Here is a 52,754-nt window from a genome sequence, read left to right as displayed (position 1 = left end):
TCAGCTCGCGCAGACGGGGCGCCTCCTGCTGGCCCCGGGCGATGCGGATGCAGCAGACGTTGTCGAGGTGGTCGGCGATCTGAACCAGGCAGAGACGGTCGCGGCCATGGACCAGCCCCATCGCCTCGGTGTCGACCGCCAGGGCCGGGGCCTGAGCCAGCAGGCTGAGCCATTCGGCGTCGAGATCCCCCTCGAAGACAGCGAAGCGTTGGGGGGTGGAGGCAAGGGCCGAGGGCATGAGCGCGGGAGCAACCAACGCCATCGTGCCGAAAGGGAGAGAATGGGGCGCTTCCGCCTTGGATCGCCCGCGTGCCGTTGCCCCTGTCCCCCGCCCTGGGCTCCACCCTGCTGCTGGCCATCGGCCTGGTGTTCTTCCTGCGCGCCGCCAGCAAGGACCGCACCACGGTGGTGGATGTGCAGTCGCCGCGGCCGGCCCTGGAGGTGCTCGATGGCCTCAGCCAGTGGCTGAGGCAGCGGGGCTGGCAGGCGGAGGCTGGGGATCCAGAGCGGCGGGTGCTGCGCTTCCGCGGCCAGGTGGGAGCCAGCGGCACCCTGGCACTGCTGCTCTCGCTGCTGGGAACGGTCGGGGCGGCCTGCCTCGGTCTGGTGCTGCGCCAGCTGCTGCCGGCGCTGGGATGGTGGCCGCTACTGCTGGCCCTGCTCGGCCCGCTCGCGGGGCTGATCTACCGGCGGCGGGCGGCCCGCCAGGAGCTGGTGGAACTGCGCCTGATCAGCGACGATGACGCTCCCTTCAGCCAGCTGCGGCTGCGGGCCCACCGCGACGAGCTGATTGCCCTGGAACTGGAACTGGGGCCCCGGCTGCAACTGGCCAGTGACGGCACCCTGCTGAGTTCCCCCATCTGATCCCCAGACCATGCTGCACCGTCTCAAGGCTGCATCCCCGCAACGACCCTCGGCTCACTCACGCCCCCTGGGCTGGGCCCTGCTGGGACTGGGCCTGGTGCTGGTGCTGGGCAGCGCCGCCGAGGCCCCGGCCATGCTCGCCATCGATCCGCTCACCGGGCCGCGCACACCACTCAACAAGGATTGGATCGGCCGCCGATCGCTGGCGGCGGGCACACCGATCCTGGTGATGGCCGGCCATGCCGATTCCCAGGGCATGGCCGGATCAGGCACCAGCGGTGAAGCCGTGGATCGCTTCGGAGCCCGGCCGATGGTGCCCGGCATCCGCGATGAGCTGTACTGGAATCTGCTCACCGCCGAGAGGGTGGTGGCGCTCGGACGCCAGCGCGGGCTGCCGATCAGCCTCTACGTGCCGGCCCAGCGCAGCATCGCCGACGGGGATGATCCCCGCACCAACTGGAGCGTGGGCAAGGAGCATGTGCGCCGGGGTGGATACGCCATGGAGATCCACTACGACGCTTATGGACCCGACGGCTTCGGTTCTGGACTGATCCCGCCGCTGCACCAGCCCCCCAGCCTCCTCGATGAAAGCCTGGCCGCCTCCTTCGGGGCCTTCCCTTTCCAATTCCGCGGCGGGCTGGGAGCGCCTCGCCGGGGCATCGCCATCCTCGAGATCGGCAAGCTGGAGAGTCCTCTGGAGTCGGCCCTGAGGGATCCCGGCAGCCGGGATGCAGCGCTCAACGCCATCGCCGAGCGGGTTGTCCTTGCCCTGGAGCAGGGCATCAGCCCCCGCTCAAGAAATCTGCCAGCCACCTCCTTAGGCACTCCCGCAACCCGCCCCTGAGCGACGGAGGCTTCCACGAGCATGAGATCGGGGGTTCAGTCGAAAGCACCCCGGGCCCGGCAGAGATCCTCCAGCGCGGCATCCCCGAACCAGTCCTGCGGCTTGGTGAACACCTCAGTGACCAGAGCTTCGCGACTGCCGGGCTCGGGGCTATAGCCGTATTCCCAGCGAACCAGCGGTGGCAGCGACATCAGGATCGATTCGGTGCGGCCGTTGGTCTGCAGACCGAAGATCGTGCCGCGATCAAACACCAGATTGAACTCCACGTAGCGGCCACGGCGGTAAAGCTGGAACTGGCGCTCCCGCTCCCCGTAGGCGCTGCCATGGCGCTTCCCCACGATCGGAACATAGCTGGGTAGGAAGGCATTGCCGCAGGCGCTCGCCAGCTGAAACAGCTGCTCCCAGCTGCGGGGCACCGCGCCTGTGGCAGCTGCCACGGCCGCGGCCGGGCCGCTGGGATTCTGACCTTTGTAGAGCGCACCGGCAGGATCCTGGTAGTCGTAGAAGATGCCGCCAACACCCCGGGTTTCATTGCGGTGCTTCAGGAAGAAGTATTCATCGCACCAGGGCTTGAAGACGGGATACAGGGTGGGATCGACACTGTCACAGGCCCCCTGCAGGCTGCGGTGAAAGTGACGGGCATCCGCCAGGAAGGGGTAGTAGGGGGTGAGATCGGCGCCACCGCCGAACCACCAGACCGGCCCCGCCTCGAAGTAGCGGTAGTTGAGGTGCACCGTGGGCACGTAAGGGTTGCGGGGATGGAGCACCATCGACGTACCAGTGGCGAACCAGCGCTGGCCGGCGGCCTCCGGCCGCTGGCTGAGAATCGAGGGGGGCAGCTGATCGCCTTCCACCTCGGAAAAATTCACCCCGCCCTGCTCGAAGATCCGGCCGGCCTTCATCACCCGCGAGCGGCCGCCGCCGCCCTCCGGCCGCTCCCAGCTCTCCTCCTGGAACACCCCTTCGCCATCAAGGGCCTGCAGGCCAGCGCAGATGCTGTCCTGAAGACCCATCAACAGGGTGCGGGCACGGGCGCGGGAGTCGGCCGGCGGATGCTCCAGGGGCTGAGCTCCCCCCTGGCCCTTCTCCCCATCAGCCACGTCCGTCTGCCCCTGCTCCACCACTGACGATCACGCCCTGCCGGACGTCCGAAACCTCTCCACCATTCCAGCCCGTCGAGCCGACGCACAACCCTTCGAGAGCCTCTGTCATGGGGGCGGCCCCTAGGATCACCCCTGATGCCGGCACCCACGGATGGCCACCGCTGAACAGGCTCTCGCCGCCCTTGAGCCCCTCTGCGACGCGGGCACGGGACGAAGTCTGCTCGAACTGGGCTGGATCCAGCAGGTGCGTCCCCAGGGGAGCCGCGTGGTCTTCAGCCTGGCTCTGCCGGGCTACGCCACCAGCCAGCGGGAGAGGATCGCCGCCGAAGCCCGCGCCGCGCTGATGGCCCTCGAGAGCATCGAGGATGTACAGATCGAGCTGGCCCAGCCCAGCGCCGGCGGACGGCCCGAGGGGTCGCCGATCGGTGGCGCGGGCCACAGACCCGGCGGCGGCGGCAACCTGCCCGAGCGCCAGGGCATCCCCGGCGTGGGCCGGATCATCGCCGTGAGCAGCGGCAAGGGCGGCGTGGGCAAGAGCACCGTGGCGGTGAACCTGGCCTGTGCCCTGGCCCAGAGCGGCCTGCGGGTGGGCCTGCTCGACGCTGACATCTACGGCCCCAACGCCCCGACGATGCTGGGTGTGGCCGACCGCACCCCGGAGGTTCGCGGCAGCGGCAACGAGCAGGTGCTGGTGCCGATCGAGACCTGCGGCATCGGCATGGTGTCGATGGGGCTGCTCATCCAGGAGAACCAACCGGTGGTGTGGCGGGGGCCGATGCTCAACGGCATCATCCGCCAGTTCCTTTACCAGGCCGACTGGGGTGAGCGCGACGTGCTGGTGGTGGACCTGCCGCCCGGCACCGGCGATGCCCAGCTCACCCTGGCCCAGGCTGTGCCGATGGCCGGCGTGGTGATCGTGACCACCCCCCAGCGGGTGTCGCTGCAGGACGCCCGCCGCGGACTGGCGATGTTCCTGCAGATGGGGGTTCCCGTGCTCGGCGTGGTCGAGAACATGAGCACCTTCATCCCCCCCGACCGGCCTGAAGCCAGTTACGCCATCTTCGGCAGTGGCGGCGGGGCCACCCTGGCGGCCGAGGCCGGGGTGCCCCTGCTGGCCGAGCTGCCCCTGGAGATGGCGGTGGTCGATGGGGGTGACCAGGGCTGCCCGGTGGTGATCGCCAGACCCGAGTCCGCCACGGCCCGTGCCTTCCAGACCCTGGCCCAACGCATCACGAGCCTCACCCTGGCCACCGCCTGATCGCAATGGCCTTGCTGGGCAGCCGGCGCAGCATGTTTTCAGCGGCGCGGCCGGCCAGGCGCCGCCCGCTCGAGGGGGTGGATCTGCTGCTCTGGGGCATTCCCCTGGCGATGGTGGCGGTGGCGGGAATCCTGATCGCCAGCACCCAGCGCCAGGCTCCCTATGCGGTCTGGTACCAGCACTGGATCACAGCCGCTGTGGGGATGGGCCTCGCCCTGGTGCTGGCCAGGATCCCGCTGGAGCGGTACCAGCCATTCCGCTGGCTGATCTACGGGGTCATGGTGGCCAGCCTGGTGGCGGTTCGGGTGGTGGGGGTCAGCGCGCTGGGCGCCCAGAGCTGGATCAACATCGCCGGCTTCAACGTGCAGCCCTCCGAGTTCGCCAAGGTGGCGGCCATCCTGCTGCTGGCGGGTGTGCTCGCCCGCCATCCGGTGGAGCGGCCGGTGGACCTGATCCGGCCGGTGGCCATGATCAGCGTGCCCTGGCTGCTGGTGTTCGTGCAGCCCGATCTGGGCACCTCCCTGGTGTTCGGGGCCGTACTGCTGGTGATGATGTTCTGGTCGGGCATGCCAGGAGCCTGGCTGCTGCTGCTGCTCTCGCCTCTGTTCACCGCCATCCTGGCGGGCACCATCCCCTGGGCTCTGGTGGCCTGGGTTCCCGCCATGGGACTGGTCGCCTGGCGCTCCCTGCCCTGGAAGGTCCTGGCCACTTCCCTGACCCTGGCCATTCAGGGGGTCTTCGCCCTGGGCACTCCCTGGCTCTGGTCCCACGGTCTCAAGGACCACCAGCGGGCCCGCCTGACCATGTTTCTCGACCCCTCCCAGGACCCCCTGGGCGGGGGGTATCACCTGCTGCAGAGCACGGTGGGCATCGGCTCAGGGGGGCTCTGGGGCACCGGCCTGATGCAGGGCCACCTCACCCTGCTGCGCTTCATTCCCGAGCAGCACACGGATTTCATCTTCAGCGCCCTGGGAGAGGAAACCGGCTTCATCGGTTCCACTCTGGTGGTGGTCGGCTTCGTGCTGCTGATGTGGCGCCTGCTCCAGATCGCCGGACGGGCACGCACGGATTACGAATCGCTGGTGGTGGTGGGCATCGGCGCGATGCTGATGTTCCAGGTGGTGGTGAACATCAACATGACCATCGGACTGGGACCGATCACCGGCATTCCCCTGCCCTGGCTGAGCTACGGCCGCTCGGCGATGCTCGTGAACTTCATCTCCCTGGGGCTGTGCGCCTCGGTGTCCCGCCACGGCCGCCCGCCCCAGCGGCGATGGTGAGCCTGGCCGCCCTGAGGGCCCGGCTGGCCGAGGGGGTCCCAGCGGGCCGCAGCGATGAAGACACCGTGAGACGGCAGTGGTGGGCGGCCCTGGCCACCCTTCAGGATGATTTCCTGCCACCCCTGCAACCGCTGCGGGGTGTCTGGCTGGCCTCGCCGCTGCCGGCGCTCTACGAACCGGAGCTGCTGGAGCCATTGCAGGGCTGGGTCTGGGCGCCGTCGCAGATCGCCGGCGGCCACAGCCCCTCAGGCCCCCTGCTGCCCGGAGTGGGCTCAGCCGGCACTGACAAGACCCCAGGCCACGGCAGCCCCTTCGAACGCCTGGCCCTGGAGCCCGAAGACGGGACAGACCCCCTGCTGGTGCTGATCACGCCCAAGCTGCAGCTGGCCATGGCCCTGGAGGGCAGTCCACAGCAGCGGCAGCTGGTGCTGCGCTTCGATCCCACCACCCTCTCGGAAACGCTGGCTCTGGTGGATCAGCGACTGCGGGCCACGGCCCCCCAGGCCGCCCTGCGCTTGCGCCAGGCCCTGCAGGCGCTCGGTCCACTGCGCAGCGAGGAGAGCATGGCGCTGCAGTTCTGGCCGAGGCTGGCGGAGCGACTGGCGGCGATGGCCCCGAGCCTGACTCTGCAGCCCCTGGTCGACGGCCATGCGAACGGCCGGGCGGAGAGCAGCGGCGAACTGGCCCTGCTCGAGGCCCTCACCCACGAGGTGCGTACCCCCCTGGCCACGATCCGCACCCTGATCCGCTCGCTGCTGCGGCGCACTGACCTCCCAGCGGTGGTCCGTCAGCGGCTGGAGCAGATCGACGGGGAGTGCAGCGAACAGATCGACCGCTTCGGCCTGATCTTCCATGCGGCCGAGCTCCAGCGGCAGCCAAGGCCCCGCCAGACCCTGGCCCGCACCGATCTGGCCCAGCTGCTGCAAGGCTTTGAGGAGCTCTGGCAACGACAGCTGGGGCGCCGGGGTCTGAAGCTGCAGCTGGAGATCAGCGCTCAGCTGCCGCCAGTGCTGAGCGACCCGAACCGACTCGAGACGATGCTGGGAGGCCTGGTGGATCGCTTCATCCGCAGCCTGCCTTCGGGCAGCACGGTGCTGATCCGGCTGCAGCCGGCAGGGTCGCGCCTGAAATTGCAACTGCGCTGCGCCAAGCCGCCCGGGAGGGAAGCGGCACTCCCCAACACCCCCGAGGAGGACGCCGCCGCTGATGTGGGGCCTGTGCTGCGCTGGAATCCGCTCACGGGCAGCCTGCAGCTGAGCCGCCAGGCCACCCAGCGCCTGTTCCACAGTCTTGGGGGGCGCTTCACGGAACGGGCAGGCCAGGGACTGACGGTGTTCTTTCCCGTGGCGGGCCACAACACCGACGCCGACGGGGACGTTTGTTGACGGGTGTGAAGAGAGCTCCCCGCCTGGCAAGACGCCCCAGATTGCAGTGCTAGCTTCCAGCCGACATGGTCCGCCGACTCACCGATGGGTCCGCCGACTCACCATCCCCAACAGCCATGACAGCAACGGCGCTGAGCGGTCAACTTCCCAAGTCCATCGGCAGCACGGGCGGTCTGCTCAACTCAGCCGAAACCGAGGAGAAGTACGCCATCACCTGGACCAGCAGCAAGGGTCAGGTGTTCGAGCTCCCCACCGGTGGAGCTGCGGAAATGAATGAAGGCGAAAACATCATGTACTTCTCCCGCAAGGAGCAGTGCCTGGCCCTCGGCACCCAGCTGCGCACCAAGTTCAAACCTCGTATCGAGGATTACAAGATCTACCGCATCTTCCCTGGCGGCGACACTGAATACCTGCACCCGAAAGATGGTGTTTTCCCTGAGAAGGTGAATGAAGGTCGTCCGATGGTGGGCCACAACCCCCGCAGCATCGGCCAGAACCCCGACCCTGCCACCCTCAAGTTCTCCGGACGCAACACCTTCGATTCCTGAGTTCAGCTCCCGGGATTCCGCCCGGGAACCAGCCTGGACTCTTCTGCGGGAATCGACTCCGGGCTGGATTCCTCCAACCTTTAGAAAGGCGGGGCCGGGTGCCCCGTTTTTTTTGCCTGCCCGTTGCCGTGATGCCCTTTCCCGATCGCGACGCGTTCCTCGCCCAGGCGGCGGACGGCAGCACCTTCATCCCCCTCTGGAAGCGCTGGCCCGCTGATCTGGAAACCCCGCTCACCACCTGGCTGAAGGTGGGAGCCACCAGCAGCCATGGCGTGCTGCTCGAGTCGGTGGAGGGGGGCGAGCGGCTGGGGCGCTGGAGCTTCGTGGTGGCTGATCCGGTCTGGAGCCTCACGGTGCGCGGGGAGGACGGTGTTCAGTGCTGGCGCGATGGCCGTCAGGCCCAGTTGCAGGGCAACCCCTTCGAGCTGCTGGCCGGATGCCTGGCCTCGCTTCGGCCCAGCACCATTCCCGGCCTGCCGCCGCTTGGACAACTCTTCGGCTTCTGGGGCTACGAACTGATCCGCTGGATCGAGCCGAGCGTGCCCGTCCACCCCAGCGACCCGGAAGGCCCGCCGGACGGCTGCTGGATGCTGGCCGACAGCCTGCTGGTGTTCGACCAGGTGAAGCGGCAGATCACGGCGGTGGCCTATGCCGACCTCAGCGGTGGTGCCGATCCCCTCGGCGCCTACGCCGAGGCCACCGCCAGGATCCAGTCGCTGGAGGAGCGCATGCACGGGCCCCTGCCGGCCGGAGTCACCCCCCTGCGCTGGGAGGCTGAGCCCAGCATGGAGCTGGACACCCGCAGCAACCGCAGCCAGGCCGATTTCGAAGCCGCAGTGGTAGCGGCCCGGGAGCACATCGCCGCCGGTGACGTGTTCCAGCTGGTGCTCAGCCAGCGGCTGGAGACCCGCATCCAACGGGATCCCTTCGAGCTGTACCGCAGCCTGCGGATGGTGAACCCATCGCCCTACATGGCCTTCTTCAACTTCGGCGGCTGGTATCTGATCGGCTCCAGCCCCGAGGTGATGGTCAAGGCCGAGCCGGTGGCCGGCGGCATCCGGGCCTCCCTGCGGCCGATCGCCGGCACCCGCCCGCGCGGGTCCGATGAAGCCAGCGACCTTGCCCTGGAGCAGGAGCTGCTGGCCGACCCCAAGGAGCGCGCCGAGCACGTGATGCTGGTGGATCTGGGCCGCAACGACCTGGGCCGGGTCTGCCGTCCGGGCACGGTCGAGGTGACCGAACTGATGGTGGTCGAGCGCTACTCCCATGTGATGCACATCGTCAGTCAGGTCGAGGGCCTGCTCGATTCCTCTCACGACGTCTGGGATCTGCTCAAGGCCTCCTTCCCAGCCGGCACCGTCAGCGGCGCGCCCAAGATCCGGGCGATGCAGCTGATCCATGAGCACGAGCCGGATGCGCGCGGCCCCTACTCCGGTGTCTACGGGGCGGTGGATCTGGCCGGCGCCCTCAACACCGCCATCACGATCCGCACCATGGTGGTGCTCCCCGACGGAGAGGGGGGCTGGCGGGTGCAGGTGCAGGCCGGTGCGGGCCTGGTGGCCGACTCCCAGCCGGCCGCCGAATACCAGGAAACTCTCAACAAAGCCCGCGGTCTGCTCAAGGCCCTGGCCTGCCTGCAGGGGAGCGGCACATGAGCCATCCCCTGTTGCTCAAGGGCTTCGAGGTGGAGCTCTTCACCGGCCGGGCCGATGGCACCGTGGTTGGGGTGGCGGAGCAGGCCGCAGCCCAGCTTGAGGGGTTCGTCACCGAACCGGACCATCGCAACCTGGAGTACATCACGCCTCCGGATGCCGACTACGCCCGCCAGCTGGAGCTGCTGCTGGAGCCGAGGCGGCGCCTGCGCCGCTGGCTGGGCGAGCGGAGCCTGACCCTGCTCCCAGGCAGCACCCTCAGCCTGGGAGACAGCCACCGCTTCGAGCGCTCCGACCCCTCGAACCCTTATCACGGCTACATCGAGGCCACCTACGGCACCCGGGTGGTGACGGCCAGCGTTCACATCAACCTCGGGCTCACCGAGATGGGGGCCCTGTTTGCCGGCTGCCGGCTGTTGCGCTGCGAGGGCGCCCTGCTGCTCGCCCTCAGCGCCAGTTCACCCTTCCTCGATGGGATCGTCACCGGCGCCCACTCCCAGCGCTGGCTGCAGTTCCCGCTCACCCCGCCCACCGTGCCGTTGTTTCTCGATCATCAGCACTACATCCACTGGATGGATGCCCAGCTGGCGGCCGGGGCCATGCGCAACGTGCGCCATCTCTGGACCTCCGTGCGGCCTAACGGGGAGAACCGGCCCCACGACCTGAACCGGCTCGAGATCCGGATCTGTGACCTGATCAGCCATCCCCGCCAGCTTCTTGCCGTGACGGTGTTCGCGGAACTACGCCTGCTGCAGTTGCTGGAGAATCCCCAAACCCATGATCCCTTGCGCGCCAGCCGGCTGGGGCCGGATCAGCTGGCCGAGCTGGCCGACAGCAACGACCGCGCCGCTGCACGCCAGAGCCTGAGAGCCACGCTCAACGACTGGCGTACGGGAGAGGAGATCGAAGCCGGTGCCTGGATTCAGAAGGAGCTGGAGCAGGTGGCGCCACTCGCCGCCAGGCTCGGCCTCAGCCCCTGGCTGGAGCCGCTCGGCGCCATCCTGCGCCAGGGCAATGAGGCGATGCGCTGGCTGGAGCGGCACGACGCCGGAGTGCCACTGGGCGAGATCATGGCCGATGGAGCCACAGCCATGCAGCTGGCCGAAGTGGAACCAGCACCACGCAACACAGCAGCTTCCCACCCTTTGGGATGATCATGGAGCCTTCCTCGCCTGCGCCGGCCCCCATGCGGCAGCCCCTGTCCGCCCCATCCGCCGTTCTGGCCCAGGATCCCCAGGGAGTTCCCACGGCACCAGCCCCCAGGGTCACCCGGCTGCTCGGAGAGCGGCTTGAGCTGGTGGAGGATCTCTGGCAAACGGTGCTGCTCAGCGAGTGTCCGCCCGATCAGGCCGAGCGGCTGCTGCGGCTCAAGCGGCTGAGCGACCCCTTGGAAGCTGCCGACGGAACGGTCGACACCACGGCGGCCATCGTGCAGCTGATCCGCGAGATGGACCTCTCGGAGGCGATCGCCGCGGCCCGCGCCTTCTCGCTCTACTTCCAGCTGGTGAACATCCTCGAGCAGCACATCGAGGAAGACAGCTATCTGGCCAGCCTTCAGGAGGCCTCCACTCCAACCAGCCCCGATCCCTTCGCCCCACCGCTGGCCAGCCAGACCGATCCAGCCACGTTCCGGGAGCTGTTCACCCGCCTGCGGGGACTGAACGTTCCCCCAGCCCAGATCGAGAACCTGCTGCGGGAACTCGACATCCGGCTCGTCTTCACGGCCCACCCCACTGAGATCGTGCGCCACACCGTGCGGCACAAACAACGCCGGGTGGCAGCCCTGATCCACCGCCTGCAGCAGGACAACCCCACCGAACTGCAAGACGAACGCAGCCTGAGGCTGCAGCTGGAGGAGGAGATCCGGCTGTGGTGGCGCACTGACGAGCTGCACCAATTCAAGCCCTCGGTGCTCGATGAGGTCGATTACGCCCTCCACTACTTCCAGCAGGTGCTCTTCGACGCGATGCCGCTGTTGCGCCAGCGCATCATCAATGCCCTCGCCGGCAGCTACCCCGATGTGGAGGCGCCGCGTGACGCCTTCTGCACCTTCGGCTCCTGGGTGGGCTCCGACCGCGATGGCAACCCCTCCGTCACCCCCGACATCACCTGGCGGACGGCCTGTTATCAGCGCCAGTTGATGATCGAGCGCTACATCACGGCGGTGCAGGGCCTTCGCGACCAGCTCAGCATCTCGATGCAGTGGTCCCAGGTGAGCGCCCCCTTGCTCGAGTCCCTGGAGATGGACCGGCTGCGCTTCCCGGAGATCTACGAGGAGCGGGCCGCCCGCTACCGGCTCGAGCCCTACCGCCTCAAGCTCAGCTACATCGTCGAACGGTTGCGCCTCACCCACCAGCGCAACCAGCAGCTGGCCGAAGCCGGCTGGGAATCCCCCTGCGAGAACGCCGGTCCGGCGGTGCTGAGCACGGGCACCGGGCCGATGGCCGCGGCCCCGCCCGAACTGCACTACGGCTCGGTGAACGAGCTGCGCCAAGACCTCGAACTGCTGCGCGACAGCCTCGAGACCACGGGCCTCAGCTGTGAGCCGCTGCAGACCCTGCTCAGTCAGGTGCACATCTTCGCGTTCTGCCTGGCCAGCCTCGACATCCGCCAGGAGAGCACCCGCCACAGCGATGCCCTCGATGAACTGACTCGCTACCTGCAACTTCCCATTCCCTACGGGGAGATGGAGGAGGAGCAACGTGTGGAGTGGCTGCTGCAGGAACTGCAGACCCGCCGGCCCATGCTGCCGCCAGCAGCCCGCTGGAGCCCAGCCACCGAGGAGACCTTCGCGGTGTTCCGCATGCTGCAGCGGCTGCAGCAGGAATTCGGCCCCCGCATCTGCCGCAGCTACATCATTTCAATGGCGCACACGGTCTCCGACCTGCTGGAGGTGCTGCTGCTGGCCAAGGAGGCCGGTCTGGTGGACCCCAAGGCGGTGCAGACCCAGTTGCTGGTGGTACCCCTGTTCGAAACGGTGGAGGATCTGCAGCGGGCACCGGCGGTGATGCAGCGCCTGTTTTCGGAGCCCTTCTACCGGACCCTGCTGGCCAGCAGCGCCGAAGCCGACAAACCCCTGCAGGAGGTGATGCTCGGCTACTCCGACAGCAACAAGGATTCGGGCTTCCTTTCCAGCAACTGGGAAATCCACAAGGCCCAGATCGCGCTGCAGCGACTGGCCTGCGAGCACGATGTGGCGCTGTGCATCTTCCACGGCCGGGGCGGCTCCGTGGGACGGGGCGGCGGCCCGGCCTACCAGGCCATCCTGGCCCAGCCCAGTGGCACCCTCAATGGCCGCATCAAGATCACCGAGCAGGGGGAGGTGCTGGCCTCGAAGTACTCCCTGCCGGAGCTGGCGCTCTACAACCTCGAAACGGTGACCACCGCCGTGTTGCAGAACAGCCTGGTGAGCACCAACGTCGATGACACCCCCACCTGGAACGACCTGATGGGCCGCCTGGCGGCTCGCTCCCGGGTGCACTACCGGCGGCTGGTGCATGAAAACCCCGACCTGGTGGCCTTCTTCCAGCAGGTCACACCGATCGAAGAGATCAGCAAGCTGCAGATCTCCAGCCGCCCCGCCCGCCGCAAGAGTGGAGCCAAGGATCTCTCCAGCCTGCGGGCGATCCCCTGGGTGTTCGGCTGGACCCAGAGTCGCTTCCTGCTGCCCAGCTGGTTCGGCGTGGGAGCAGCCCTGCAGGAGGAACTCGACGACGATCCTGGCCAGCTCGAGTTGCTGCGTCTGCTCTACCAGCGCTGGCCCTTCTTCCGGATGCTGATCTCCAAGGTGGAGATGACCCTCTCGAAGGTGGATCTCGACCTGGCTCACCACTATGTGCAGGCCCTGGGTCGCCCCAGCCACCGCGAAGCCTTCGAGGAGATCTTCCAGGTGATCGCGGCCGAGTTCGAACTCACCCGTGATCTGGTCCTGAAGATCTCCGGCCACGCCCGCCTGCTCGATGGCGATCCGGCCCTGCAGCTCTCGGTCGATCTGCGCAACCAGACGATCGTCCCCCTGGGCTACCTGCAGGTGGCCCTGTTGCGGCGCCTGCGCGACCAGAACCGGCAGCCTCCGATGAGCGAAGCCAGCAGCGGTGATGGCCAGGATGGCCGCACCTACAGCCGTAGCGAACTGCTGCGCGGCGCCCTTCTCACCATCAACGGCATCGCCGCGGGCATGCGCAACACCGGTTGAGCCGCGCTTGATTCCCTTCCGCAGCCAACCGCCCGCCCCGCGCCTGCCCGAGGGCTACCGAACGGAGACCGAGCCTCCCCAGCCAGGCGAGTTGAACGACTTGCTGATGGCCTGCGGCGAGTCGCGACGGGATGAGCAGCGCCTGGCCCTTGTGCTGGAGCGCAGCGCCTGGCAGCTCTGCGTGCGTGATCAGCAGGGGGGCTTGGTGGGCTTCGTGCGGGCCACCAGCGATCAGGCCCTCAACGCCAACCTCTGGGATCTCTCGGCCTGGCCGAGGGATCCCCAGCAGGCAGCCGTTCTGGCGGTGCTGGTGCACGGCGCCCTCAGCCGCCTGCGCCGCGAACTGAGTGGCTGCAGCATTTCGGTGGCGGCGCCACCGGAGGCGCTCTCAGCTCTTCAACAGCACGGCTTCATGGTCGACCCAGGCGGCATCCGAGCCATGGGTCTTGTGCTCGCCACAACCGAGGGAAACCGACCGGGGGAGCCGAATCAAGCGAGCATGGAGGGACTCGAACCCCCGACATTCAGAACCGGAATCTGACGCTCTATCCAACTGAGCTACATGCCCGAGCGGGGAGGTCATCCCTGTCCCGGTGGTCGTAGCTTACCCGCACGTCGCTCCTGACCCATTCGGCTGCATCGCCTGGAGCTGCTCGATTTTCGCAACTACGCCCAGCTCTCGCTCGAGCTCGCTGAGCCGCGTCTGCTGGTGGTCGGCGCCAACGGGGAAGGCAAGTCGAACCTGCTCGAGGCGGTGGAGCTGCTCGGCAGCCTGCGCTCCCACCGCAGTAGCCACGACCGTGACCTGATCCGCCATGGCCAGAGCCGGGCGCTGGTGCGGGGCTGGTGCGGCGACGGCCATTCCCCCGGGGCGGGAGCGCCAGCGCCTGTGCTCGATCAGCAAGAGCTGGAACTCGAGGTGAGGCGCCAGGGGGGGCGCCAGGCCCGGCGCAACGGCAGATCCCTGGAGCGCCAGCTCGATCTGGTGGGCCCCCTGCGCTGCGTGGGCTTCAGCGCCCTCGACCTGGAGCTGGTGCGGGGGGAGCCGGCCCTGCGGCGCCAGTGGCTCGATCGAGTGGTGTTGCAGCTGGAGCCGGTCTATGGGGAATTGCTGGCCCGCTACGGCCGCTTGCTGCGCCAGCGCAGCCAGTTGCTGCGCCGGGGGCTGAGCCAGGGGGAGCAGCAGCTGCACTCACTCCTCGACGCCTTCGATCTGCAGATAGCCCTGATCGGCACGCGCCTGCACCGCCGCCGTCGCCGCGCCCTGGCCCGACTTCAACCCTTGGCCGCCGCCTGGCAGGAACGGCTCAGTGGCGGCCGCGAGCAGCTGGAGTTGCGCTACCAGGCCGGCAGCCAGCTGGAGGGGGAAGAAGCTGAGGCCCCTTGGCGTGAAGCACTGCTGGAGCAACTGCGGCGGCAGCGGCCGGAGGAACGGCGGCTGGGAGCCTGTCAGGTGGGCCCCCACCGTGATGAGGTGGCGATGCTGCTGGGGGAGGAGCCGGCCCGCCGGTTTGGATCCGCCGGCCAGCAGCGCACCCTGGTGCTGGCCCTGAAACTGGCGGAACTGGAGCTGGTGCAGCAGCTCTGGGGTGAGCCGCCGTTGCTGCTGCTCGACGACGTGCTGGCAGAGCTCGACCCGAAGCGGCAGGAGTTGCTGCTGGAGGTGGTGGGCACGGGCCACCAGTGCCTGGTGAGCGCCACCCACCTGACGTCGTTCAGCACCGCCTGGCAGGGGGGCGACTCCCAGGTGGTGCGGATCTGCCGGGGGGAGCTGATGGATTGAGGCGGTCGCCCGTAGAAAACCTGAAGTGATGCGTAGGATGGGGGCTTGTATGCGCGCATTCGATGACCCAGAGCCTGCCCTGCCTCCACCCCAACCCGGGATGGAGTGGAGCTCAAAGCCCCCAGAGCCACCCCCCCACGACCAGCGACATGGTGGGGAAACACTGCATTCTCGAGCTTTACAACTGCGATTCAAAAAAGCTCGACGACGAAGCATTTCTCAGGGGCGCCATCACGATTGCAGCGAAACGTGCTGGCGCCACCCTGCTCAATCTGATCACCCACCGGTTTGAACCTCAGGGGGTCACGGGTCTGGCTCTGCTGGCTGAATCCCACATCTCGATCCACACCTGGCCCGAGTCGGGCTATGCGGCCGTTGATGTGTTCACCTGCGGCGACCACACCATGCCGGAGCGAGCCTGTCAGGTGCTGGCCGATGAGCTTGAGGCTGCGAGCCGCAACCTCAAGAGTTTTCGCCGGGAAACCCCGGACTCGATCAGCGAGCAGATCAGGGAACCACTGGATCTGGCCGCCTGAGGCCGGTTGAAGCCAGTGGCCCCGGAGCTGCTGGCTTCAGGCTCACCTCACGGTTGAGCTTGCCGCTGATCAACCCCTCCAGATCCAGGCTCACAGCGGCGAAACCAAGGGCCCTGAAGGCCTCCACCAGCTCCTGGCGCGGCAACCAACTGAACAGGTCGTCAAGTTGGTCAGCTGGGAGCTCCACACGAGCCGTCGCCCCCTGGCAGCGCACCCGCAGCTGCTTCACTCCGCGCTGGCGCAGCCAGGTTTCGGCTGCGGCAACCCGCTGCAGGCGTGAGGCCGTGACCGGTTCGCCGTAGGGAAAACGCGAGGCCAGGCAAGGCTGGGCCGGCTTGTCCCACCAGGGGAAGCCCAGAGCCCTGGAGATCTGACGCACGGCCGACTTGTCGAGACCTTGCTCGGCCAGGGGCGAGCGCACGCCCTGCTCGCGGGCGGCCCGGATGCCCGGGCGGTGATCGCCGAGATCATCGCGGTTCACCCCATCCAGCACCTGGCTCACTCCCCCCGTGAGGGAGGCCAGCAAACCGTGCAGCTCGCGCTTGCAGGCGTAGCAGCGGTCGGTGGGATTGCTGCTGTAGGCGGGATCCTCCAGTTCACGGGTGGCCACTTCCCGGTGCCGGATGCCCATCCAGGCCGCCTGAGAGCGGGCTTCCCACAGCAGATGGGGCGCCAGAGCAGGCGACACTCCCGTCACCGCTTCGGCGCCAGCGCCCAGTTGCTCTGAGGCGATCGCCGCCACCAGGGCACTGTCGACACCACCGGAGTAGGCCACCAGCACGGCACCCATCTCCCTGAAATTCTGGCGTAGCTGGCCAAGGGCCTGCTCCAGCGGCGATGGCAGGAATTCCACCAGTGGATGGAGGGCCGGAGAGGTCATGGCCTCGGGCAAGGTCGTTAGGATCCAACCGTAGAAGGCCAGGCCATGGCACCGACCTCCAGCGCGGCCTCCGGTGCGTCGTCACGTGCGATCGGCATCCGCACGGCCTCTGGCAGCCACGAGCGCAGCCACGGCCAGTTGCACGTCTACGACGGTGACGGCAAAGGCAAGAGCCAGGCCGCCCTTGGGGTGGTGCTGCGCACCATCGGCCTGGGGATCTGCGAGCGCAAGCGCACACGGGTGCTGCTGCTGCGCTTCCTCAAAGGCCCCGGCCGCGCCTACGACGAAGACGCGGCGATCGAGGCCCTGCAACAGGGCTTCCCCCATCTGATCGATCAGGTGCGCACCGGCCGCGGCGACTATTTCAGCGCCCAGGAGGCCACCCGCTTCGATCGCCAGGAAGCCCAGCGCGGCTGGGATATCGCCAGGGGGGCCATCGCCAGTGCCCTCTATTCGGTAGTGGTGCTGGATGAACTCAGCCCGGTGCTCGACCTCGGCCTGCTGGAGGTGGAGGAGGTGGTGCGCACCCTCGCCGCCAAGCCGGCGGGAATGGAGGTGATCGTCACCGGCCGGGGCGCGCCGCGGTCGCTGGTGCAGCTCGCCGATCTGCACTCTGAGATGAGGGCCCACCGGCGCGAGGCCAACGACAGCGCCGGCATCGCCGGCATCGAGATCTACACCGGCGAAGGCAAGGGGAAATCCACCAGTGCCCTGGGCAAGGCCCTGCAGGCGATCGGCCGGGGCATCAGCCAGGACAAGAGCCACCGCGTGCTGATCCTGCAGTGGCTCAAGGGCGGTAGTGGTTACACCGAAGATGCGGCAATCGCGGCCCTGCGCGAGAGCTACCCTCACTTGGTGGATCATCTCCGATCAGGCCGCGATGCCATCGTCTGGAGAGGACAACAGCAGCCCATTGATTATGTCGAAGCGGAGCGGGCCTGGGAAATCGCCCGGGCCGCCATCTCCAGCGGGCTCTATAAAACGGTGATCCTCGATGAGCTCAATCCCACGGTTGATCTCGAGCTGCTGCCGGTTGAACCGATCATGCAAACCCTGCTACGCAAACCAGCAGAAACGGAGGTGATCATCACAGGACGCTGCAAGAATCCCCCCGCCTATTTCGATCTGGCCAGCGTGCACTCTGAGATGGTCTGCCACAAGCACTACGCCGAGCGTGGCGTCGACCTCAAACGCGGGGTGGATTACTGAAGGTGGGGTGAATCACCCAAGCACTCAGTAGATCGGCACGGCAGGGTCCACCTGCTCGCTCCACGCCTGGATGCCGCCACTCACGTTCACCCCTTCAATGCCATGGCGGCCCAGGGCCAGCAGGGCCTTGGCGCTGCGCCCTCCCAGCTTGCAGTGCACGTAGAGCCGTTTGCCCTCGGCCAGCCGGCGCACATCTTCAATGGCCTCGCCGCTCTCGATCCGATCGAGGGGCATCAGCACCGAACCCGGAATCACGGCGATGTCAGCTTCTGGGGGATTGCGCACATCCAGCAGCAGGATCTCCTCCAGCTGGCCGTCGATGACGGTTTTGAGCTCAGCCACGGTGATGCTGGGCACGCTGCCAGCCTCCTCCTGGCCTGGCGCCGTGCCGCCCACACCGCAGAACTCCTGGTAGTCGATGAGCCTGTCGATCACCGGCCGCTCGGGATTGGGCCGCAGCTTCAGCTCGCGAAACTTCATGGCCAAGGCATCAAAGAGCAGCAGCCGGCCGCTGAGGGTGGTACCGATGCCGGTGATGATCTTCACGGCCTCGGTGGCCTGGATCACGCCGATGATGCCGGGCAGCACGCCCACCACACCGCCTTCAGCGCAGGAGGGCACCATGCCCGGCGGCGGCGGCTCGGGGAAGAGATCGCGGTAGTTGGGACTTTCTGCATCGAGGTTGAAGACCGTGGCCTGCCCCTCGAAGCGGAAAATCGAGCCATAGACATTGGGCTTGCCCAGGAGCACGCAGGCGTCGTTGACCAGGTAACGGGTGGGGAAGTTGTCGGTGCCGTCGCAGACCAGGTCGTAGGGCTCGATGATCTCGAGTGCGTTCTCGCTGGTGAGGGCTGTTTCGTAGAGATCCACCTGGCAGTGGGGGTTGATCTCGAGAATGCGCGCCTTGGCCGATTCGATCTTGGGCTTGCCCACCCAGCTGGTGCCGTGGATCACCTGGCGCTGAAGGTTGGAGTGATCCACCACGTCGAAGTCGACGATGCCGAGGCGGCCCACGCCGGCAGCGGCCAGGTAAAGCAGCAGCGGGGATCCCAGCCCACCGGTGCCCACGCAGAGCACGGAGGCAGCCTTGAGGCGCTTCTGCCCGACCATGCCAACTTCCGGCAGGATCAGGTGGCGGGAGAAACGGGCCACCTCGTCGGGACTGAGCTGGACGCCGCTGATGTCGGGGGGAAGCATGGTCGAGAAGGCCGGGGCCGCAGAAGGGACCGCGCCGGGCGGCCCTTTCCCTACTCTCCCAAATCCTCGGCCCCCGGAGATGGCGAGACAACCGGTGTGACCAGTGCCAGTTCCCGAGCAGCCGGCAGGGCGGAGGGATCGGCGTCCGACTCCGCGATCCACCAGGCGCGCACCTCTGCTGAGGCGCCAAGGATCAGCATCAAGGCCGGAGGGAAGGCCCAGGCGCAATCGGTGGGGGAGGGAATCGCCGCCGAACTGGGATGGCTGTGGGCCGTGCCCAGCACCTGCCAGCCGCGCCGCCGTCCCCACTTCTGGGCCAGCAACTGCTCGCGCGGGTCGATGGCGAAACGCTCACAGCGCTGCTCGCTCTGCGGCCAGACATTCAGGCAAGGCCAGATGAGCTGAAGACGAGCGGAGGCAGGCGCACCCAGGCCTGAGCAAGCGGGCTCCCCCAGCAGCAGAGCGCAACCCTCCTGGGGTGCCACGGCAGCCAGCACGGCCCGCAGAACGGTCAGCTGATGCGAATCAACCACCAAACCCGCTGGCCAGCCGCTGCCCATGCCGATACCTTGAGCCCTTGACTCTCACACCATCGCCACTCCATTGATGAGCGACGCAACCACCGAACAGGAGCCGACGACCACCGAGGCCGGCACTTCATGGGCGGAGAGCGAAGCTGGCGCCAACTTCAGTGAGCGCTACGGCGAGATCCTCTCCAAGGTCAACCAGACCCTGGATCAGGTGGACTGGTCGCAGATCAGCCGGATCGGCAAGGGCGTCGGCATCCTGCTGGCGGTGATCGTGGCCCAGGTGCTGATCAAAGGGGTTCTCGACACCATCAACCTGCTGCCGGTGGTGCCAGGCCTGCTGGAGCTCCTCGGTCTGGTGGTGGTGGGCCAATGGAGCTGGAAGAACCTCAGCACCAGCGAGAAGCGCGCCGGTGTGGTGTCCCAATTTCAGGCCCTGCGCCAGGAATACCTGGGCTGAAGCGGAGCATCCAGGACACAGTCCGGTCAGTCCACCAGCTCGGCGATCAAGCCTTGGGCTTGTCCCCAGTAGCCCCCTCCGAACAGGTTGGCGTGGTTCAGCAGGTGGTAGAGGTCGTAGAGGCGGCGACGCTGGGAATGGCCGGCAGGCCTGGGCCATTCCCCGTCGTAGCCGCTGAAGAAGGCGGGCGAGAACCCACCGAAGAGCTGGGCCATGGCCAGATCAACTTCCCTGTCCCCCAGGTAGACGGCGGGATCAAACAAGGCCACCCCGGCTGAGCCCGGGGTGATCGAGCTGAGGGCCATCCGGGCGGCATTGCCTCCCCAGAGATCGCCGTGCACCAGGCAGGGAACGGCGCCATGGCCATTCAGCCACTCTGGAGTGAGCTCCAGCAGCCTCCGGCTTCCCTTCAGCGACCGCCCCGAGCGCTCGGCGAGCTTCAGTTGCGGGCCCAGGCGCTGCCCGGCAAAAAAGCGTCCCCAGTCCTGGCTCCAGCGATTGGGCTGAAGGGAGTTGCCGATGTAGTTGTCGCGCGGCCAACCGAAGCCGGGGGAGGTGGAGGCGGAACTGCGCCGGTGCAACCGTGCCAGGGCTGCCCCGGCCGCCTCCCAGACCAGCTCAGCCTTTGCGGCCGTTCCTCCAACAGCACCGGAACCTGATCCACCATCGAGCAGGTCCAACCAGTCGATCACCAGCAGGGCCTTGGAGCCCGCCAGAGCGCAGTGCAGAGGACTGGGCACCACCAGCTCAGCTCCCGCTGCCGCACCCAGGGCCAGCAGCCCCTCCATCTCCGCCTCCAGCACGGGCAGGAGCTGGGCCTGGTTCGTTTTGGCAAACAGCCGACTGCCACCGGCGAGCTCCAGGGCCCAGGCGCTGTGACTGCAGCCGCCGCCGACGGGCCGGCACCGCTCCACGTCCTGGCCAAGGGTCTCCTCCAGCCAACGCACCCAGGGTTCGCGCATCGCAGGCCATGCCACGCCTGCCAGCATGCCGGCCGCTCCTGCCGCTCAGCGCTTGGCCGTCAGCCCCTCCCCTACGGATGCACCACTGCTGGATGTGACAGTCATCGGCGGCGGCATCGCCGGGCTGAGCGCCGCCGCGCTGCTGGCCCGGGAGGGTCTCTCGGTGCAGCTGCTGGAGGCCCACCACCAGACGGGAGGCTGCGCCGGCACCTTTCGCCGTGGCGCCTATGTCTTCGATGTGGGAGCCACCCAGGTGGCGGGGCTGGAGCCCGGGGGCATCCATGACCGGCTGTTCCGACATCTGGGGGTCGAGGCGCCGGCGGCCACTCCGCTCGATCCAGGTTGCGTGGTGGATCTCAGCGACGGCCAGCCGCCCGTCAGCCTGTGGCGTGATCCCCAGCGCTGGCACCAGGAACGGCAACGGCAGTTCCCTGGCAGCGAACGCTTCTGGAGCCTGTGCGCCGCACTGCATGGGGCCAACTGGTCGTTCGCGGGGCGCCATCCGGTGCTGCCTCCCCGCAGCCTCTGGGACCTGGGACAGTTGCTGGGGGCACTGAGGCCCGCCAATCTCGCCAGCGGGGCCCTGGCCCTCGCCAGCGTGGCCGACCTGCTGCGCCTCAGCGGCTGCAGCAGCGACCAGCGTCTGCGGCGCTTCCTCGATCTGCAGCTGCGCCTCTACTCCCAGGAACCGGCCGAGGGCACCGCCGCCCTCTACGGCGCCAGCGTGCTGACCATGGCCCAGGCGCCGCTGGGCCTGTGGCACCTTCAGGGCTCGATGCAAGCCCTCAGCACCAGTCTCGAAACCGCCCTGGCCGCCCTGGGCGGCGAGCTGCGGTTGCGCCATCGGGTCACGAGTCTGCAGCCGGCGCAACCGCAGGGCTGGTCCGTGCGGGGTCAGGGGCCGGGCGGGCGCCCATTCACCCGCCTCAGCCGTGATGTGGTGGTGGCGCTGCCCCCCCAGGCCCTGACCGATCTGCTGGGGGAGGCGATGCCTGGGGCCTACCGCGAGCGCATCAGCGGCTTTCCCGACCCCAGTGGGGCGCTGGTCTTCTATGGCGCCGTTGAGCGCGCCCTGCTGCCAGAGGGGTGTCCGGCCCATCTGCAGATCGACTGGGCGGATCCAGGGTCGCTCTTCGTGTCGGTGAGCCGCGAGGGGGATGGGCGGGCGCCAGCCGGGCAGGCCACGGTGATCGCCAGCGTGTTCACCCCGGCGCGCCCCTGGCTGGAGCTGGAGAGGGAGGCCTATGCGTTGGCCAAGGCTGAGGCCATGGCCCAGATCCAGAACGGCCTGGAGCTGAACCTGGGGCTCGACGCCACGGACTGGCGTCACCGGGAACTGGCAACACCCCGGGGATTTGCCCGCTGGACCGGGCGGCCCTTCGGCTTCGTGGGCGGGCTGGGGCAGCACCCCTCCCGCTTCGGGCCCTTCGGCCTGGCCAGTCGCACCCCCCTGCCGGGGCTTTGGCTCTGCGGCGACAGCATCCACCCGGGCGAGGGCACCGCGGGGGTGAGCCTTTCGGCGTTGATGGCCAGCAGGCAACTGCTGCAGGCTCGGGGAAAAGACCTGGCCTTGCCCTAGGCCGGGGGGCAGAGGAACTCCGGCCGCAGGGCCCGGCAGCCCTCCAGTTCCTTGGCAAGCCCATCCCAGTCCTGCCGCTCGAGCAGGGCCTCAAGACCATCGAGGGCCTGTCGGTAGTGTCCCAGCGCCTCGGCCACGGCGGCCCTGTTGCTCCGTGCCATCAGGGTGCCCAGTTCTGGATTGCCGCCACCCACCCGGGTGGTGTCGGCGAAGCCGCTGGAGGCCAGGGCGCGCACCAGCTGGGGCATCGCCCCATGGGGCGCCGCCTCTGCGCCCCGCTGCGCTGCACGCAGCAGGGCAGCACTCACCAGCACCGGCAGGTGGGAGATCAGGGCCACGGCCCGGTCGTGCTCCTGGGCGTCGCACTCCAGCCATCGCCCCCCTATCGCGCCCGCCAGGGCGCGGATCTGCGCCAGTGCCTCCGGGTCGGTGTGACCTGTGGGGGTGGCTACCCAGGGCCGACCGCAAAACAGATTCGGCAGGCCCGCCTCCACACCGGCCGCTGCGGTGCCGGCCATTGGATGGGTGGCCACGAAGCGGGGAACGAGCGGCTCCCAGGCCGCCAGCACCGGCGCTTTCACCGAGGCCAGGTCGGCGATCACCGCCTCTTTCGGCAAGGCCGCCAGCAGATCCGGCGAGGGATCCAGCAGCTGATCGAGCGGGAGGGCCAGCAGCACCAGCGCACAGCCCGTGAGCACCCCAGGATCCGTGCTCACCTGGCGGGCCAGGCCCCGTTGCCGGGCCCGCTCCGCCGTGGCCTGGCGGTGAACCAGCCCGCGCACATCAACGCCAAGGGCCATCAGGTCAAGGCCGATCGAGCCGCCGATCAGGCCCAGACCCACCACCCCCACCGGTCGCTCCTGCCAGAGGGTTGTCATCACTGGTACGGCCCACTGGCCCCACCTTCCTACGATTCCGCGATGTTGGAAGCCCGCGCCCACCAGCAGCTCAAGCAGCTCCTGCGCCAGGAGGGCGGCATCCGCTGGCCGCACCACCTGACCATGAGCCGGCTGGTGGCGCGCAGCCTGCGGCGCGCTGATCACACCCTGGTGCGCCTGGCGCCGGGCAGCGACCCCGACTGGCTGGTGGGCCTGCTGGTCCCCCTGGCCCTGGGGGAAACTCCGATCGCCCTGGTGGTGAGCGACCCCCTGCGCCGGCGCCTGCAGCAGGTGGAGATGCCCCGGCTGAAGGCCGTGGGCCTGCAACTTCCCTGCTGGGAAGGATCTGCCGCCCCCCCCGCTGAGTCCCCGCTGTGGCTGCTCAGCCACGCCGAGCTGGAGCTGGCCTGGCGCCAGGGCCAGCTGGGGGAGCGGCAACTGGTGGTGCCGGAGGCCGAGCGGCTGCACCAGCAGTTGCGCCAGTCCCTCGACCGTCCGATCGAGAACAGCGACTGGGAGCGTCTGCGAAGGGTGTTGCCCAGCGCCGAACCCAGCCTTCTGGCCCTGCATGAGCGCATGAGCCGGCGGATCTTCGCCCATCCCCCAACCCCCTCAGGCCTGGTGCCGATCAGTCCCGAGGAGGAAGCCCCGCTGCGGCATCTGCTGGCGCTGCTCGGCCCGCTGCCGGAGGCCTGGCAGCTCTGGCGGTCCGCCGTTGGACCTGGCTGGACCAGCTGGTCCAGTGTCGACCGGGAGCTGCTGCAGTGGCGCCTGCACCGCCAGCCGCTCGAGCCCCTGGAGGCCATGGAGGGCCTGCTCCACAACCGCGGCGCCGTGCTGGTGGGCCAGTTCGGACGCAACGCCGCCCTGGCCGGCATCAACCCGCAGGTGAGCGTGAACCTCTCGGATCCGCCCCTCTCCGATCCGCTGCCCCTTTATGCCCCCCTGGGCCAACCCTTCCCCAACAGCCCGCACTTCGGCACCCATCTGCTCGATCACTGCCGGCGACTGGTGCTGGGCCAGAGCGGTTTGACGATCGTGCTGGTGGATGAGCACTCCCAGCGGCTCAGCCTCGCCAGCGCCCTGGCGGCGGAGTTCGGCCGCCGGGTGGGCCACGAAACCACGGCACCGGAGAGCAATGGGGTGATCTGCTGCGGCTGGCAGTGGTGGCAGGAACACCAGGGGCGGCTGCCGCTGCCTCGCCAGGTGATCGTCGGTCCGCTGCCGATCGCCAGCCTCGAAGACCCGCTCACGGCAGCCCGGGTCAACCGGCTGCGCCAGGCCGGCCGCGACTGGTTCCGGGAGCTGCTGCTACCGGAGGCCATGACCCGTCTCCAGCTGGCGCTGGCGGGGCTGCGCCGGGGCGGCGGGCGGCTGGCTGTGCTGGACGGACGCCTGCGCAGCCGCAGCTGGGGACACCAGGTGCTCAGCGCCCTGGAGCCCTGGGTGGCCCTGAACAGGTTGCTGCCGCTCTGAAACCGACCCGGATCCAGAAGCCGCAATGGAAGCCCGTACCCTGGTTGCCGCCAGGACGCCGCCGGTAAGAATGGGAGAGGCCAAACGCCGCTCAGAGCAGGGATTGCCACCCCGCGGGCCGCAGAAGCAGCCAGGCTCGGCCAAGGACACCTCCCCACGGCTGGCCCCCTGGCTTCCCCTGACCCGCCGCCAGGCCGACCGCTTCGTTCAGGTCTCCACCCAGGGGGCCTGGGTGGGAATCGCGGCCCTGGTGCTGTTCTGGATCACGGTGCGCTTCATCGGACCGGCCGTCGGCTGGTGGACCCTCTCCGATTGATCGGGTGCGCCTTTGCCCACACCGGCATCAAGCCACAGCAAAAAGTGGAAGAAAACCTTAGGATCAACTCAAATCCTGAGCTGGCCGATGTTTCCCCGCCTCGCTGAGCAGTACCGCTCCGTGGTGCTGGACCTGGTGATGAGCCTGCAGGCTCTAGCCAATAGCCTGCAGCGCAAAGGCCTCGTGGCGACCTGTTACGTCTGCGGTGATGGCCGTGATGGTCATGGAGCCTCTTTCGTGGCCGACCTCGGGGATGCCCACATGGTGCGCTTTCTGGTCTCCGATTTCGGGATCAGCTGGGTGGAATCACGCAACGGCTGCGAACTGGTGAAGCTCGAAGGCGCCGAGGCCATCCAGGAACTTCAGCGGGTCGCCACGTTCCTGCAACAGGCCCAGCCGCCCGCGTCAACTCCTGCAACCCCCGGGCACGAGCCCGAGGCCAGCAGACTGGAAGCGCCCCTGATCTGAGCCCGCTTGCGCTGATCTCAGCTGGCGGCAGATTCCAGAGCGGTAGCCCCGGAGTCCAGCGCTGATTCACTCGATTCCGATGCCGACGAAGCGGCGGAGCTGGTGGCGGCCAGTTTGGCGGCAGCTGCTGCCAGTGGTTTGAGCGAATTGGCCGTCACATCAGCTCCCTCAGTGAGCCTCCGCCGAACCTCGGCCTCGATCTGCTCCTTCTGCTCGGGGTTCTGCTCCAGCCAGTTGATCGTGTTGTCGCGGCCCTGACCGATGTTGTCGCCGCCGTAGCTGTACCAGGCACCTTTGCGGATCACCACACCGGTCTCCTCGGCCAGGTCGATCACACAGCCCAGTGTGCTGATGCCACGACCGAAAAGAATGTCGAACTCAGCGATGCGGAACGGGGGCGCCACCTTGTTCTTCGCCACCTTCACCTTGGCGCGAATGCCGTATTCCTCCGTGCCGCGCTTGAGGGTCTGAATGCGGCGGATGTCGAGCCGCACCGAGGCGTAGAACTTGAGGGCGTTGCCGCCGGTGGTGGTTTCGGGATTGCCGTAGGTGACGCCGATCTTCTGGCGCAGCTGGTTGAGGAAGATCACCGTGCAGCCCGACTTGCCGATGTTGCCAGTGATCTTGCGCATCGCCTGGCTCATCAGCCGTGCCTGGCTGCCCACCGCCAGGTCCCCCATCTCCCCCTCGATCTCGGCACGGGGAGTCAGGGCTGCCACCGAGTCGACCACGACGATGTCGACCGCGGCGGACCGCACCAGCTGATCGACGATCTCCAGGGCCATTTCACCGGTGTCGGGCTGAGAGACCAGCAGGTTCTCCACATCGACCCCCAGAGCCGCGGCGTAGACCGGATCGAGCGCATGCTCGGCATCCACGAAGGCGGCCACACCACCGCGGCGCTGCGCTTCGGCGATGGCATGGAGAGTGAGGGTGGTCTTGCCGGAACTCTCCGGCCCGTAGACCTCCACCACCCGGCCCTTGGGATACCCGCCGCCGAGGGCCAGATCCAGGGTGAGGGCACCGGTGGGCATCGTTTCCACCCGCATCCGGGAGGCATCCCCCAGGCGCATGATCGAGCCCTTGCCGAAGTTGCGCTCGATCTGGCCGAGGACGAGGTTGAGAGCCTTGTCGCGCTCGGCCGCCCCGGCTGCCGTCCCGCTCGAGGAGCGGGGCTGGGCAGCCCTGAGGTCGGTGCTCTTGGAGTCGGCAGGCATGGTCAGAAGAGAACGAAGGAACGGACCGGAGAGGGACGGACCCTGGGGGGATGTCGCCGTGCGGCCTCACAGCTACAGGTGCCACCAAAGCCGCTGGATGTATCAAGGCGGTGGCGAAACAGCGGCTGCGCCCCCTGGCGCCGGGCAACCCAGAATTAGTACAGGCGTACGCTAGCGGATCAGGGCCACGTCGCCAAGGGGGCCGCGAAGGTCGCCGGATCCAGCAGCGCCAGGCCCTCGGGCAGGTCGATCAGGTCGTGGGGCCCCAGGTAGCCCCAGCTCACCAGGAAGCAGCGCACCGCCTCCAGTCCGGCCGTGGCACGCACCGCCTCGAGCGTGGGCCGGCGGTCCTCGATGAACCAGAGCGGTCGCTGCAACTCACGCAGGCGCAGCAGCACCTCAGGCTTGCTGCCGTCCTCGTGGCCGAAGGTGTGCAAAGGGGCGAGGCCCTGGGCCGCCAGCAGCTCCCGGGCAAAGGCCCCGCCCTTGGTGGTGAGCACGGCCCAGTCGGCCCCCTCCGCAGCAAGGGACCGCAGCCGCTGCGGCACTTCGGGGTAGGGGCGGTGAAGGGCCAGCCAGTGGGGACGATCGGCCGCAATGGCGTCCCGGCGTACCGCTTCGAGGCTGGTCTGCAAGATCTCGGGACTCCAGCCCCAGTGCGACAGCGCCGGAGCCAGGGCGGGGCCATAAGCCGCACCCGGGGCGGTGAGGTCACTGGAGCTGAGGGCCAGTTCCGCGGCCACCAGGACCATCTCCCAGCCCTTGTGGATCAGCGGGCGAAGCCGGACGAAGGCGGCGGGCGCCTGCTCGGGAAGGTTGAGATCCGGCCGCAGCCTCAGGGCCGCCTGGCGGGCCGCCCACCAGTACTCCGCCATGCCGTCGACAAGGACGCCATCAAAATCGAACACCAGCAGAGGGCTGGGGGTCACGCAGGGATCTCTCAGAACTGGGCCGCTAGGATTCGAACCTAGGAATGGCGGGACCAAAACCCGCTGCCTTACCACTTGGCGACGGCCCAAAGCTCCAGCTGCGGCCTCCCAATCCAGGTGATCCATGCGGATGGATCCGGGTTGGTCGGGCGCTTACCGGTTGCCCTGTTAGTTACCCACAGCGGGACGACCTTCGTCAATCTCTGGGTGCCGGTGGCGAACCCGCTCCCCCTGGCCAGGCCGATTCAGGGGGGAAAGACCCGCAGCCGTTGCAGGTCGCCACTGCCGAATTCGGCACTGCGCAAGCCGTAACCGTTCACCTGATCAGCCTGGATTCGGCGCACCGACGGGCTGCGGGGCAGCAGCTCCACTGGCCGGCCCTGGCGAAGCACCACCTGCTCCACCGCGAGACGGCATTCCTCCATGGCGCCATGGGCGTCGTCAGGGGCGCTGGCAGGCCCCGTGGAGACGCCTGACCCATCACCGCCGCGACGGCGCAGCAACCGCTCCACACCCCGCTGGATCTGGGGAAGAGTGTCGGCCTTGATCACCAGGATCGGCACATGCTGTTCGAGGGCCTGGCTGCGCACCTGGGGTTCACGGCCTAGCTGCTGACGCAGGCTGAGCACCGCGTCGGCCTCCTCCACCTGGCTGGCGCGCTGCACGGGCAGCTGGCGGCTACGCACCACCTGCTCCAGCAACTGGGGACTGACCCCACAGCAATAGAGGCGCAGGGGAGGGGCCGCAGGGGCGGGTGGTGCCGAGCGTCGATGGGGCGGGAGCAGCTCGGGATCAGGCAGGGGCACCGGCGCCAGGGCCGGGCTTGGAGCAGGGCTGTCCCCGGCCGCCACCAGACCACGGCGCGGCATCCGGGGGGAGGGAGGACCGGGCTCGGGATCATTGAGACGCAGCCGTCCGTCGCTGCCCAGCTCACGGACCTGAGGGCGGACCGGCTGCCCCCGCAGCTGCTGGTCGACGGTGCGGGCCACATCGCGGTGCACCAGCCAGCGGCTGCGGCTGTGCATCTCCACCGCCAGGGGGAAGGTGGGGTCGGCGCAGCGCTCCAGCACAGTCTTCTGGGAGCCGCGCCGGCGGGCCTCCTCATCCCCCAGGGTGACCGACTGAATGCCCCCGATCAGATCGGCAAGGGTGGGGTTCTTGATCAGGTTGGCCAGCTCGTTGCCGTGGGCCGTGGCCACCAGCATCACGCCGCGCTCGGCAATGGTGCGGGCGGCCTGGGCCTCGAGTTCGGTGCCGATCTCATCGATCACGATGACCTCGGGCATGTGGTTCTCCACCGCCTCGATCATCACCTGATGCTGTTGCTCAGGCCGCGCCACCTGCATGCGCCGGGCCCGGCCGATGGCGGGATGAGGAATGTCGCCGTCGCCGGCGATCTCGTTACTGGTGTCAATCACCACCACCCTCCGCTCCAGGTCGTCGGCCAGAACCCTGGCGATCTCCCGCAGGGCCGTGGTCTTGCCCACACCGGGGCGTCCCATCAGCAGCAGCGACTGGCCGCTGTCGAGCAGGTCTCGCACCATCGCCACTGTGCCGAACACGGCCCGGCCCACTCGGCAGGTGAGTCCGACCACCTCCCCGCCGCGGTTACGGATCGCACTGATGCGGTGCAGGGTGCGCTCGATGCCGGCCCGGTTATCGCCACCGAAAGACCCGAGCCGTTGCACCACCGCCGCCAGATCGGCCCGGTCAATCGGCCGCTGATCCAGCAGCTGGGCACGGCCCGGATAGCGGGCTTCTGGGGAACGGCCCAGGTCGAGCACCACCTCCAGCAACTGATCACGGCTGAGCGGGCTTGCCAGCGCTTCACCGACCCGCTCGGGCAGCACCTCCAGCAGGCGGTCGAGATCGTCGGTGATCCGCTGGGGCGTGATTGACCGGGCAGCCTCGCCAGTGGAGGCAACGCTTGGACTGGGCATGGACACGGCCCCTCTGCTTCGACGTTCTAGCCATCGGCGGCCAGCCAGGGTGAGACGAGCTCCTGCGCCAGCGCCAGGGCCCGGGGCCAGAGGGCCGGCTCATCGAGCAGACGCCGGCCGCGGCTCTCCGCCTCCAGCACCAGGGGGGAAAGCAGCCGGCGGGCCAGGCCGCCGAAGGCCACCCCGGCGGCGGCTCTGCGGGCGGCCTGGGAGCAACCGCTGCGCTGGCGCAGCAGTGGCAGGCTGCGGCCGTTGGTGCCACCTGCGAGTTGCAGAGGCCCGGGGGGCGCCAGCGGGCGCAGTGCGAGCAGCAGGTTGACGGCGGCATGGGCCGTGCCGTCGCCCACATCGCCGCTCATCGGGCGGCCATCGAGTTGCCAGAGGGGCCGGAAGCGATGGCGGCGCAGCAGGACGAACCGCTGCCAGAGCTCGCTGGCCAGGGCCGACGGGCTCGCACCGGCGTGGACCCCAGCAGCGCCAGCGCCGGCCTCGAGGCCACAACTCACGGCCAGACGCCGCAAGGGCAGGCCCGAGGCCGCCACCTGCTCCAGCCTCCGGGCGAAGGCCTCTCCCCGGCCCAGGCCGGTGTGGATCTCCACCGCATCCGGGCGCAAGCGGGCGAGGAGCTCCGGCACGGCCGCAGCGTCGAGCCCATGGCTCTGGGCCTCGATCAGGCCGTGGGGGCAGGCGGGCAAGCAGCGGCCACAGCCGTAGCAGCGTTCCCTGGACACGCCGGACCCGGCCGGGATCGCTCCGGCCGGACAGACTCGGGCGCAGGGCCTGGGGCAGTCAGCCGGACAGCGGCTGGGATCAAACCAGGCCTTGCGGAAATGGGGATCTTCGCCGTCACTGAGGCTGAGCATCAGCCAGGGGGCACTCAGCTGAGGCCGCTGCTCACGGGCCCAGCGCAGACCACGGCGGGCAGCGGCCACCACGGCGTCATCGGCGGCCACGTCGATGCAGTGGACCCCGGCTAGTGCATAGAGGCCGCAGAGGTCTTCGATGGAGGCGAGGTCCTGATTGCTGGCCCCGCAGATCAACTTGACCCAGCGACCGCAGGCCAGAGCCTGCTCAGGCGGCAACCATCTGCTCCAGCGGCGTCCAGCGCAGGCTGCGGGAGCCGCCCAGCTCCGCCACGATCTTCAGCCGGGGCTCACGCCTGGTGAGCGCGCAGAGCGACTGCAGCTCGGCCGATGAGAGCACCTGGGCCTCCAGCAGCCACAACACCATTGGCTTGACGCCCTCCAGCAGGGCCCCCAACTGGGGCATGACCCGTTGCACCTCGCCCACGGCGGCCCCGCGACCGATGCTGTGGTGGCCGAGGTGGGGCGGCCGAACACCGTGGCTCTGGAACAGGAAGACCTCAGGGTCGCCAAGGCCCCGGGCCGAGGTGATCTGGGCGCCATAGCCGGCCGCCCGCAGGCGCCGCAGCAAGCGGGTCTCGGCACCTCCTTCCAGGGGGGCATAGAGGGCCAGAGCGCCGGCCTTCTCCAGGTCCTGGCGGAAGCGACGACCGGAGAGCAGCAGAGGCATGGGGAAGCTTCAGAACTGATGCCGGCAGTCTGGCAGGGAGTCAGGGAGGTGGGTGGAGGTCGTGGGGTATGGTGATCGCTTGTGCATCTGATCTGCGCCCGACCGCTAGCCGGGCCTCCAGAGCTGTGCACGGGATCGTCGCTGGCGACGGTCTCTTCTGGCCAGTGCGGCCAGGTTTGCCGGTTTGCTCCGCGCAACGCCTGAACCGCCGGGATACTGCCACCCTGCCCAGCAGGAGCGGACAAGTCCCAGCCAACTGTTTCGCCAACCGCTAGCCCAACCGAACCCACCCCAGGAGGTCCTGCCTCCCGGTTGATTCGGAGCCAGGTTTCTGGCCCAGCGCGTCTGCACGATTCAGTCTCAAGTGGTTCGCACCCCCGTGCGCGCCTCTGTCCTGCTGGCGTTTCTCCCTCCTATGTCCTTCGGCATCCTTGGGAAGAAACTGGGCATGTCTCAGTTCTTCGACCCCAACGGCAAATCCATCCCGGTCACCGTGATCGAGGCGGGCCCCTGCCGCATCACCCAACTCAAGACTCCCGCCACCGACGGCTACAGCGCCGCCCAGATCGGTTTCGGTGAGACCCGCGACAAGCTCGTGAACAAACCTGCAGCCGGTCACCTGGCGAAGTCGGGCGACGAGCTCTTGCGTCACCTGCAGGAATACCGCCTCGAGTCCCTTGATGGCCTTGAGCTCGGTGCGTCCATCACCGTCGAGGCCTTCGAAGCCGGACAGAAGGTGGACGTGAGCGGCGACACGGTCGGTAGGGGCTTCTCCGGTTACCAGAAGCGCCATGGCTTCAGCCGCGGGCCGATGAGCCACGGCTCCAAGAACCACCGCGAACCCGGATCCACCGGTGCCGGCACCACGCCTGGCCGCGTCTATCCGGGCAAGCGCATGGCGGGCCGCTACGGCGGCAAGCAAATCACCACCCGCGGCCTCACCATCCTCAAGGTGGACCATGAGCGCAACCTGCTGGTGGTGAAGGGTTCGGTGCCCGGCAAGCCCGGCGCCCTGCTCAGCATCCGACCCGCCCTGCGGGTCGGCGCCAAGGCCGCGAACTGAGGAGAAATCAGATGGTGAATTGTGTTGTTCGCGATTGGCAGGGCAAGGAGGCCGGTGAGGCCAGCCTTGACCTGAAGGTCGCCAAGAAATCCTCCGCCGCCGACCTGGTGCACAGGGCGGTGGTCAGGCAGCTGGCCAATGCCCGACAGGGCACCGCCAGCACCCTCACCCGGGCCGAGGTCCGTGGTGGTGGCCGCAAGCCCTACAAGCAGAAAGGCACCGGCCGGGCCCGGCAGGGCTCGATCCGCACCCCGCTGCGCCCCGGTGGTGGTGTGATCTTCGGGCCCAAGCCCCGCAGCTACACCCTGGCGATGAACCGCAAGGAACGTCGTCTGGCCCTGCGCACCGCCCTGATCAGCCGCGCCGCCGACATCCTGGTGGTGAAGGGCTTCGCCGCCGATCTTGAGGTCCCCAAAACCAAGGAGATCGTGGCGGCCCTCGATCGCTGGGACGTGCCGGCCGGCAGCAAGGTGCTGCTGGTGCTCGATGCCCCCGGCGACGTGGTGCGCCGCTCGGTGCGGAACCTTGAAAAGGTGAAGCTGATCGCCGCTGATCAGCTCAACGTGTTCGACCTGCTCCACGCCAATGTGCTGGTGTTGAGCGAAGAGGCACTGGCGAAGATTCAGGAGATCTACGGCGATGACTGAACGTTTCAATAGCCGGCTCGCGGACGTGATCCGCAAGCCGCTGATTACCGAAAAAGCCACCCGTGCCCTGGAACTCAACCAGTACACGTTCGAAGTGGATCCCCGGGCCGCCAAACCCGACATCAAGGCTGCCGTCGAACATCTGTTCGATGTCCATGTGGTCGGGGTGAGCACCATGAATCCCCCCCGCCGCAGTCGGCGGGTCGGCCGTTTCGCCGGCAAGCGCGCCCAGGTGAAGAAAGCCGTGGTGCGCCTCGCCCCTGGCGATGCCATCCAGTTGTTCCCAGAGGCCTGAGGGGTCTGAATCGTTATGGCAATCCGCAACTACCGCCCCTACACCCCCGGCACCCGCGGCCGCTCCTCCAGCGACTTCAGTGAAGTCACCGAGCGCCGTCCCGAGCGTTCGCTGGTGGTGGCCAAACACCGCCAGAAAGGTCGCAACAACCGCGGTGTGATCACCTGCCGCCACCGCGGCGGCGGCCACAAGCGCCTCTATCGGCTCGTTGACTTCCGTCGCGACAAAACCGGCGTGGTCGCCCGGGTGGCCGCCATCCATTACGACCCCCACCGCAATGCGCGGCTGGCGCTGCTCTTCTACACCGACGGTGAGAAGCGCTACATCCTGGCTCCCGCTGGAATCACGGTGGGCCAGACGGTCGTCTCAGGGCCCGAGGCCCCGATCGAAGTGGGCAACGCCCTGCCGCTTTCGGCCATTCCTCTGGGCTCCAGCGTCCACAACGTCGAGCTTTACGCCGGCCGCGGCGGTCAGATGGTGCGCACCGCCGGTGCCAGCGCCCAGGTGATGGCCAAGGAAGGCGACTACGTCGCCCTCAAGCTCCCCTCAACCGAGGTTCGCCTGGTGCGACGTGAGTGCTTCGCCACCCTGGGCGAAGTGGGCAACGCTGAAGTGCGCAACACCAGCCTGGGCAAGGCCGGCCGCACCCGCTGGCTCGGGCGCCGTCCCCAGGTGCGCGGCAGCGTGATGAACCCCTGCGATCACCCCCACGGTGGTGGTGAAGGCCGGGCTCCGATCGGCCGTTCCGGTCCTGTCACCCCCTGGGGCAAACCCGCCCTGGGCCTGAAAACCCGCAAACGCAACAAGCCCAGCAATCGGTTTGTGCTGCGGAAGCGTCGCCGCACCTCCAAGCGGAGCCGTGGCGGACGGGATTCCTGATGCTCAACACCGCACTGCTGTCTGCCTGATTCGCTATGGGACGTTCACTCAAAAAAGGACCCTTCGTCGCCGACCATCTGCTGCGCAAGGTCGAAGCGCAGAACAGCGCTGGTGACAAGACCGTGATCAAGACCTGGTCACGGGCCTCCACCATCCTGCCGATGATGATCGGCCACACCATTGCCGTTCACAACGGCAAAAGCCATGTGCCGGTCTACGTGACCGAGCAGATGGTGGGCCACAAGCTGGGGGAATTCGCCCCCACCCGCACCTTCCGGGGCCACATCAAAGACAAAAAAGGTGCCCGTTAAGGAGCGAATCACCATGGCCAACACCACCTCCCCCAGCCAAGAAGCCCGCGCCCACGGCCGCTACATCCGCGGTTCCGTATCCAAGGTGCGTCGGGTGCTCGATCAGATCCGCGGCCGCACCTACCGCGAAGCGCTGATCCTGCTCGAGTTCATGCCTTACCGCTCCACCGGACCGATCACCAAGGTGCTTCGCTCCGCGGTGGCCAACGCCGAGCACAACATGGGTCTCGACCCGGCTTCGCTCGTGATCAGCACCGCCAGCGCCGACATGGGTCCCTCCCTGAAGCGCTTCCGGCCACGGGCCCAGGGCCGTGCCTACGCCATCAAAAAACAAACCTGCCACATCAGCATTGCTGTGGCTCCTTCCGCCTGACCCCCGAGGACACCGCCCGATGGGACACAAGATCCATCCAACCGGCCTGCGCCTGGGGATCACCCAGGACCACCGCTCCCGTTGGTACGCCCCCAGCAAGACCTATCCGACCCTCCTCCAGGAGGATGACCGGATTCGCTGCTTCATTCACAAGAAGTACGCCTCAGCCGGTATCAGCGATGTGCTGATCGCCCGCAAGGCCGACCAGCTGGAGGTCGAGCTCAAGACGGCCCGACCCGGTGTGCTGGTGGGACGCCAGGGCAGCGGCATCGAGGAACTGCGCGCCGGCATTCAGAAAACCGTCGGTGATCGCAACCGCCAGGTGCGCATCAACGTGGTGGAAGTGGAGCGGGTCGACGCCGATGCCTTCCTGCTGGCCGAGTACATCGCCCAGCAGCTGGAGAAGCGGGTGGCGTTCCGCCGGGTCATGCGCATGACCGTGCAGCGGGCCCAGCGGGCCGGCGTGCTCGGCCTCAAGATCCAGGTGAGTGGGCGCCTCAATGGCGCCGAAATCGCCCGGACCGAATGGACCCGGGAAGGCCGGGTTCCGCTGCACACCCTCCGCGCCGACATCGATTACGCCACCAAGGTGGCGACCACCACCTACGGGGTGCTGGGAATCAAGGTGTGGGTGTTCAAAGGTGAAGTGCTTCCTGGTCAACAGGAAAAACTCCCCGTCGGGGCAGCACCACGGCGCCGCGCCAATCGCCGGCCCCAACAGTTCGAAGACCGCTCCAACGAGGAGTGAGCAGGAAGCCTGAACCATGCTGAGTCCACGTCGCGTCAAATTCCGCAAACAGCAGCGAGGCCGCATGTGCGGTGTCGCCAGCCGAGGCAACACCATTGCCTTCGGTCAGTTTGCGCTGCAGGCCCAGGAATGCGGGTGGATCACCTCCCGCCAGATTGAGGCCAGCCGCCGGGCCATGACCCGCTACGTCAAGCGGGGCGGAAAGATCTGGATCCGGATCTTCCCCGACAAGCCCGTCACCATGCGCCCAGCCGAAACCCGCATGGGTTCCGGTAAGGGCAACCCCGAGTTCTGGGTGGCCGTGATCAAGCCAGGTCGCATTCTCTTTGAAATGGGCGGTGCCGAAATCACCGAAGCCATTGCCAAGGAGGCCATGCGCCTGGCTCAGTACAAGCTGCCCATCAAGACCAAGTTCCTGGCCCTTGACGAGCAGGCGAGCGCGGTCGAACCGGAGACCACCGTTCCTGTGGAGTCCTGAACCCATGGCCCGTCCTGACATCGCCGAGGTGCGCAAGCTCACCGACGCCGAAATCAGCGAACAGATCAACGCCTGCCGCCGCGATCTCTTCGACCTGCGCTTCCAGCAGGCCACCCGCCGCCTGGAGCATCCTCACCGCTTCAAGGAAAGCCGCATCAAGCTGGCCCACCTGCTGACGGTGCAGAAGGAGCGTCAGAGCTCCGCCCCCTCCGCCTCCTGATCCCCCCCACACCACCCATGGCACTCAAGGAAAGGGTCGGCGTCGTCGTCAGCGACAAGATGGACAAAACGGTGGTGGTGGCGGTTGAAAACCGCTTCCCCCATCCCATCTACCAGAAGACCGTCAGCCGCACCACCCGTTACAAAGCCCACGACGAGGACAACCGTTGTCGCGTGGGTGATCGGGTCCGCATCACCGAAACCCGTCCCCTCAGTCGCACCAAACGCTGGGCTGTGGCCGAGGTTTTCACCACATCCGGCGCGAGCTGAGGAGATCCCACCATGATTCAGCAGGAAACTTTCCTCAACGTCGCTGACAACAGCGGGGCCAAGCGCATCCAGTGCATCCGAGTGCTGGGCACCAACCGTCGCTATGCCCACGTGGGTGATGTGATCGTGGCTGCCGTCAAGGACGCCATGCCCAACATGGGTGTCAAGAAGTCGGATGTGGTCAAGGCTGTGGTGGTTCGCACCAGGGCCACCCTGCGCCGCGACACCGGCAATGCGATCCGCTTCGACGACAACGCCGCCGTGATCCTCGGCACCGACAACAACCCCAAAGGCACCCGGGTGTTCGGACCCGTAGCCCGGGAACTGCGGGAGCGCAACTTCACCAAAATCGTGTCTCTCGCCCCGGAGGTGATCTGAGATGGCCACAGCCACCCCAAAAGCCAGGCCCGTTCAAAGGGTCAAGATGCGCATCCGCAAGGGTGACACCGTCAAGGTGATTGCCGGAAAGGACAAGGGCAAGACCGGTGAGGTCCTGCGCACCCTTCCCGACGAGAACCGTGTGGTCGTGCAGGGCATCAACCTGCGCACCCGCCACATGAAGCCTACCCAAGAAGGCGAATCCGGCCGGATCCTCACCGAGGAGGCTTCCATCCACGCCTCCAACGTGATGGTGTTCTCCACCGCCAACAACGTTCCCAGCCGCGTGGAGCTCGTCGTCGAAGCCGACGGCACCAAGAAGCGCCGCCTCAAGAAGACGGGTGAAGTTCTTGCCTGAAGGGCAAGAACGACCGCTCCCATCGCTGAACGCACCCCCGTCCGCTTTCTGACAACGCCCAGAAGCGCATTCCCCCATCCCCGCCATGTCACTCAAACAGCGCTATCGGGAGACGATCCAGCCCAAGTTGCTCAAGGATCTCACTCTCTCGAACATCCATGAAGTCCCCAAGGTGGTGAAGGTCACCGTCAACAGGGGACTTGGCGAAGCCGCCCAGAACGCCAAGGCTCTTGAAGCCTCGATCAGCGAGCTGGCCACGATCACCGGACAGAAGGTGGTGGTGACGCGCGCCAAGAAAGCCATCGCCGGCTTCAAGATTCGCCAGGGCATGCCGATCGGCGTGGCCGTCACCCTGCGGGGAGATCGGATGTATGCCTTCCTGGAGCGCCTGATCAACCTGGCCCTGCCACGCATCCGCGACTTCCGCGGGGTCAGCCCCAAGAGCTTCGACGGGCGTGGCAACTACACCCTGGGGGTGCGGGAGCAGATCATCTTCCCCGAAATCTCCTACGACAAAATCGACGCCATCCGTGGCATGGACATCACCATCGTGACCAGCGCCCGCAACGACGAAGAGGGCCGGGCCCTCCTCCGCGAGATGGGAATGCCGTTCCGCAGCAACTGAGCCCTCCTCGGATCCCAACCATGGCCAATCACGACCCGATTTCCGACATGCTCACCCGCATCCGCAATGCGAGTGAGAAGAAGCACCAGACCACCAAAGTGCCCGCTTCACGCCTCTCACACAGCATCGCCAAGGTGCTGCAGCACGAAGGCTTCATCGCCCAGATCAGCGAGGAGGGAGAAGGCGTCGAACGCTTCCTCGTGCTCGAGCTGAAGTACAGCGGCAAGCATCGTCAGCCCACCATCCGCTCGGTGCAACGGGTGAGCAAGCCTGGCCTGCGCATCTACAAGAACACCCGTCAGCTTCCCAAGGTCCTCGGTGGCCTTGGTGTGGCGATCATCTCCACCTCCAAAGGGGTGATGAGCGACCGTGATGCCCGAAAGCAGGGCGTCGGCGGTGAAGTGCTTTGCTACATCTATTGATCAGGGAGTCGATCCATGTCTCGTATTGGTAAAGCGCCGATCCCCATCCCCGACAAGGTGAACGTCACCTTGGCTGGTCTGGCGGTCACGGTCAAAGGTCCAAAGGGTGAGCTCAGCCGCACCCTTCCCGATGGTGTGGTGGTCAGCCAGCAGGAGAACACCCTGCTGGTCACCCCGTCCAACGGAAGCCGCCGTTCCCGGGAGCGTCACGGCCTCTGCCGCACCCTCGTCGCCAACATGGTCGAGGGTGTCAGCCAGGGCTTCACCCGCAAGCTCGAGATCATCGGCGTGGGCTACCGCGCCCAGGTCCAGGGCCGCAAGCTCGTGGTCAGCGCCGGCTACAGCCATCCCGTGGAGGTCAATCCCCCCGAGGGCGTGAGCTTCACGGTCGAAGGCACCACCCAGGTGATGGTGTCCGGGGCCGACAAGGAGCTGGTGGGCAATGAAGCCGCCAAGATCCGCGCCATCCGGCCGCCCGAGCCCTACAAGGGCAAGGGCATCAAGTACGCGGGCGAGCGCATCCTGCGCAAGGCCGGCAAGACCGGTAAGAAATGAGGCCTGCCTGAGCGTTCCCACCCTGTACTGCCATGTCCACCCTTTCCAGAAAACAGCAGACCCAGAAGCGTCACCGCCGTCTGCGTCGCCATCTCAACGGAACCTCCGACCGTCCGCGGCTGGCCGTGTTCCGCTCCAACAACCACATCTACGCCCAGGTCATCGACGACGCGGCCCAGACCACCCTCTGTGCGGCGTCGACCCTCGACAAGGATCTGCGCAGCAGCCTCGAGTCCAGCGCCTGCTGTGACGCGTCCGTCGCCGTTGGTCAGCTGCTGGCTACCCGTGCCATCGCCAAGGGCATCCAGCAGGTGGTCTTCGACCGCGGTGGCAACCTGTACCACGGCCGGGTCAAGGCCCTCGCCGATGCCGCCCGGGAAGCGGGCCTTCAGTTCTGAACCGCCTCCAACCATGACCGAAACCAACGAACAGACCAGATCCAGCGACGTGCCCTCCGCGGCCGTAGGCGTTCCTGCCGCCACCGAAGGCCAGCAGGAACGCCGCGGCGGCGGCAACCGCGGTGGCGGCGGTGGTGACCGCCGCGGTGGCGGTGGCCGCCGGGGTGACAACCGCCGCGGCCAGGAGCGCGACTCCGAATGGCAGGAGCGGGTGGTCCAGATCCGTCGTGTCTCCAAGACCGTCAAAGGCGGCAAGAAGATGAGCTTCCGCGCCATCGTCGTGGTCGGCAACGAGCGCGGCCAGGTCGGTGTGGGCGTTGGCAAGGCGGGTGATGTGATCGGCGCCGTACGCAAGGGCGTGGCCGATGGCAAGAAGCACCTGGTCAAGGTGCCCCTGACCCGCACCAGCTCGATCCCCACCGACGGCCATGGTGTCGACGGCGCCGCCAGCATCCTGATGCGCCCCGCGGCCCCTGGTACCGGTGTGATCGCGGGCGGCTCGATCCGTACGGTGCTGGAACTGGCCGGGATCAAGAACGTGCTGGCCAAGCGCCTTGGCAGCAAGACCCCCCTCAACAACGCCCGCGCCACCATTCAGGCGCTGCAGTCTCTGCGCACCCACAAGGAGACGGCCAAGGAACGGGGCATCTCCCTCGAGCAGATTTACTCCTGAGCCCCATGACCCTCTCACTCAGCACCCTCACCCCCCAGACCGGTGCCAGGCGCCGCAAACTGCGCAAAGGCCGCGGCATCGCCGCCGGCCAGGGCGCCAGCTGCGGCTTCGGCATGCGCGGCCAGAAGTCCCGCTCGGGTCGTCCCACCCGCCCCGGCTTCGAGGGCGGTCAGATGCCCCTTTACCGGCGCATCCCCAAGCTCAAGCATTTCCCGCTTGTCAACCCCAAGCACTTCACCGTGCTCAATGTGGGCAAACTGGCCGAACTTGAGTCTGGCAGCACCGTCACCCTCGACTCCTTGGTGGAAGCTGGCCTGGTTACCAGCCCCAAGCATCCGCTGAAGATTCTCGGCAACGGTGAACTGAGCATCAAGCTCAGCGTCGAAGCGGCCGCCTTCACCGCCTCGGCCCGCGCCAAGATTGAAGCGGCCGGTGGCACCTGCGAGCTGATCGACTGATCGGCCAAGGCCTGACCCCTGATTTTCAGGGATCCGCCAGGCAACCAGCCGTCTGCCGCCGTTCTTCGGATGCGCAGGCGGCTTTGCCGTCGTTGCCCCTTCTCCGCCAGTCCGTCCCTCGTCCCTTCTCGCCATGCTCGTCAGCCGGGGCCGTAACCCCAGTGCCGCGGAAATCATCACCCAGGTGATCCAGTCCAAGGGACTGAGGGATCGGGTTCTCACCACCCTGGGCCTGCTGTTGCTCGTGCGTCTGGGGATCTACATCCCCGTGCCGGGCATCGATCGGGTGGCCTTCCAGCAGTTCATCCAGCAGGGCGGCCAGTTGATCGGCTTCCTCGACATCTTCACCGGCGGTGGCATCTCCACCCTGGGGGTGTTCGCCCTGGGGATCCTGCCCTTCATCAACGCTTCAATCATCCTGCAGCTGCTCACCGCCGCCTTGCCCCAGCTGGAGGACCTCCAGAAGAACGAAGGGGAAGCCGGGCGGCGCAAGATCGCCCAGATCACCCGCTACGTGGCCCTGGGCTGGGGCCTGCTGCAAAGCACCGTTTTCGCACTGATCCTTCGTCAGTACGCCCTCCCCGGCATTCCCATGCCGGTGTTCGTGATTCAGACCACCCTGGCGCTGGTCACCGGAGCGATGGTGGTCATGTGGATCAGTGAGGTGATCACCGAGCGGGGGATCGGCCAGGGCGCCTCCCTGGTGATCTTCGTGAACATCGTGGCCACCCTGCCCAGGGCGCTCGGCTCCACGGTGAAGCTGGCCGAGAGCGGAGACAGGGCCACCATCGGCGGAATCGTGGTGCTGGTGCTGATCTTCCTGGTGACGATCGTGGGCATCATTTTCGTGCAGGAGGGCAGCCGGCGCATCCCGATCGTGAGCGCCAAGCGCCAGGTGGGTCAGGCCAGCCTCGCCAGCCGCCAGAGCTACCTGCCGCTCAAGCTCAACGCCGGCGGCGTGATGCCGATCATCTTCGCTTCTGCGGTGGTCTTCCTGCCCTTGACAATCGCCAACATCACCAGGGCCCCCTGGCTGATCCAGCTGGCCGGCTACCTCAACCCGAACAGCAGCACACCCTGGCTCTACGCCCTGATCTTCTTCGCGCTGATCTGCGGCTTTTCGCTCTTTTATGCCTCGCTCACGATCAATCCGATCGACATCGCCACCAACCTCAAACGTGGGGGCGTGGCCATTCCCGGTGTGAGGCCCGGCTCCGCCACCGCCCAATACCTGAGCGGCGTGCAGAACCGGCTCACTCTGCTGGGGGGTCTCTTCCTTGGAGCGGTGGCGATCATCCCCTCCGCCGTGGAAGGCGCCACACAGGTGCGCACCTTCCAGGGTCTGGGGGCCACCTCCCTGCTGATCCTTGTGGGTGTCGCCATCGACACCGCCAAGCAGGTGCAGACCTACGTGATCTCCCAGCGCTACGAGGGCATGGTGCGGGAGTGATCCGCTCCAGCCCACAGCCGCGCCCATCTCAGTCATCCCATCCGACCATGTCCGACCGCCTTCTTTTCCTCGGCCCCCCAGGAGCCGGCAAAGGGACCCAGGCCCAGTTGCTGGCCGCTGAACGCGGTCTGCTCCACCTCTCCACCGGCGAACTGTTGCGGGCCGAAGTGCAGGCGGGCACGGAGCTGGGGACGGAAGCCCAGGCCGTGATGGCCCGGGGCGAACTGGTGAGCGATGCGCTGGTCCTGGCGATCGTGAAGGCCCGCCTGCTCAGCCATGACGGCGGCTGGTTGCTGGATGGCTTCCCCCGCAACCTGGCCCAGGCCGGAGCCCTCAGGGAGTTGCTCGACGAGCTGAAGCAGCCGATCGAGCATGTGGTGCTCCTGCAGCTCGACGACGGCATCCTGTTGCAGAGGCTGCTCAGCCGCGGGCGCGACGACGACAACGAAGCGGTGATCCGCAACCGTCTGGAGGTCTACCGCGAGCAGACAGCACCCCTGATCGCCTTCTACCGCCAGCTGGGCTTGATCCGGGAGGTGGAGGCGGAAGGGGCCGTGGAGGCGGTCGCGAGCAGGGTGAGTGCGGTTGTGAGTCAACCCTTGTGATACGTTAGCTGTTTGCAAAAAGGAGAGCCACCGCCCATGAAGGTGCGTGCCTCAGTCAAGAAGATGTGCGACAAGTGCCGCGTGATTCGTCGCCACGGCCGGGTCATGGTGATCTGCACCAACCCCAAGCACAAACAACGCCAGGGCTGACCGGCCCCGCGTCCTTCCTCCCCCAGTGCCCTTCGGGGCGCACCGCCCTGCCCACACTGGCCGGGCTCCCTCTGCCCAACTGAATCGTTTTTTCGTGGCTCGGATTGCCGGTGTCGATATCCCTCGTGACAAGAGGGTCGAGATTTCTCTCACGTACGTCTACGGGATCGGGCTCAGCCGGGCCCAGAAGATCCTGACCAAGGCTGGCGTCAACCCCGACATCCGCGTCAAGGACCTCGACGACGGCGATGTCCAGAAATTGCGGGCAGCTGTCGAAACCTTCACCCTCGAGGGTGACCTGCGCCGTCAGGAGGGCATGGCCCTCAAGCGCCTGCAGGACATCGGCTGCCTCAGGGGGCGCCGCCACCGCATGGGTCTCCCCGTGCGCGGTCAACGCACCCGTACCAATGCCCGTACACGCCGCGGCGCCCGCAAGACCGTGGCCGGCAAGAAGAAGTAATCCGCCTGCCTGAGCCCGGCCCCGCCGCTCAGTCCCACCACCTTTTCACCCCACCAGCCCCCCGTCCATGGCGAAGCCAGCCAAGAAAACCGGCGCGAAGAAAACCAAGCGCAACGTGCCCAACGGTGTGGCACACATCCAGAGCACCTTCAACAACACCATCGTGTCGATCACCGACACGGCCGGTGAGGTGATCTCCTGGTCGTCGGCCGGCGCCAGCGGCTTCAAAGGAGCTCGTAAGGGCACCCCCTTCGCCGCCCAGACCGCCGCTGAAGCCGCAGGCCGCAGGGCCCTTGAGCAGGGGATGCGTCAGATCGAGGTGCTGGTGCGCGGTCCGGGCTCCGGGCGTGAAACCGCTATCCGGGCCCTGCAGGTGGCCGGCCTTGAGATCACCCTCATCCGGGATGTCACCCCCCTGCCCCACAACGGCTGCCGCCGCTCCAAGCGCCGCCGGGTCTGAGCATCCGTTCCCAGCCGCTCCTCGGCGTTCCTCTTCACCACCATCAGGCCGTGCATCAGTATCAGATCGATCGGGTCGAGCATCACATCGCCGACGACCGCTCCCAGACCGGTGTGTTCGTGATCGGGCCCCTGGACCGCGGTCAGGCCATCACCCTCGGCAACGCCCTGCGCCGGGTGCTGATGGGCGGCATGGAGGGCAGTGCCATCACCGCCGTGCGCATCGCCGGCGTCAACCATGAATACGCCACCATCCCGGGCGTGCGCGAAGACGTCCTCGACATCCTGCTGAACTGCAAGGAAGTCGTCGTCAACAGCCGCAACCGCGATCTTGAGATCGGCCGGCTGATCGTGAACGGTCCCGCCAGCGTCACCGCCGCCGACCTTCAGTTCTCATCCCAGGTTCAGGTGATTGATTTCGATCGCCCGATCGCCACCGTGGCTGAAGGTCACTCGCTGGAACTGGAAGTTCATGTGGAGAAGGGAGTCGGCTACCGGCCGGTGGACCGTCATCACGAAGACACCAGCGCGATCGATCTGCTCCAGATCGATGCGGTGTTCATGCCCGTGCGCCGGGTGAACTACACAGTCGATGAAACGGCCGTCGGCGAAGGTGGGTCGGCCCGCGAACGCCTGCGCCTGGAGATCGTCACCAGTGGCTCGATCACACCCGACGACGCCATGGCCCAGGCCGCCAATCAGCTGATCCAGCTGTTCCAGCCCCTGGCCAGTCTGACCATGGTGGAGGAGCCAGGCCTGGAGCCTGAGCCCTCAGCTGAAAGCCAGATTCCCCTGGAGGAGCTCAACCTCTCTGTTCGGGCCTACAACTGCCTGAAGAGGGCCCAGGTCAATTCGGTCTCCGACCTGATGGGCTTCAGTTACGAAGATCTCCTCGAGATCAAGAACTTCGGCTCGAAGTCAGCTGATGAGGTGATTGAAGCGCTGGAGCGCATCGGCATCTCCCTGCCCCAGAGCCGCACCACCGCCTGAGCGGCAACGTTTCACTTTCCCTCACCTTCTTCCATCTCCCCGGAATCATGCGACACCAGTGCCGCGTCCCTCTGCTCGGACGACCCGCCGACCAACGCAAGGCCCTCCTGCGTGGACTCACCACTCAGTTGATCCGCGAAGGCCGCGTCACCACCACCAAGACCCGCGCCAAGGCCCTGCGTAATGAGGCCGAGCGCATGATCACCCTCGCCAAGGACGGCAGCCTGGCAGCCCGCCGTCGAGCCATTGGCTACATCTTCGACAAGCAGCTGGTGCACTCCCTGTTCGACAAGGCCCAGGAGCGCTACGGCGAGCGGAATGGGGGTTACACCCGGATCATCCGCACCGTCCCCCGCCGGGGTGACAATGCCGAAATGGCCATCATCGAGCTGGTCTGACGCCCCACGTCGACGCCACCTTGCCCTCGTGCACAGACCAGAGTCCGATCCAGCGGATCGCCCTCTGCCTGCAGTACGAGGGTTCTTCATTTTGTGGCTGGCAACGCCAGCCCCATCAGCCCAGCGTGCAGGAGACCCTGGAGCGGGCCCTGGCCACACTCGATCCGCACCGCCCTATACGGGCCATGGCCGCCGGACGAACCGACAGCGGGGTCCACGCGGCAGGACAGGTGGTGCATTTCGAAGCCAGCGGACCGATTCCCTCCGAGCGCTGGGCAGCGGCCCTCAACGGCCGCCTGCCGGCCTCGATCCGGGTCAGGGCCGCCGCCGCCGTGCCCAGCACCTGGCACGCCTGCTTCTCCGCCTGCTACCGCCGCTACCGCTACACGCTCTACAACGGCCGCAGACCCAACCTGTTTCTCTCCCCCTGGAGCTGGCACCGCTACCGGCAGCGCCTCAATGAACGCGCCATGGCCACTGCTCTGCGCGGGTTACTGGGCTTCCACGATTTCAGCGCCTTCCAGCGGGCCGGTAGCCGCCGCCCCCACGCCCGCACCAAGGTGCAGGCCGTGAGCCTTGAGCGCCACGGCGACCTGGTGGTGGTCGAGATCCAGGCGAGCGGCTTTCTCTACGGGATGGTGCGCCTGATCATGGGCCAGCTGGTGGCGGTGGGAGAGGGCCAGCTGAGCCTGGCCGGCTTCGAGCGGCGCTGGCGGCAGCGGGCCCGCTCGGAGGTGAAGGAGGCGGCCCCTGCCCATGGGCTTTGCCTTCTGAGGGTGGGCTATCCCTCGCCACCTTTTCCGCTATCCGCCTGGTATGATGGCCAACCGCGGCTCTGGCTGGAATGCCAGGATCCGCCAGAGCTTCCTTCCCTGAGCCCGCCCGCGCTGTCCACCAGCCTCAAGGCGTGTTCGCCACTGGATCATCCATCCAGCGGAGTCCCGGAGACGGGCCAATGGGCCAAAGGTTAGGCTCAGGAATTGCGCGTCGTGCCGTTGGGGTCACCCATCGATGCGGCCCTTCCGCCCCATGTCCAGCCCCATCCGTTCGGATGGTGCCTTACTCCGATCCGGCCCGCCGGTGCGATGAACAAGACCTCCGTTCCCTCTCTCGATTCCCTCGACCGCCAGTGGTTTCTGGTGGACGCTGAGAATCAGACCCTTGGCCGTCTGGCCAGCGAGGTGGCCAGTGTGCTGCGTGGCAAGAACAAGCCCACCTTCACTCCCCACCTGGACACCGGTGACTTCGTGGTCATCATCAACGCCGACAAGATCCGCATCAGCGGCAACAAGGCCAGCCAGAAGATCTACCGACGTCATTCCGGCCGTCCCGGCGGCATGAAGACCGAAACCTTCGAGGCACTGCAGGCTCGCCTGCCCGAGCGGATCGTCGAGAAGGCCATCAAGGGCATGCTTCCCCACAACGCCCTCGGCCGTCAGTTGTTCCGCAAACTGAAGGTGTACAAGGGTGCCGAGCATCCCCACGCCGCCCAGCAGCCCCAGGTTCTGGCTCTCGATCCTTCCGCCACCGCACAATGAGCACCGCTTCCAACCGCGTCGTCTACTGGGGAACGGGCCGCCGCAAAACGGCCGTCGCCCGTGTGCGTGTCGTCCCCGGCACCGGTTCGATCACCATCAACGGCCGACCAGGCGACAACTATCTCAATTACAACCCCAGCTACCTCAGCGCGGTGAAGGCACCCCTGGACACCCTGGGCCTTTCCGCCGAGTACGACCTCTTGGTCAACGTCAAAGGCGGTGGTCTCACCGGTCAGGCCGATGCCATCAAGCAGGGTGCTGCCCGTGCCCTCTGTGAGCTCTCGCCGGACAACCGCAAGCCGCTCAAGACCGAAGGCCACCTCAGCCGTGATCCCCGGGCCAAGGAACGGCGCAAGTACGGCCTGAAGAAAGCCCGTAAAGCGCCCCAGTTCTCCAAGCGCTGATCCCTCCCTTCCGTATTCAGCCCATTCCAGCCATGCCCAAGGCCGACATCCATCCCACCTGGTATCCCGATGCCAAGGTGATCTGCAACGGAGAGGTGGTCATGACCACCGGCTCCACCCAGCCCGAGCTGCACGTGGACGTGTGGAGTGGCAACCACCCCTTCTACACCGGTACTCAGAAGATCCTCGACACCGAGGGCCGCGTGGACCGCTTCATGCGCAAGTACGGCATGGGCAGTGCTGACAACGCCACCACCAAAGCCGGGGGAGAAGAGGCCAAGCCCGAGGCCGAGACCCAGGCCTGATCCGTTCAGGTCTGCTTTGGAGGCCGGACGCCCACGGGTGTCCGGCTTTGTGCTGTCTGCTCACCCGCCCCCATGGATCCATCCCTGCTGCGTGAGCGCCTTGAGGCCGCCGATCGCACCTTCCAAGCGCTCGAACGTCAGCTGGCCGATCCCGCCGTGGCGGCCGACCCTTCTGAGTTGCGCCGTCTCTCCAAGGAACGGGCCCGGCTCGAGCCTCTGGCCACGGGCCTCGGCCACTGGCAGAGCCTGCAGCGGCAACTGAAGGAGGCTCAGCAACTGGCCCGCCAGAGCAAGGGGGATCCCGAGATGGAGGCCCTGATCCAGGAGGAACTCAGGGAGCTGGGAGCCCAGCTCGATGGACTGGAACAGCAGCTCACCCTCGCCCTGCTCCCCAGTGACCCCCGCGATGAGCGCAGCGTGATGCTCGAGATCCGCGCTGGTACCGGAGGAGATGAAGCGGCTCTGTGGGCAGGCGATCTGGCCCGGATGTACGAGCGCTTCGCTCAGACCGTGGGCTGGAGTGTGCAGCCCCTCAGTGCCTCGGAATCCGACCTGGGCGGCTTCAAGGAGCTGATCCTGGCGATCCGCGGCGATGGCGTCTACAGCCAGCTCAAGTACGAGGCCGGGGTGCACCGGGTCCAGCGGGTGCCAGCCACCGAGTCCCAGGGACGGGTTCACACCTCCACCGCGACAGTGGCCGTGATGCCCGAGGCCGATCCGGTGGAGGTCCAGCTCGATCCCGCTGATCTCGACATCAGCACGGCCCGCTCAGGCGGCGCCGGCGGGCAGAACGTCAACAAGGTGGAGACGGCCGTGGATCTGCTGCACAAACCGACGGGCATCCGGGTGTTCTGCACCCAGGAGCGCTCGCAGCTCCAGAACCGAGAGCGGGCTTTGGAGATCCTGCGGGCCAAACTGCTGGAGCGGGAACTGGCAGAGGCCGCCGCCGCCGAGAGCTCTGCCCGCCGTGCCCAGGTGGGCAGCGGCGAGCGCAGCGAAAAGATCCGCACCTACAACGCCAAGGACAACCGGGTCACCGACCACCGGCTGGGGCGCAACTTCGCCCTTGAGCCGGTGCTGCAGGGCCAGCTCGCCGAGGTGATCGGGGCGTGCGTGGCAGCGGAGCAGAAGACCCGTCTGGAGCAGCTGGTAGCCGAAGGCGCAGGCGTGGACTGAGGCCCGCTGCTGACACAGGCGACTCAAGTGAGCCTCTCAGGCCCCGATCACGTACTTGGCCCATTCCTGGCGACCGGAGCGGATGTGGCGGGTGGCCTCGAAATAGAGGGTGCTCACCGGCCGCCGCGGCACCCGGGCCAGGGGCATGGCCGCTTCCCGGGGCGTGCGGCTGCCCTTGCGCACATTGCAGCGCAGGCAGGCGGTGGTGACGTTCTCCCAGGTGTCCGTCCCTCCGCGGCTGCGGGGGATCACATGGTCGATCGAGAGTTGCTCACCCTGGTAGCCGCAGTACTGGCAGCTGTGGCCGTCACGCTGGAAGACGTAGCGGCGGGTCAGCGGCAACTGCTTGAAGGGCACCCGCACGAACTGGCGCAGACGGATCACCGACGGCAGCAACATCTCGCCACGAATGGGATGCTTCGGGTCGTGCTCAAGACCTTCGGCTTTGCCCTTGAGCAGCATCACCGTGGCCCGACGCCAGCTGGTGATGTTCAGAGGCTCATAGGACGCATTCAGGACCAGAACCTGGCTCACGGCGCATGGTCCACGGAAGGGGTGCCAGATCCCCAGATGGCCGCCATGCTAACGGGTTTGAGCCAACAGGCACGAGATTGGACTGACGGTTCACACCAGATTGACTCTGCTGGAATGCCCGTCTGAGATAGCAACGATGCTCCAGCCCAGCCAACCACTGCCAGTTGAGGATCCCCAGCGGTTCGTGGCGCCCGGGCTTCATCCGCGGCAGAGGGCCTGGGTGGAGGTGGATGAGACAGCGATCGAGCACAACGCCAGGGCCCTGGGCCGGTGGCTGGCTCCGGACTCGTCGCTGATGGCTGTGGTCAAAGCCGATGGCTACGGCCATGGCGCCGCCCCGGTTGCTCGCGCGGCCATGGCTGGCGGAGCCACGTCTCTGGGGGTGGCCACCCTGCAGGAAGGCATCGAATTGCGCCAGGCGGGTCTGGAGGCACCGGTGCTGGTGATGGGGAATCTGATTCACCCCGAGGAACTGCGCAGCTGCCTGGAGTGGGACCTCATGCCCACCATCAGCGGCATGCGCGAGGCCCTGCTCTGCCAGAACCTGGCCAGTGGCAGCGGCCGCTCCATGGCGCTGCACCTCAAGCTCGACACCGGCATGGCCCGGCTCGGGGTCGACTGGGGCGATGGGGTGAGGCTGCTGCAGGCCCTCCTCGGGCTGGATGCGGTGCTGCTGGCTGGGGTCTACTCCCACCTGGCCGATGCCGACGCTCCCGACCCGGGAGGGGGCGGCCTGACCGCTCTCCAGCAGCAGCGCTTCGAGAGCGTGCTGCGCGGCGCCGGTGAGCTGGGACTGGCCACCGGAGTTCGTCATCTGGCCAATTCCGCCGGCACCCTGCGCTGCCGCCGGCTCCACTACGACCTGGTGCGTGTGGGCCTGGCGCTCTACGGCCAGGCGCCCGCGGAGCACCTGAGCCACACAGTGCCGCTGCAGCCCGCCATGAGCGTGCGCGCAAGAGTGTGCCTGATCCGCGAGGTGCCGGCCGGAGTGGGGGTGAGCTATGGCCACCGCTACACCACCCGGCGTCCGAGTCGGCTGGCGGTGGTCACGATCGGCTACGCCGATGGGGTGCCCAGGCTGCTCAGCAACCAACTGGAGGTGCTCTTCGCTGGGCGCCGGCTGGCCCAGGTGGGGGCGATCACCATGGATCAGCTGCTGATCGATGCCACCGAAGCTCCCCAGCTGGAGGTGGGCTCGGTGGTCACCCTGCTGGGCGACGACGGCGGCGAGCGCATCACCCCCCAGGACTGGGCCCAGGCCAGTGGCACCATCCCCTGGGAAATTCTCTGCGGCTTCAAGCACCGCCTGCCCCGCCTCCGCCTTGGCGAGGTCGCGCGCGATCGCTGATAAGCTCGTCACGCCCCTGGAGAGGTGGCTGAGTGGTTGAAAGCGGCTCCCTGCTAAGGAGTTACAGGAGGCAACTTCTGTCGAGGGTTCGAATCCCTCCCTCTCCGTTCCAAGAACCTTCAGCCAGCAGACTGGCCCCCAGAGTTAGGCCTGGGCAGGCCTTCAGGCCACTGGTGTTCAGCTCGGTGCACAGGCCTCGCTGAGCAGTCGGCTCAGCTGAGGCAGGAGCTGGTCATCGACGGCTCGCTCCGACCCTTCGCTGAAGATCACCAGCAGGAAGGGAGCGCGGCCCTCGATCTCCACATAGGCCGCGTCATGGCGGGCCTGGCTCATCCAGCCGGCCTTGCTCCACAGCCGGGCAGCGGCGGGCAGGCCGCCTCCGATGAAACCATCCACCTGGTTCTCCGGATCAGCCGCCCTCAGCCCGGGATCGAGGGAGCGGCTCAGGAGCTCCCGCATCCGGGCGCAGGCGGGGGGAGACACCAGGCTCCCAGCCATGATCATGTGCAGCAGCCGGGCGGTGGCGTCGGTGCTGAGCCGGTTGCGGTTCTCCAGGGCCGGTCCGTAGAACTGCCGCTCCCGTCCGTAGGGACCATCCCCCCAGGTTTTCTGGCAGACGTTGCAGCCATCGAACTCTCTCCAGCCCAGGGCTGCGTACCACTGGTTCACCAGTTGACGGCCCTCGATCCAGGCCCGCAGCGCCCGCTCCGGCAGATCGGGGCCGCTGGTGGTGCCCGTGAGCCAATCCACCAGAACGGCGGTGGCGTCATTGCTGGAGTCGCGGATCATGTCCGCCATGGCCCGGCGCAGCTCGGCGCCGTCTTCGAGCAACTGGCGCTGGAGCCAGGCTTCGGTGGCCGCCAGATAGAAGAGCTTGACCACGCTGGCCGGATAGCGGGCCTTGGAGCCGGCCCAGGCGGCCCCCACCACTGGCTCCAGCCAGGGCCTCGACGACTCGCTGGCCTCAGCCGCGCCGATGAGGCTGCTCGAATAGCGCAGCCAGGTGATCGAGACCTGGGACGCGAGACCGGGGCGGCCCTGGAGCTCCAGGGCCTGGAGGTGGCCCTCGAGGATCGCTCCCATCGCCGCATCGGGGCTGTAGAACGCCATCGCTACCGTCGGCTGCCATGGAGAGCGTAGGAACCGGGGTGAACGCCGATGGGCTGAAGGCGGGCCGCTGCTGGCGGCTGATCGCCGACATCGATGGCCACGTCCGCTCCACTGGCCCGGGGCTGGCCACCCAGGCCCGCTGCGGCCGCACGCTGCAGCTGCTCGGCCAGGTTGAGGGAACCCGGCTGCGGGCCCGCCTGCTGGAGGATGGCTACCCCTGCTGGCTCGAGATCAGCGACCTGCTGGAGCGGGCCATCCCCGCCCCGCCCAGCCGGCCCCGCCTCCTGGGGCCAAGCCACATCAACGCCCGCCTGCCCGACGTGCTGGCCTTCTCCGAGCGGGCCCGGCAACAGCCCAACCATTACCTCTGGGGCGGCACCCTCGGCCCCGATTTCGACTGCTCGGGCTTCGTGCAGAGCGCCTTCGCCAGCGCCGGGATCTGGATCCCCCGAGACGCCTACCAGCAGGAACGCTTCTGTCAGCCCGTAGCCGTCCGGCCAGGAGTTTTCGCCCTGCTGCGGCCGGGGGATCTGATCTTCTTCGGCCGCCCCCAGCGCTGCAGCCATGTGGGGCTTTACCTGGGCGGCGGGCACTACCTGCACAGCTCCGGCAAGGAACATGGCCGCGATGGCCTCGGCATCGACCAGCTCAGCCCCGAGTGCGACCATCCCGTGTCGTGCCACTACCGCCGCGAACTGCGCGGAGCCGGGCGGGTGCTGCGCTGCCATGACGGCACCACCCTGCCCTGAGCCTGGGCTCCCGTAGGTTGCACTCCGATGCAGCCCCGCCGTCATGACCGCGTCGCACGGCCCCGAGCTCTCGGTCGTGATCCCCCTGTTCAACGAGGAGGAAAGCCTCGGCCCACTGGTGGAGCAGGTGCTCGCCAGCCTCAGGCCCCTGGGCCGCCGCTTCGAGCTGGTCCTGGTCGATGACGGCTCCAGCGACGGGACCGCGGCCCGGCTGGAGGAACTCGCCGCAGCGACCCCTGAACTGGTGGCGGTGCTGCTGCGGCGCAACTACGGCCAGACCGCGGCGATGGCCGCCGGCTTCGATGCCAGCCACGGGGCCGTGATCGTCACCCTCGATGGCGACCTGCAGAACGATCCAGCCGACATCCCCCTGCTGCTGGACAGGCTTGAGCAGGGCTACGACCTGGTGAGCGGCTGGCGTCACCAGCGCCAGGATGCGGCGCTGAAGCGCCTGCTCCCCTCCAAGATCGCCAACCGCCTGATCGCCCGGGTCACGGGGGTGCGCCTGCACGACTACGGCTGCTCCCTCAAGGCCTACCGCCGGGAAGTGGTGGCGGACATGAACCTCTACGGCGAGTTGCACCGTTTCCTGCCTGCGCTGGCCTTCATCGAGGGGGCTCGCATCACCGAGGTGAAGGTGAATCACCACGCCCGCCGCTTCGGCGAGAGCAAGTACGGCATCGATCGCACCTTCCGGGTGCTGATGGATCTGCTCACGGTCTGGTTCATGAAGCGCTTCCTCACCCGGCCGATGCATGTGTTCGGCTTCGGTGGGCTGGCCTGCCTGGCGATCGGCCTGGTGCTGGGGCTGGTGCTGCTCAGCGAGAAGATCTTCCTCAACGCCGATGTGGGGACCCGTCCCCTGCTGATGGTGGCGGTGCTGGCGATCGTGGCCGGCATCCAGCTGTT

Annotated in this window: 64 protein-coding genes and 3 tRNA genes (2 of these 67 cut by a window edge); 51 read left to right on the top strand and 16 right to left on the bottom strand. The window is 67.5% G+C overall.

The features are described 5' to 3' along the window. Positions 1-238, bottom strand: the 5' portion of a protein-coding gene (locus WH5701_RS15145) for a ribonuclease D (protein WP_037981193.1). Its footprint begins 425 nt before the window's first position; only the first 238 of its 663 coding nucleotides appear in the window; it begins with the start codon at positions 236-238; the stop codon falls past the left edge of the window. Positions 239-315: 77 nt separating this feature from the next. Here WH5701_RS15145 and WH5701_RS15140 point away from each other — a divergent pair, with 77 nt between their 5' ends. Both WH5701_RS15140 and WH5701_RS15135 read left to right on the top strand, forming a co-directional pair. After that, the gene (locus WH5701_RS15140) at positions 316-864 is read left to right on the top strand and encodes a cofactor assembly of complex C subunit B (RefSeq protein WP_006173386.1); all 549 of its coding nucleotides are present in this window, start codon (positions 316-318) and stop codon (positions 862-864) included. A gap of 10 nt (positions 865-874) precedes the next feature. Next, positions 875-1,708: a hypothetical protein gene (locus WH5701_RS15135; RefSeq protein WP_006173385.1), complete on the top strand. Its 834-nt coding sequence runs from the start codon at positions 875-877 to the stop codon at positions 1,706-1,708. Positions 1,709-1,743: 35 nt separating this feature from the next. Here the strand turns inward: WH5701_RS15135 and hemF are convergent, their stop codons facing one another. Continuing rightward, the gene (gene hemF, locus WH5701_RS15130; protein ID WP_006173384.1) at positions 1,744-2,829 is read right to left on the bottom strand and encodes an oxygen-dependent coproporphyrinogen oxidase; all 1,086 of its coding nucleotides are present in this window, start codon (positions 2,827-2,829) and stop codon (positions 1,744-1,746) included. Between the two features lie 133 nt (positions 2,830-2,962). Here hemF and WH5701_RS15125 point away from each other — a divergent pair, with 133 nt between their 5' ends. The 7 genes from WH5701_RS15125 to ppc all read left to right on the top strand — a co-directional run bounded on the left by WH5701_RS15125 (position 2,963) and on the right by ppc (position 13,129). After that, positions 2,963-4,069 (top strand): Mrp/NBP35 family ATP-binding protein, encoded by a 1,107-nt coding sequence (locus WH5701_RS15125; RefSeq protein WP_006173383.1) that lies wholly within the window; start codon positions 2,963-2,965, stop codon positions 4,067-4,069. Positions 4,070-4,074: 5 nt separating this feature from the next. Continuing rightward, positions 4,075-5,349 carry a rod shape-determining protein RodA gene (gene rodA / locus WH5701_RS15120; RefSeq protein WP_006173382.1) on the top strand — a complete coding sequence of 425 codons (1,275 nt, stop codon included), beginning with the start codon at positions 4,075-4,077 and terminating at the stop codon, positions 5,347-5,349. After that, the gene (locus tag WH5701_RS15115; RefSeq protein ID WP_006173381.1) at positions 5,301-6,734 is read left to right on the top strand and encodes a HAMP domain-containing sensor histidine kinase; all 1,434 of its coding nucleotides are present in this window, start codon (positions 5,301-5,303) and stop codon (positions 6,732-6,734) included. The genes rodA and WH5701_RS15115 overlap by 49 nt, the downstream gene beginning before the upstream one ends. Before the next feature lie 116 nt (positions 6,735-6,850). Next, positions 6,851-7,282, top strand: a complete 432-nt coding sequence (locus WH5701_RS15110; protein WP_006173380.1) for a photosystem I reaction center subunit II PsaD — start codon at positions 6,851-6,853, stop codon at positions 7,280-7,282. Positions 7,283-7,413: 131 nt separating this feature from the next. Next, a complete protein-coding gene (locus WH5701_RS15105; RefSeq protein WP_037981188.1) occupies positions 7,414-8,937 on the top strand; it encodes an anthranilate synthase component I family protein in 1,524 nt (507 codons plus the stop codon). Then, entirely contained in the window at positions 8,934-10,088 is a 1,155-nt protein-coding gene (gshA, locus tag WH5701_RS15100; protein ID WP_006173378.1) for a glutamate--cysteine ligase, read from the top strand. The genes WH5701_RS15105 and gshA overlap by 4 nt, the downstream gene beginning before the upstream one ends. Further along, positions 10,085-13,129: a phosphoenolpyruvate carboxylase gene (ppc, locus tag WH5701_RS15095; protein ID WP_369791640.1), complete on the top strand. Its 3,045-nt coding sequence runs from the start codon at positions 10,085-10,087 to the stop codon at positions 13,127-13,129. Before gshA ends, ppc begins: the two co-directional genes overlap by 4 nt. Before the next feature lie 494 nt (positions 13,130-13,623). Here ppc and WH5701_RS15090 read toward each other — a convergent pair. Next, positions 13,624-13,697, bottom strand: a tRNA-Arg gene (locus WH5701_RS15090). An 81-nt stretch (positions 13,698-13,778) separates the two neighbouring features. Here WH5701_RS15090 and recF point away from each other — a divergent pair. Both recF and speD read left to right on the top strand, forming a co-directional pair. Further along, positions 13,779-14,912 (top strand): DNA replication/repair protein RecF, encoded by a 1,134-nt coding sequence (gene recF, locus WH5701_RS15085; RefSeq protein ID WP_037981187.1) that lies wholly within the window; start codon positions 13,779-13,781, stop codon positions 14,910-14,912. A gap of 62 nt (positions 14,913-14,974) precedes the next feature. Further along, positions 14,975-15,448 carry an adenosylmethionine decarboxylase gene (gene speD / locus WH5701_RS15080; protein ID WP_037981185.1) on the top strand — a complete coding sequence of 158 codons (474 nt, stop codon included), beginning with the start codon at positions 14,975-14,977 and terminating at the stop codon, positions 15,446-15,448. Here the strand turns inward: speD and larE are convergent. Beyond that, on the bottom strand, positions 15,420-16,328 hold the full coding sequence (gene larE, locus WH5701_RS15075; RefSeq protein ID WP_006173372.1) for an ATP-dependent sacrificial sulfur transferase LarE: 909 nt from the start codon (positions 16,326-16,328) through the stop codon (positions 15,420-15,422). The two genes, speD and larE, sit on opposite strands and share 29 nt — an antisense overlap. A gap of 45 nt (positions 16,329-16,373) precedes the next feature. On the opposite strand from larE, the gene WH5701_RS15070 reads away from it, so the two are divergent. Beyond that, positions 16,374-17,537 carry a cob(I)yrinic acid a,c-diamide adenosyltransferase gene (locus tag WH5701_RS15070; protein ID WP_006173371.1) on the top strand — a complete coding sequence of 388 codons (1,164 nt, stop codon included), beginning with the start codon at positions 16,374-16,376 and terminating at the stop codon, positions 17,535-17,537. Positions 17,538-17,561: 24 nt separating this feature from the next. On the opposite strand, the gene moeB is transcribed toward WH5701_RS15070, so the two are convergent. Continuing rightward, the gene (moeB, locus tag WH5701_RS15065; protein WP_006173370.1) at positions 17,562-18,734 is read right to left on the bottom strand and encodes a molybdopterin-synthase adenylyltransferase MoeB; all 1,173 of its coding nucleotides are present in this window, start codon (positions 18,732-18,734) and stop codon (positions 17,562-17,564) included. Between the two features lie 50 nt (positions 18,735-18,784). Then, positions 18,785-19,267 (bottom strand): M67 family metallopeptidase, encoded by a 483-nt coding sequence (locus WH5701_RS15060; RefSeq protein ID WP_232201955.1) that lies wholly within the window; start codon positions 19,265-19,267, stop codon positions 18,785-18,787. A gap of 73 nt (positions 19,268-19,340) precedes the next feature. Between WH5701_RS15060 and WH5701_RS15055 the strand changes: the two genes are divergently transcribed. Beyond that, positions 19,341-19,721 (top strand): CAAD domain-containing protein, encoded by a 381-nt coding sequence (locus WH5701_RS15055; RefSeq protein ID WP_006173368.1) that lies wholly within the window; start codon positions 19,341-19,343, stop codon positions 19,719-19,721. 26 nt (positions 19,722-19,747) lie between these two features. Here the strand turns inward: WH5701_RS15055 and WH5701_RS15050 are convergent, their stop codons facing one another. Further along, complete coding sequence (locus tag WH5701_RS15050) at positions 19,748-20,683, bottom strand: fructosamine kinase family protein (RefSeq protein WP_050751570.1); 936 nt, start codon at positions 20,681-20,683, stop codon at positions 19,748-19,750. 25 nt (positions 20,684-20,708) lie between these two features. Between WH5701_RS15050 and crtD the strand changes: the two genes are divergently transcribed. Next, positions 20,709-22,262: a C-3',4' desaturase CrtD gene (gene crtD, locus WH5701_RS15045; RefSeq protein WP_006173366.1), complete on the top strand. Its 1,554-nt coding sequence runs from the start codon at positions 20,709-20,711 to the stop codon at positions 22,260-22,262. On the opposite strand, the gene WH5701_RS15040 is transcribed toward crtD, so the two are convergent. After that, positions 22,259-23,140, bottom strand: coding sequence for a prephenate/arogenate dehydrogenase (locus WH5701_RS15040; protein WP_006173365.1), 882 nt, complete (start codon positions 23,138-23,140; stop codon positions 22,259-22,261). The genes crtD and WH5701_RS15040 overlap by 4 nt on opposite strands. 42 nt (positions 23,141-23,182) lie before the next feature. Here WH5701_RS15040 and WH5701_RS15035 point away from each other — a divergent pair, with 42 nt between their 5' ends. The 3 genes from WH5701_RS15035 (at position 23,183) to WH5701_RS15025 (ending at position 25,400) form a co-directional block, all read left to right on the top strand. Then, entirely contained in the window at positions 23,183-24,616 is a 1,434-nt protein-coding gene (locus tag WH5701_RS15035; protein WP_006173364.1) for a hypothetical protein, read from the top strand. A 70-nt stretch (positions 24,617-24,686) separates the two neighbouring features. Beyond that, positions 24,687-24,932, top strand: a complete 246-nt coding sequence (locus WH5701_RS15030; protein ID WP_006173363.1) for a DUF2839 domain-containing protein — start codon at positions 24,687-24,689, stop codon at positions 24,930-24,932. An 87-nt stretch (positions 24,933-25,019) separates the two neighbouring features. Continuing rightward, the gene (locus WH5701_RS15025; RefSeq protein WP_006173362.1) at positions 25,020-25,400 is read left to right on the top strand and encodes a DUF1815 family protein; all 381 of its coding nucleotides are present in this window, start codon (positions 25,020-25,022) and stop codon (positions 25,398-25,400) included. A gap of 17 nt (positions 25,401-25,417) precedes the next feature. On the opposite strand, the gene recA is transcribed toward WH5701_RS15025, so the two are convergent. From recA to WH5701_RS14995, 6 genes are all read right to left on the bottom strand, one after another. Beyond that, complete coding sequence (recA, locus tag WH5701_RS15020) at positions 25,418-26,617, bottom strand: recombinase RecA (RefSeq protein ID WP_006173361.1); 1,200 nt, start codon at positions 26,615-26,617, stop codon at positions 25,418-25,420. Positions 26,618-26,796: 179 nt separating this feature from the next. Then, on the bottom strand, positions 26,797-27,546 hold the full coding sequence (locus tag WH5701_RS15015) for an HAD family hydrolase (RefSeq protein ID WP_006173360.1): 750 nt from the start codon (positions 27,544-27,546) through the stop codon (positions 26,797-26,799). A gap of 17 nt (positions 27,547-27,563) precedes the next feature. Beyond that, positions 27,564-27,635: transfer RNA gene (locus WH5701_RS15010), tRNA-Gln, on the bottom strand. 156 nt (positions 27,636-27,791) lie between these two features. Then, positions 27,792-29,486 (bottom strand): AAA family ATPase, encoded by a 1,695-nt coding sequence (locus WH5701_RS15005; protein WP_006173359.1) that lies wholly within the window; start codon positions 29,484-29,486, stop codon positions 27,792-27,794. A 26-nt stretch (positions 29,487-29,512) separates the two neighbouring features. Further along, positions 29,513-30,568: an LdpA C-terminal domain-containing domain gene (locus tag WH5701_RS15000; protein ID WP_006173358.1), complete on the bottom strand. Its 1,056-nt coding sequence runs from the start codon at positions 30,566-30,568 to the stop codon at positions 29,513-29,515. Beyond that, positions 30,558-31,019, bottom strand: coding sequence for an NAD(P)H-quinone oxidoreductase subunit N (locus tag WH5701_RS14995; RefSeq protein WP_006173357.1), 462 nt, complete (start codon positions 31,017-31,019; stop codon positions 30,558-30,560). The genes WH5701_RS15000 and WH5701_RS14995 overlap by 11 nt, the downstream gene beginning before the upstream one ends. A 415-nt stretch (positions 31,020-31,434) precedes the next feature. On the opposite strand from WH5701_RS14995, the gene rplC reads away from it, so the two are divergent. From rplC to prfA, 30 genes are all read left to right on the top strand, one after another. After that, on the top strand, positions 31,435-32,082 hold the full coding sequence (rplC, locus tag WH5701_RS14990) for a 50S ribosomal protein L3 (RefSeq protein WP_006173356.1): 648 nt from the start codon (positions 31,435-31,437) through the stop codon (positions 32,080-32,082). A gap of 11 nt (positions 32,083-32,093) precedes the next feature. After that, positions 32,094-32,729: a 50S ribosomal protein L4 gene (rplD, locus tag WH5701_RS14985; protein WP_006173355.1), complete on the top strand. Its 636-nt coding sequence runs from the start codon at positions 32,094-32,096 to the stop codon at positions 32,727-32,729. Further along, entirely contained in the window at positions 32,722-33,024 is a 303-nt protein-coding gene (locus WH5701_RS14980; protein WP_006173354.1) for a 50S ribosomal protein L23, read from the top strand. Before rplD ends, WH5701_RS14980 begins: the two co-directional genes overlap by 8 nt. 15 nt (positions 33,025-33,039) lie before the next feature. Then, the gene (gene rplB / locus WH5701_RS14975; RefSeq protein ID WP_006173353.1) at positions 33,040-33,903 is read left to right on the top strand and encodes a 50S ribosomal protein L2; all 864 of its coding nucleotides are present in this window, start codon (positions 33,040-33,042) and stop codon (positions 33,901-33,903) included. Positions 33,904-33,938: 35 nt separating this feature from the next. Then, positions 33,939-34,214: a 30S ribosomal protein S19 gene (gene rpsS, locus WH5701_RS14970; RefSeq protein WP_006173352.1), complete on the top strand. Its 276-nt coding sequence runs from the start codon at positions 33,939-33,941 to the stop codon at positions 34,212-34,214. A gap of 13 nt (positions 34,215-34,227) precedes the next feature. Further along, on the top strand, positions 34,228-34,587 hold the full coding sequence (gene rplV, locus WH5701_RS14965) for a 50S ribosomal protein L22 (RefSeq protein ID WP_006173351.1): 360 nt from the start codon (positions 34,228-34,230) through the stop codon (positions 34,585-34,587). A gap of 19 nt (positions 34,588-34,606) precedes the next feature. Next, positions 34,607-35,335 (top strand): 30S ribosomal protein S3, encoded by a 729-nt coding sequence (gene rpsC, locus WH5701_RS14960; protein WP_006173350.1) that lies wholly within the window; start codon positions 34,607-34,609, stop codon positions 35,333-35,335. A gap of 16 nt (positions 35,336-35,351) precedes the next feature. Further along, complete coding sequence (gene rplP / locus WH5701_RS14955; RefSeq protein WP_037981181.1) at positions 35,352-35,813, top strand: 50S ribosomal protein L16; 462 nt, start codon at positions 35,352-35,354, stop codon at positions 35,811-35,813. Positions 35,814-35,817: 4 nt separating this feature from the next. Then, entirely contained in the window at positions 35,818-36,033 is a 216-nt protein-coding gene (rpmC, locus tag WH5701_RS14950) for a 50S ribosomal protein L29 (RefSeq protein ID WP_006173348.1), read from the top strand. 17 nt (positions 36,034-36,050) lie between these two features. Continuing rightward, on the top strand, positions 36,051-36,302 hold the full coding sequence (rpsQ, locus tag WH5701_RS14945) for a 30S ribosomal protein S17 (protein ID WP_006173347.1): 252 nt from the start codon (positions 36,051-36,053) through the stop codon (positions 36,300-36,302). A gap of 12 nt (positions 36,303-36,314) precedes the next feature. Then, the gene (rplN, locus tag WH5701_RS14940) at positions 36,315-36,680 is read left to right on the top strand and encodes a 50S ribosomal protein L14 (RefSeq protein ID WP_006173346.1); all 366 of its coding nucleotides are present in this window, start codon (positions 36,315-36,317) and stop codon (positions 36,678-36,680) included. Position 36,681: 1 nt separating this feature from the next. Then, complete coding sequence (rplX, locus tag WH5701_RS14935; protein WP_037981180.1) at positions 36,682-37,038, top strand: 50S ribosomal protein L24; 357 nt, start codon at positions 36,682-36,684, stop codon at positions 37,036-37,038. Positions 37,039-37,123: 85 nt separating this feature from the next. Continuing rightward, the gene (rplE, locus tag WH5701_RS14930) at positions 37,124-37,663 is read left to right on the top strand and encodes a 50S ribosomal protein L5 (RefSeq protein WP_006173344.1); all 540 of its coding nucleotides are present in this window, start codon (positions 37,124-37,126) and stop codon (positions 37,661-37,663) included. A 20-nt stretch (positions 37,664-37,683) separates the two neighbouring features. Beyond that, the gene (gene rpsH, locus WH5701_RS14925; RefSeq protein WP_006173343.1) at positions 37,684-38,085 is read left to right on the top strand and encodes a 30S ribosomal protein S8; all 402 of its coding nucleotides are present in this window, start codon (positions 37,684-37,686) and stop codon (positions 38,083-38,085) included. 15 nt (positions 38,086-38,100) lie between these two features. Further along, positions 38,101-38,640 carry a 50S ribosomal protein L6 gene (gene rplF, locus WH5701_RS14920; RefSeq protein WP_006173342.1) on the top strand — a complete coding sequence of 180 codons (540 nt, stop codon included), beginning with the start codon at positions 38,101-38,103 and terminating at the stop codon, positions 38,638-38,640. 32 nt (positions 38,641-38,672) lie between these two features. Beyond that, the gene (gene rplR, locus WH5701_RS14915) at positions 38,673-39,038 is read left to right on the top strand and encodes a 50S ribosomal protein L18 (protein WP_006173341.1); all 366 of its coding nucleotides are present in this window, start codon (positions 38,673-38,675) and stop codon (positions 39,036-39,038) included. Between the two features lie 13 nt (positions 39,039-39,051). Beyond that, a complete protein-coding gene (gene rpsE / locus WH5701_RS14910; RefSeq protein ID WP_006173340.1) occupies positions 39,052-39,711 on the top strand; it encodes a 30S ribosomal protein S5 in 660 nt (219 codons plus the stop codon). A 5-nt stretch (positions 39,712-39,716) separates the two neighbouring features. Further along, positions 39,717-40,169, top strand: coding sequence for a 50S ribosomal protein L15 (gene rplO, locus WH5701_RS14905; RefSeq protein ID WP_006173339.1), 453 nt, complete (start codon positions 39,717-39,719; stop codon positions 40,167-40,169). Between the two features lie 133 nt (positions 40,170-40,302). Further along, a complete protein-coding gene (gene secY / locus WH5701_RS14900) occupies positions 40,303-41,619 on the top strand; it encodes a preprotein translocase subunit SecY (protein ID WP_006173338.1) in 1,317 nt (438 codons plus the stop codon). Positions 41,620-41,666: 47 nt separating this feature from the next. Beyond that, entirely contained in the window at positions 41,667-42,224 is a 558-nt protein-coding gene (locus WH5701_RS14895; RefSeq protein ID WP_006173337.1) for an adenylate kinase, read from the top strand. Between the two features lie 36 nt (positions 42,225-42,260). Further along, positions 42,261-42,374 (top strand): 50S ribosomal protein L36, encoded by a 114-nt coding sequence (rpmJ, locus tag WH5701_RS17015; RefSeq protein WP_006173336.1) that lies wholly within the window; start codon positions 42,261-42,263, stop codon positions 42,372-42,374. Between the two features lie 94 nt (positions 42,375-42,468). Continuing rightward, the gene (gene rpsM / locus WH5701_RS14890) at positions 42,469-42,834 is read left to right on the top strand and encodes a 30S ribosomal protein S13 (RefSeq protein WP_006173335.1); all 366 of its coding nucleotides are present in this window, start codon (positions 42,469-42,471) and stop codon (positions 42,832-42,834) included. 67 nt (positions 42,835-42,901) lie between these two features. Further along, positions 42,902-43,294 (top strand): 30S ribosomal protein S11, encoded by a 393-nt coding sequence (gene rpsK, locus WH5701_RS14885; RefSeq protein ID WP_006173334.1) that lies wholly within the window; start codon positions 42,902-42,904, stop codon positions 43,292-43,294. 50 nt (positions 43,295-43,344) lie between these two features. Beyond that, a complete protein-coding gene (locus WH5701_RS14880) occupies positions 43,345-44,283 on the top strand; it encodes a DNA-directed RNA polymerase subunit alpha (RefSeq protein ID WP_006173333.1) in 939 nt (312 codons plus the stop codon). A gap of 47 nt (positions 44,284-44,330) precedes the next feature. Further along, entirely contained in the window at positions 44,331-44,681 is a 351-nt protein-coding gene (gene rplQ / locus WH5701_RS14875) for a 50S ribosomal protein L17 (protein WP_006173332.1), read from the top strand. Next, a complete protein-coding gene (gene truA / locus WH5701_RS14870) occupies positions 44,678-45,652 on the top strand; it encodes a tRNA pseudouridine(38-40) synthase TruA (protein WP_369791645.1) in 975 nt (324 codons plus the stop codon). Before rplQ ends, truA begins: the two co-directional genes overlap by 4 nt. A 114-nt stretch (positions 45,653-45,766) precedes the next feature. After that, the gene (rplM, locus tag WH5701_RS14865) at positions 45,767-46,219 is read left to right on the top strand and encodes a 50S ribosomal protein L13 (RefSeq protein WP_006173330.1); all 453 of its coding nucleotides are present in this window, start codon (positions 45,767-45,769) and stop codon (positions 46,217-46,219) included. Continuing rightward, on the top strand, positions 46,216-46,623 hold the full coding sequence (gene rpsI / locus WH5701_RS14860; protein ID WP_006173329.1) for a 30S ribosomal protein S9: 408 nt from the start codon (positions 46,216-46,218) through the stop codon (positions 46,621-46,623). Before rplM ends, rpsI begins: the two co-directional genes overlap by 4 nt. 32 nt (positions 46,624-46,655) lie before the next feature. Continuing rightward, positions 46,656-46,928 (top strand): 50S ribosomal protein L31, encoded by a 273-nt coding sequence (rpmE, locus tag WH5701_RS14855; RefSeq protein ID WP_006173328.1) that lies wholly within the window; start codon positions 46,656-46,658, stop codon positions 46,926-46,928. A gap of 72 nt (positions 46,929-47,000) precedes the next feature. Next, positions 47,001-48,104, top strand: a complete 1,104-nt coding sequence (prfA, locus tag WH5701_RS14850) for a peptide chain release factor 1 (protein ID WP_006173327.1) — start codon at positions 47,001-47,003, stop codon at positions 48,102-48,104. Positions 48,105-48,140: 36 nt separating this feature from the next. Here prfA and WH5701_RS14845 read toward each other — a convergent pair whose 3' ends face one another. Next, entirely contained in the window at positions 48,141-48,638 is a 498-nt protein-coding gene (locus WH5701_RS14845) for an HNH endonuclease (protein WP_006173326.1), read from the bottom strand. A gap of 136 nt (positions 48,639-48,774) precedes the next feature. Here WH5701_RS14845 and alr point away from each other — a divergent pair, with 136 nt between their 5' ends. Together alr and WH5701_RS14835 are read left to right on the top strand one after the other, a co-directional pair. Further along, positions 48,775-49,986: an alanine racemase gene (alr, locus tag WH5701_RS14840; RefSeq protein ID WP_006173325.1), complete on the top strand. Its 1,212-nt coding sequence runs from the start codon at positions 48,775-48,777 to the stop codon at positions 49,984-49,986. A gap of 18 nt (positions 49,987-50,004) precedes the next feature. Further along, positions 50,005-50,093: transfer RNA gene (locus WH5701_RS14835), tRNA-Ser, on the top strand. Positions 50,094-50,163: 70 nt separating this feature from the next. Here the strand turns inward: WH5701_RS14835 and WH5701_RS14830 are convergent. Further along, on the bottom strand, positions 50,164-51,096 hold the full coding sequence (locus WH5701_RS14830; RefSeq protein WP_006173324.1) for a serine hydrolase: 933 nt from the start codon (positions 51,094-51,096) through the stop codon (positions 50,164-50,166). A gap of 17 nt (positions 51,097-51,113) precedes the next feature. Between WH5701_RS14830 and WH5701_RS14825 the strand changes: the two genes are divergently transcribed. Together WH5701_RS14825 and WH5701_RS14820 are read left to right on the top strand one after the other, a co-directional pair. Next, entirely contained in the window at positions 51,114-51,845 is a 732-nt protein-coding gene (locus WH5701_RS14825; RefSeq protein WP_006173323.1) for a C40 family peptidase, read from the top strand. 43 nt (positions 51,846-51,888) lie between these two features. Next, positions 51,889-52,754, top strand: partial view of a glycosyltransferase family 2 protein gene (locus WH5701_RS14820; RefSeq protein WP_006173322.1) — the 5' portion only. It continues 106 nt past the right edge of the window; the window shows 866 of its 972 coding nt (coding positions 1-866); the start codon lies at positions 51,889-51,891; its stop codon lies off the right edge, out of view.

Origin of the sequence: Synechococcus sp. WH 5701, assembly GCF_000153045.1 — a bacterium.
In the GTDB taxonomy this organism is placed as follows: Bacteria; Cyanobacteriota; Cyanobacteriia; order PCC-6307; family Cyanobiaceae; genus Regnicoccus_A; species Regnicoccus_A antarcticus.
This window is presented reverse-complemented; position numbering and strand designations above follow the sequence as displayed.

Bases quoted from the DNA above. Each gene is read 5' to 3' on its own strand.
- speD (WP_037981185.1), top strand. From the start codon at position 14,975: ATGACCCAGAGCCTGCCCTGCCTCCACCCCAACCCGGGATGGAGTGGA.
- rplV (WP_006173351.1), top strand. From the start codon at position 34,228: ATGGCCAACACCACCTCCCCCAGCCAAGAAGCCCGCGCCCACGGCCGC.
- WH5701_RS15105 (WP_037981188.1), top strand. From the start codon at position 7,414: ATGCCCTTTCCCGATCGCGACGCGTTCCTCGCCCAGGCGGCGGACGGC.
- rpsE (WP_006173340.1), top strand. From the start codon at position 39,052: ATGACCGAAACCAACGAACAGACCAGATCCAGCGACGTGCCCTCCGCG.
- rplO (WP_006173339.1), top strand. From the start codon at position 39,717: ATGACCCTCTCACTCAGCACCCTCACCCCCCAGACCGGTGCCAGGCGC.
- WH5701_RS15040 (WP_006173365.1), bottom strand. From the start codon at position 23,140: ATGACAACCCTCTGGCAGGAGCGACCGGTGGGGGTGGTGGGTCTGGGC.
- prfA (WP_006173327.1), top strand. From the start codon at position 47,001: ATGGATCCATCCCTGCTGCGTGAGCGCCTTGAGGCCGCCGATCGCACC.
- rplB (WP_006173353.1), top strand. From the start codon at position 33,040: ATGGCAATCCGCAACTACCGCCCCTACACCCCCGGCACCCGCGGCCGC.
- crtD (WP_006173366.1), top strand. From the start codon at position 20,709: ATGCCGGCCGCTCCTGCCGCTCAGCGCTTGGCCGTCAGCCCCTCCCCT.
- rpsC (WP_006173350.1), top strand. From the start codon at position 34,607: ATGGGACACAAGATCCATCCAACCGGCCTGCGCCTGGGGATCACCCAG.
- rpsQ (WP_006173347.1), top strand. From the start codon at position 36,051: ATGGCACTCAAGGAAAGGGTCGGCGTCGTCGTCAGCGACAAGATGGAC.
- rplM (WP_006173330.1), top strand. From the start codon at position 45,767: ATGAACAAGACCTCCGTTCCCTCTCTCGATTCCCTCGACCGCCAGTGG.
- rpsH (WP_006173343.1), top strand. From the start codon at position 37,684: ATGGCCAATCACGACCCGATTTCCGACATGCTCACCCGCATCCGCAAT.
- rodA (WP_006173382.1), top strand. From the start codon at position 4,075: ATGGCCTTGCTGGGCAGCCGGCGCAGCATGTTTTCAGCGGCGCGGCCG.
- WH5701_RS15070 (WP_006173371.1), top strand. From the start codon at position 16,374: ATGGCACCGACCTCCAGCGCGGCCTCCGGTGCGTCGTCACGTGCGATC.
- rplX (WP_037981180.1), top strand. From the start codon at position 36,682: ATGGCCACAGCCACCCCAAAAGCCAGGCCCGTTCAAAGGGTCAAGATG.
- secY (WP_006173338.1), top strand. From the start codon at position 40,303: ATGCTCGTCAGCCGGGGCCGTAACCCCAGTGCCGCGGAAATCATCACC.
- rplN (WP_006173346.1), top strand. From the start codon at position 36,315: ATGATTCAGCAGGAAACTTTCCTCAACGTCGCTGACAACAGCGGGGCC.
- WH5701_RS15110 (WP_006173380.1), top strand. From the start codon at position 6,851: ATGACAGCAACGGCGCTGAGCGGTCAACTTCCCAAGTCCATCGGCAGC.
- ppc (WP_369791640.1), top strand. From the start codon at position 10,085: ATGATCATGGAGCCTTCCTCGCCTGCGCCGGCCCCCATGCGGCAGCCC.
- WH5701_RS14980 (WP_006173354.1), top strand. From the start codon at position 32,722: ATGACTGAACGTTTCAATAGCCGGCTCGCGGACGTGATCCGCAAGCCG.
- WH5701_RS15025 (WP_006173362.1), top strand. From the start codon at position 25,020: ATGTTTCCCCGCCTCGCTGAGCAGTACCGCTCCGTGGTGCTGGACCTG.
- WH5701_RS15030 (WP_006173363.1), top strand. From the start codon at position 24,687: ATGGGAGAGGCCAAACGCCGCTCAGAGCAGGGATTGCCACCCCGCGGG.
- gshA (WP_006173378.1), top strand. From the start codon at position 8,934: ATGAGCCATCCCCTGTTGCTCAAGGGCTTCGAGGTGGAGCTCTTCACC.
- WH5701_RS14825 (WP_006173323.1), top strand. From the start codon at position 51,114: ATGGAGAGCGTAGGAACCGGGGTGAACGCCGATGGGCTGAAGGCGGGC.
- WH5701_RS15125 (WP_006173383.1), top strand. From the start codon at position 2,963: ATGGCCACCGCTGAACAGGCTCTCGCCGCCCTTGAGCCCCTCTGCGAC.
- alr (WP_006173325.1), top strand. From the start codon at position 48,775: ATGCTCCAGCCCAGCCAACCACTGCCAGTTGAGGATCCCCAGCGGTTC.
- WH5701_RS15050 (WP_050751570.1), bottom strand. From the start codon at position 20,683: ATGCGCGAACCCTGGGTGCGTTGGCTGGAGGAGACCCTTGGCCAGGAC.
- rplP (WP_037981181.1), top strand. From the start codon at position 35,352: ATGCTGAGTCCACGTCGCGTCAAATTCCGCAAACAGCAGCGAGGCCGC.
- rplD (WP_006173355.1), top strand. From the start codon at position 32,094: ATGGTGAATTGTGTTGTTCGCGATTGGCAGGGCAAGGAGGCCGGTGAG.
- rplC (WP_006173356.1), top strand. From the start codon at position 31,435: ATGTCCTTCGGCATCCTTGGGAAGAAACTGGGCATGTCTCAGTTCTTC.
- rplR (WP_006173341.1), top strand. From the start codon at position 38,673: ATGTCCACCCTTTCCAGAAAACAGCAGACCCAGAAGCGTCACCGCCGT.
- rpsI (WP_006173329.1), top strand. From the start codon at position 46,216: ATGAGCACCGCTTCCAACCGCGTCGTCTACTGGGGAACGGGCCGCCGC.
- WH5701_RS14895 (WP_006173337.1), top strand. From the start codon at position 41,667: ATGTCCGACCGCCTTCTTTTCCTCGGCCCCCCAGGAGCCGGCAAAGGG.
- rplE (WP_006173344.1), top strand. From the start codon at position 37,124: ATGTCACTCAAACAGCGCTATCGGGAGACGATCCAGCCCAAGTTGCTC.
- rpmJ (WP_006173336.1), top strand. From the start codon at position 42,261: ATGAAGGTGCGTGCCTCAGTCAAGAAGATGTGCGACAAGTGCCGCGTG.
- WH5701_RS15055 (WP_006173368.1), top strand. From the start codon at position 19,341: ATGAGCGACGCAACCACCGAACAGGAGCCGACGACCACCGAGGCCGGC.
- WH5701_RS14995 (WP_006173357.1), bottom strand. From the start codon at position 31,019: ATGCCTCTGCTGCTCTCCGGTCGTCGCTTCCGCCAGGACCTGGAGAAG.
- WH5701_RS15135 (WP_006173385.1), top strand. From the start codon at position 875: ATGCTGCACCGTCTCAAGGCTGCATCCCCGCAACGACCCTCGGCTCAC.
- rpmE (WP_006173328.1), top strand. From the start codon at position 46,656: ATGCCCAAGGCCGACATCCATCCCACCTGGTATCCCGATGCCAAGGTG.
- larE (WP_006173372.1), bottom strand. From the start codon at position 16,328: ATGACCTCTCCGGCCCTCCATCCACTGGTGGAATTCCTGCCATCGCCG.
- rplQ (WP_006173332.1), top strand. From the start codon at position 44,331: ATGCGACACCAGTGCCGCGTCCCTCTGCTCGGACGACCCGCCGACCAA.
- WH5701_RS15035 (WP_006173364.1), top strand. From the start codon at position 23,183: ATGTTGGAAGCCCGCGCCCACCAGCAGCTCAAGCAGCTCCTGCGCCAG.
- WH5701_RS15005 (WP_006173359.1), bottom strand. From the start codon at position 29,486: ATGCCCAGTCCAAGCGTTGCCTCCACTGGCGAGGCTGCCCGGTCAATC.
- moeB (WP_006173370.1), bottom strand. From the start codon at position 18,734: ATGCTTCCCCCCGACATCAGCGGCGTCCAGCTCAGTCCCGACGAGGTG.
- recA (WP_006173361.1), bottom strand. From the start codon at position 26,617: ATGCCTGCCGACTCCAAGAGCACCGACCTCAGGGCTGCCCAGCCCCGC.
- rpsS (WP_006173352.1), top strand. From the start codon at position 33,939: ATGGGACGTTCACTCAAAAAAGGACCCTTCGTCGCCGACCATCTGCTG.
- rpmC (WP_006173348.1), top strand. From the start codon at position 35,818: ATGGCCCGTCCTGACATCGCCGAGGTGCGCAAGCTCACCGACGCCGAA.
- rpsK (WP_006173334.1), top strand. From the start codon at position 42,902: ATGGCGAAGCCAGCCAAGAAAACCGGCGCGAAGAAAACCAAGCGCAAC.
- WH5701_RS14830 (WP_006173324.1), bottom strand. From the start codon at position 51,096: ATGGCGTTCTACAGCCCCGATGCGGCGATGGGAGCGATCCTCGAGGGC.
- rplF (WP_006173342.1), top strand. From the start codon at position 38,101: ATGTCTCGTATTGGTAAAGCGCCGATCCCCATCCCCGACAAGGTGAAC.